General features: G+C 59.7%; 36 protein-coding genes (2 of these 36 running past the window's edge). 10 read left to right on the top strand and 26 right to left on the bottom strand.

Features of this window, described 5'->3' with window-relative positions:
• The 3 genes from PLH32_03905 to PLH32_03895 form a co-directional block, all read right to left on the bottom strand.
• On the bottom strand, positions 1 to 1,816 hold the 5' portion of the coding sequence (locus PLH32_03905) for a glycosyltransferase family 39 protein (protein ID HQJ63735.1). Its footprint begins 41 nt before the window's first position; the window shows 1,816 of its 1,857 coding nt (coding positions 1–1,816); its start codon is at positions 1,814 to 1,816; its stop codon lies beyond the left edge, outside the window.
• Between the two features lie 91 nt (positions 1,817 to 1,907).
• A complete protein-coding gene (locus PLH32_03900) occupies positions 1,908 to 4,085 on the bottom strand; it encodes a M28 family peptidase (GenBank protein ID HQJ63734.1) in 2,178 nt (725 codons plus the stop codon).
• Positions 4,086 to 4,120: 35 nt separating this feature from the next.
• Positions 4,121 to 5,194: a cellulase family glycosylhydrolase gene (locus PLH32_03895; GenBank protein ID HQJ63733.1), complete on the bottom strand. Its 1,074-nt coding sequence runs from the start codon at positions 5,192 to 5,194 to the stop codon at positions 4,121 to 4,123.
• A gap of 204 nt (positions 5,195 to 5,398) precedes the next feature.
• Between PLH32_03895 and PLH32_03890 the strand changes: the two genes are divergently transcribed.
• The 4 genes from PLH32_03890 to PLH32_03875 all read left to right on the top strand — a co-directional run bounded on the left by PLH32_03890 (position 5,399) and on the right by PLH32_03875 (position 15,039).
• Positions 5,399 to 9,838 (top strand): CotH kinase family protein, encoded by a 4,440-nt coding sequence (locus PLH32_03890; GenBank protein HQJ63732.1) that lies wholly within the window; start codon positions 5,399 to 5,401, stop codon positions 9,836 to 9,838.
• Between the two features lie 15 nt (positions 9,839 to 9,853).
• Positions 9,854 to 10,567 (top strand): DNA alkylation repair protein, encoded by a 714-nt coding sequence (locus tag PLH32_03885; protein ID HQJ63731.1) that lies wholly within the window; start codon positions 9,854 to 9,856, stop codon positions 10,565 to 10,567.
• A gap of 41 nt (positions 10,568 to 10,608) precedes the next feature.
• Positions 10,609 to 11,394 carry a PhzF family phenazine biosynthesis protein gene (locus PLH32_03880; protein HQJ63730.1) on the top strand — a complete coding sequence of 262 codons (786 nt, stop codon included), beginning with the start codon at positions 10,609 to 10,611 and terminating at the stop codon, positions 11,392 to 11,394.
• A gap of 120 nt (positions 11,395 to 11,514) precedes the next feature.
• Positions 11,515 to 15,039, top strand: coding sequence for a two-component regulator propeller domain-containing protein (locus tag PLH32_03875; protein HQJ63729.1), 3,525 nt, complete (start codon positions 11,515 to 11,517; stop codon positions 15,037 to 15,039).
• Positions 15,040 to 15,048: 9 nt separating this feature from the next.
• Here PLH32_03875 and PLH32_03870 read toward each other — a convergent pair whose 3' ends face one another.
• The 22 genes from PLH32_03870 to PLH32_03765 all read right to left on the bottom strand — a co-directional run bounded on the left by PLH32_03870 (position 15,049) and on the right by PLH32_03765 (position 50,005).
• Positions 15,049 to 16,728 (bottom strand): gamma-glutamyltransferase, encoded by a 1,680-nt coding sequence (locus PLH32_03870; GenBank protein ID HQJ63728.1) that lies wholly within the window; start codon positions 16,726 to 16,728, stop codon positions 15,049 to 15,051.
• Positions 16,725 to 18,920, bottom strand: a complete 2,196-nt coding sequence (locus tag PLH32_03865) for a hypothetical protein (protein ID HQJ63727.1) — start codon at positions 18,918 to 18,920, stop codon at positions 16,725 to 16,727. The genes PLH32_03870 and PLH32_03865 overlap by 4 nt, the downstream gene beginning before the upstream one ends.
• Before the next feature lie 16 nt (positions 18,921 to 18,936).
• Positions 18,937 to 21,093, bottom strand: a complete 2,157-nt coding sequence (locus PLH32_03860; protein ID HQJ63726.1) for a beta-galactosidase trimerization domain-containing protein — start codon at positions 21,091 to 21,093, stop codon at positions 18,937 to 18,939.
• 24 nt (positions 21,094 to 21,117) lie between these two features.
• Entirely contained in the window at positions 21,118 to 23,424 is a 2,307-nt protein-coding gene (locus tag PLH32_03855) for a hypothetical protein (GenBank protein HQJ63725.1), read from the bottom strand.
• A 12-nt stretch (positions 23,425 to 23,436) separates the two neighbouring features.
• A complete protein-coding gene (locus tag PLH32_03850) occupies positions 23,437 to 25,410 on the bottom strand; it encodes a hypothetical protein (GenBank protein HQJ63724.1) in 1,974 nt (657 codons plus the stop codon).
• A 21-nt stretch (positions 25,411 to 25,431) separates the two neighbouring features.
• Entirely contained in the window at positions 25,432 to 27,483 is a 2,052-nt protein-coding gene (locus PLH32_03845) for an alpha-galactosidase (GenBank protein HQJ63723.1), read from the bottom strand.
• Positions 27,484 to 27,530: 47 nt separating this feature from the next.
• Positions 27,531 to 29,207, bottom strand: coding sequence for a DUF4832 domain-containing protein (locus PLH32_03840; GenBank protein ID HQJ63722.1), 1,677 nt, complete (start codon positions 29,205 to 29,207; stop codon positions 27,531 to 27,533).
• Positions 29,208 to 29,289: 82 nt separating this feature from the next.
• Entirely contained in the window at positions 29,290 to 30,846 is a 1,557-nt protein-coding gene (locus PLH32_03835; GenBank protein HQJ63721.1) for a twin-arginine translocation signal domain-containing protein, read from the bottom strand.
• Positions 30,847 to 30,848: 2 nt separating this feature from the next.
• A complete protein-coding gene (locus tag PLH32_03830) occupies positions 30,849 to 31,946 on the bottom strand; it encodes an amidohydrolase family protein (GenBank protein HQJ63720.1) in 1,098 nt (365 codons plus the stop codon).
• Positions 31,947 to 31,979: 33 nt separating this feature from the next.
• On the bottom strand, positions 31,980 to 32,588 hold the full coding sequence (locus PLH32_03825) for a hypothetical protein (protein HQJ63719.1): 609 nt from the start codon (positions 32,586 to 32,588) through the stop codon (positions 31,980 to 31,982).
• On the bottom strand, positions 32,588 to 36,004 hold the full coding sequence (locus tag PLH32_03820) for a fused MFS/spermidine synthase (GenBank protein HQJ63718.1): 3,417 nt from the start codon (positions 36,002 to 36,004) through the stop codon (positions 32,588 to 32,590). Before PLH32_03820 ends, PLH32_03825 begins: the two co-directional genes overlap by 1 nt.
• Before the next feature lie 70 nt (positions 36,005 to 36,074).
• Positions 36,075 to 37,103: a hypothetical protein gene (locus PLH32_03815; protein HQJ63717.1), complete on the bottom strand. Its 1,029-nt coding sequence runs from the start codon at positions 37,101 to 37,103 to the stop codon at positions 36,075 to 36,077.
• Between the two features lie 55 nt (positions 37,104 to 37,158).
• Positions 37,159 to 38,304 carry an IPT/TIG domain-containing protein gene (locus PLH32_03810; GenBank protein HQJ63716.1) on the bottom strand — a complete coding sequence of 382 codons (1,146 nt, stop codon included), beginning with the start codon at positions 38,302 to 38,304 and terminating at the stop codon, positions 37,159 to 37,161.
• 60 nt (positions 38,305 to 38,364) lie between these two features.
• Complete coding sequence (locus PLH32_03805; GenBank protein HQJ63715.1) at positions 38,365 to 39,366, bottom strand: PorV/PorQ family protein; 1,002 nt, start codon at positions 39,364 to 39,366, stop codon at positions 38,365 to 38,367.
• Positions 39,367 to 39,400: 34 nt separating this feature from the next.
• Positions 39,401 to 41,479 carry a hypothetical protein gene (locus PLH32_03800; GenBank protein ID HQJ63714.1) on the bottom strand — a complete coding sequence of 693 codons (2,079 nt, stop codon included), beginning with the start codon at positions 41,477 to 41,479 and terminating at the stop codon, positions 39,401 to 39,403.
• Between the two features lie 30 nt (positions 41,480 to 41,509).
• Positions 41,510 to 44,500, bottom strand: a complete 2,991-nt coding sequence (locus PLH32_03795; GenBank protein HQJ63713.1) for a TonB-dependent receptor — start codon at positions 44,498 to 44,500, stop codon at positions 41,510 to 41,512.
• Positions 44,501 to 44,620: 120 nt separating this feature from the next.
• A complete protein-coding gene (locus tag PLH32_03790; protein HQJ63712.1) occupies positions 44,621 to 45,976 on the bottom strand; it encodes a GWxTD domain-containing protein in 1,356 nt (451 codons plus the stop codon).
• Positions 45,977 to 45,988: 12 nt separating this feature from the next.
• Positions 45,989 to 47,119 (bottom strand): SIS domain-containing protein, encoded by a 1,131-nt coding sequence (locus PLH32_03785; protein HQJ63711.1) that lies wholly within the window; start codon positions 47,117 to 47,119, stop codon positions 45,989 to 45,991.
• A 14-nt stretch (positions 47,120 to 47,133) separates the two neighbouring features.
• A complete protein-coding gene (locus PLH32_03780) occupies positions 47,134 to 47,892 on the bottom strand; it encodes a DeoR/GlpR family DNA-binding transcription regulator (protein ID HQJ63710.1) in 759 nt (252 codons plus the stop codon).
• A 348-nt stretch (positions 47,893 to 48,240) separates the two neighbouring features.
• Positions 48,241 to 49,371, bottom strand: a complete 1,131-nt coding sequence (locus PLH32_03775) for a M56 family metallopeptidase (protein ID HQJ63709.1) — start codon at positions 49,369 to 49,371, stop codon at positions 48,241 to 48,243.
• Entirely contained in the window at positions 49,368 to 49,619 is a 252-nt protein-coding gene (locus tag PLH32_03770; protein ID HQJ63708.1) for a hypothetical protein, read from the bottom strand. The genes PLH32_03775 and PLH32_03770 overlap by 4 nt, the downstream gene beginning before the upstream one ends.
• Complete coding sequence (locus PLH32_03765; GenBank protein ID HQJ63707.1) at positions 49,616 to 50,005, bottom strand: BlaI/MecI/CopY family transcriptional regulator; 390 nt, start codon at positions 50,003 to 50,005, stop codon at positions 49,616 to 49,618. The genes PLH32_03770 and PLH32_03765 overlap by 4 nt, the downstream gene beginning before the upstream one ends.
• Positions 50,006 to 50,570: 565 nt before the next feature.
• On the opposite strand from PLH32_03765, the gene PLH32_03760 reads away from it, so the two are divergent.
• The 3 genes from PLH32_03760 to PLH32_03750 are packed head-to-tail and all read left to right on the top strand — an operon-like array spanning position 50,571 to position 51,146.
• Positions 50,571 to 50,711, top strand: coding sequence for a class I SAM-dependent methyltransferase (locus PLH32_03760; protein HQJ63706.1), 141 nt, complete (start codon positions 50,571 to 50,573; stop codon positions 50,709 to 50,711).
• A gap of 21 nt (positions 50,712 to 50,732) precedes the next feature.
• The gene (locus PLH32_03755) at positions 50,733 to 50,897 is read left to right on the top strand and encodes a hypothetical protein (GenBank protein HQJ63705.1); all 165 of its coding nucleotides are present in this window, start codon (positions 50,733 to 50,735) and stop codon (positions 50,895 to 50,897) included.
• 3 nt (positions 50,898 to 50,900) lie between these two features.
• Positions 50,901 to 51,146, top strand: a complete 246-nt coding sequence (locus PLH32_03750; protein HQJ63704.1) for a hypothetical protein — start codon at positions 50,901 to 50,903, stop codon at positions 51,144 to 51,146.
• A gap of 141 nt (positions 51,147 to 51,287) precedes the next feature.
• Here the strand turns inward: PLH32_03750 and hrpB are convergent, their stop codons facing one another.
• Positions 51,288 to 53,819, bottom strand: coding sequence for an ATP-dependent helicase HrpB (gene hrpB, locus PLH32_03745; protein HQJ63703.1), 2,532 nt, complete (start codon positions 53,817 to 53,819; stop codon positions 51,288 to 51,290).
• Positions 53,820 to 54,092: 273 nt separating this feature from the next.
• Between hrpB and prfB the strand changes: the two genes are divergently transcribed.
• The 3 genes from prfB to lysS all read left to right on the top strand — a co-directional run.
• Positions 54,093 to 55,203 (top strand): peptide chain release factor 2 gene (gene prfB, locus PLH32_03740; GenBank protein HQJ63702.1). Its coding sequence is split into 2 segments (ribosomal slippage): positions 54,093 to 54,149 and positions 54,151 to 55,203, totalling 1,110 coding nucleotides; the frame shifts between segments, so codons are not numbered across the junction.
• Positions 55,203 to 56,318: an alanine racemase gene (gene alr, locus PLH32_03735; protein HQJ63701.1), complete on the top strand. Its 1,116-nt coding sequence runs from the start codon at positions 55,203 to 55,205 to the stop codon at positions 56,316 to 56,318. The genes prfB and alr overlap by 1 nt, the downstream gene beginning before the upstream one ends.
• Positions 56,319 to 56,338: 20 nt before the next feature.
• On the top strand, positions 56,339 to 57,671 hold the 5' portion of the coding sequence (lysS, locus tag PLH32_03730) for a lysine--tRNA ligase (protein ID HQJ63700.1). It continues 167 nt past the right edge of the window; 1,333 of the gene's 1,500 nt are visible here — the first part of the coding sequence; the start codon lies at positions 56,339 to 56,341; its stop codon lies beyond the right edge, outside the window.

The raw sequence follows: 57,671 nt of genomic DNA, 5'->3' as shown, positions 1-57,671 counted from the left end.
TAAAGTGCGGACGCCGGCAGAGGAAAATCTGCCGGTTGTTCTCGTATGGCATGGCATAGTGGCTGCAAGTCGTGGCCGCCAGCTCGGCCTGTTCGAAGCGGCCGGGCCCCTGCAGATCGGTGAGATTAGCCTCCAGGCTCCGCGCAGCACCGAATACGATCGCGACAGCAAAGGTTACAGTGTCCGGTTTCCAGTACCAGTAACTGTTGTGGCCGCAAAGCGTCGGCGGCAGACCATATTTCTTGCCGAAAAAGTCGATTGCCCCCGCTTCTCCGTAATTGCGCACATAGATCACGCAGTCCCGCTTTTCTTCAGGGCTCAGCCGGTTGTATATTCCCGCCACCTGGGCGATCATCTCCTCCCAACCGAACATATCCGCATAGTATTGCGGCAGCTCCGCCAGCGTACTGTGCTCTTCGGGTTTGGGCGTCATGCCCAACCTCGTACTGTAGGCGATAAAATCTTCCACCTTAAGGACCGGAATGGCAAAGGGCATGGCGGCCAGACTGAGCGCGATCAGCACGAAAACCAGCGCCGGACGCAGCAGCCGCCACCGGCCGGTGGCTGAAATTACGCTGAAACCCAAGGCCCCGGCGGCGATATAGAGCCCATAAATGGGGGTGAGATAGTAAACCTTGGCATGGGTCAGCAGCATAATCGCGAAAACGGCCAGGTAACACCAGCCGAAGGGACGCAGGGATTTGAGTTTGCGAGTGAAAAAGAAAAAGGCCACTCCTCCCACCCAGAGCAGGGATTGACCCAAGCCGGTCTGCATGAGTTGGCCGGAGAAGAACTCGGCTAAAGTCAGACGGACATTCTTTTCGCCAGCCGCGCGGCGCATGAACTCCAGAGAGGGAAAATCATGGCTCACCTGCCACAATAGATGCGGCAAAAAGAGGAGAAAAGCAAGGAGGGCTCCCAGCCAGAAAAAACGCGACTGCAGGTGTTTGCGTTGCGGGGTGAGCAGCAGCCCTGCGGTCAGCCCGGCTATATAAAACCCCATGGAGTATTTATTCAGCAGTCCCAGTCCGGCCGTGAGACCAAACCAGAGCCACCAGCGCGGCCGATTCTCGAGGAGGATCACCAGGGTGATGTAGGACGCGAGCGTCCAGAAAAGCAGGTCAAAGGAGTTCATCGAAAAGTAGCGCCCGGCGTTGCCGAGCACGACCGGCGAGAGCGCCGCCGCGAGAACAGCGAGAATTTGCGCGAAACGACCGCCGCCGAGCTTGTGAACCATCAGGCCCACCAGCACCACGATCGCAGCGCCGGCCAGCGCCGCCGGGAAACGGATGGCATAGAGGGAATCTCCCAGCAGCGCCCGGGTCAGAGCGAGAATCCCGGCGCAAAGAGGCGGTTGATCCACGTAGCCCCAGGCGAGGTGCCGGCTGCAGGCGATATAGTAGAGCTCATCACGGAAATAGCCGTAGCGACCGGCGAAGGCCATATTGAGCGCCAGTTTGCCGAGGGCGATGGCGGCAACGGCAGCCCAAGCAAAACGGCTGGCGGCGCCTGATACCTTTTCTTCTTGCATGGTGCTTTTCCTCTCTATAGCGCACCGGTAGTATCCGGTGTTGGCCGCCGGCAGGAAAAAATGGACGAACAGATAATCCATCAGACCATGTGGGGCTTTTGCCCGCCGGCGCATCAGATTGCTGGTGGATTCATCTTTTTTGTAAGAAGGAGTGATGTTGACAAATCCTTGCACGGTGCCTTCGCCGTCGAGAGCGATCATCAGTGAGGTGGAACGGAGATAATCCGGGTCGAAACGCCCAAATGTGAATCCCCGCTTGCGCCGCCAGCACTCCAACTGCTCCAACCTCCCCTGCTACCGCCGGTGCCGGATAAAGGCTCAGCACAGACCGGCCAGGGGCAACATATCGGGCTGTGGCCGTCGGCTCATTTTCAGATCAACGTATCAGCATCAGCCGTTTTTCTGCATACCACCCTTCCGCTACCAGCCGGCAGAAGTAGATTCCGCTGGGCCAACCGGCGCCATCCCAGCGGACCGAATGGCGGCCGGGCTCGAGATGGCGGGCGAGCAGGGTCGCCACCTCCTCGCCACGAAGAGAATAGATCGTGAGACGGACGTTGGCCGGAGCCGGCAATGAAAAATCGATTCGGGTTGCCGAGTTGAAGGGATTGGGATAATTCTGTTCCAGGGTGAAGTTTTGCGGTGGGGCGGCCGGCTTGCCGGAGATCCCGGTGCGGCCGGTCACGCCGGCCGCTTCGGCCGCCGTCGCCAGCATGATCCGCGCGCCGGTCCGGATCATTTCCGTGGACACCTTATCCGCGGTATCGGTCGTCTTGTGATAATAGGGATCGAGTCCGCCCCAGATCTCCTCCGCAGTGCCTTCCGCGATATCGAGGGACCGGTAACCCGCGGCACCAAAGGGGCCGTAGTCGCTGGCGCCGGTCGAGTCAACGATTGCCTGCAAACGCGCGCCGATGCCATAGCGGTGGTTGTAGACCAGCGCTGAATCGACCAGGTCACTGCGGGAAAGATAGCTGGCGACGACCAGCCGCGCGGGATCGCCAGTCAACGGATAGCCGATCATGTCGCCGTTGACCGCCGCGAGGATGGTACGTTCTTCCGCCAGGGCCTGGCGCACATAGTGGGTGCTGCCGTACATCCCCAGCTCTTCGCCCGAGACCAGCAGGAACTTGAGGGTCGCGCCGAAATTGTACTCCCTGCACTGTCGCGCCGCTTCGACCACCGCGCTCGTTCCGGATCCGTTGTCGTTGGCGCCTGGCGAATGGTTCTCGCGGTCATCGCTGTAGGAATCATAGTGAGCCACCAGCACCACCTCCTTCTCCGGAGTGGCTGTGCCCTTGCGGACGGCGAGGATGTTGCGTGAGGTATGAATCATCCCCTCCGGCAAGCGGTTGGTGCGGGAGCCCCACCCGTTTCCCTCCTCCTTGAGCATCAGGACATTTTGTGAACCGCAGGCAACCAGCATTCCATCCTGCAGGCGGATGATCCGGCGCAGATTGGGACCCCACCCCAGATTGAGGAGGGAGAGTTCCTCCCGCCAAGTCCAGCCGCCGTCCTGAGTGGTGATTATTTTCCCATTGTTGGTGACCAGCCGGCCGTGCAACGGATCGGACATATAAAGATCCCGCAGGGTGAGGGATGCCGGCAGATCTGTCTCGATGCGAGCCCAGTGCTCGCCGCCATCGAGGGTGTGGAGCAGCAGGCCGTCCGATCCCGCTGCCCATCCCTCCGATGGCGAGATAAAGAAGAGCGCGTAGATATAGGAGGAACTATCGAGCCGCTGCGATCGCCAGGTCCTGCCGCCATCCTCCGAAAAGAGGAGCGTTCCGGAGGCGCCGCAGCACCAGACATGGGCTTCGTCGAGGACCCTCAGTCGCATCAGGCTGGCGCTGGTGCCGGAGGGGACCGGATTCCAGAACGTGTTCTCTTTCTCTTTGCGGAAGAGGATGCCGTTCCAGCCGCAAGCGAGAACCGCGCCCGAGGGCAGGAGCGCAATGTCATAAAACGTCGAGGCTCCGGCCGCGGCAGTGGGGCTCCAGGTCAAGCCGCCATCGCGGGTGTGCAGCAAAGCCGCGGCCGTGCCGCAGACCCAAGCCTCTGAATCGGAGAGCAGGGTGATGCCCTGCAGCGAGACTCCATCGATCCGGGACAGCAATTTCCAGGTGGTTCCATGGTCACTACTGCGAACGATATTTCCGCCGGTATCGACTGCCCAAAGGGCGCCGGCGGAGTCAGCCGCCAGAGCGGTGAAGGTGTTGATCCCGGTAGCGTACCAGTCGGACTCGGGCTCATACCCCATTGCACGAAAGCGGCCGATGAGGTACGCCGCAGCCTGGTCGCGCTGCGGCGTATACTCATAGCGGGTGCCAAAATCCTGGAGGTCGCGGATGGTCTGCAGCAGCGAATCGCCGGAAACGCCATCCACCAACGCCTGAATAAAAGAAGTGGTGCCGGCTGGCCGGAGGGTCAGCGGGACTTCGAGCCGTGTCGGGGCCGGCCGAGACGGCCAAACCTCAGCGGGCCGCTGCGGCTGGGCCAGAGTGGGGCCCGCTGAAATCAATACCAGGAGGATTGTGTACCATCTGCGCTTCATGACCGCCTCCAACATCCGCCAGGGCCCCTCTCCCTTTACGGCTTCCGCTTCTGCACCTCGAGGTTGCCCTGCAAGGCCTTCTTAAAAAACTCACCGCCATTGGTGAGATCGTAATTCCAGCTCTTGAGCAGGGAAGGGCCCCATTCGGGATCGAAAACCCAGACCACCCAGCTCATCCCCTTGCCCTCCAGATAGCCGAGAATCTCGTTGCCGTAGTGGGAGGGATTATCGCCCGGCATGCGGGGATTTTCAAAATAGCCAAATTCGGTAGCAACCACCGGATACTGGCCGGCGGCGAAACCGAAATCCTCTTCCCACTTCGGTGTCCACGGCTCGGATCTTTTGAAGGGATAGGGATGGGTGGTATAGCCGATATTCTCCGCCGCAATCGGTTCCTCGCGCAGTGGGGTCAAGTCATACGCCCAGTCAAAGCCGCTGACCAGGGGGATCCCCTCGCGGTCGTGGGCACGGATGATGGTGATCATCGTCTCGACCAGTTTTCTCCAGTCGGCCCATGAGCAGGGGCCCAATTGCCCGCGATAAGTGGTGGGCTCATTGAAAAGTTCGTAAAAGGCCACGGTATTGTTGCCGGCGAAGTGGCGGGAGATCGTGCGCCAGAATTCATAGGTCTCCGCCTTGGTGGTGATGTACATCGGGTCCTGAAAGACCTCGGTCTGTAGATTGCCGATGGAGTGCCAGTCGATCATCACATACATCCCCAGATCGGTGCACCACTCCACTGCCTGATCGAGCAGTTGGAGATACTTTTCCGGTGTGCGTTCGCGCCAGGCGACCGGGTGGACCGGGATGCGGACAACGTTGGGCCCCATTTCCTTCACCTTCTCAAAATGGGCCTTGTTCCAGCGGCCCTGACGCTCGATCTTGTCCGGATCGGAAATGGCCATGCCGCGGAACAGGACCGTTTGGCCCTGGGGGTCAACGAAATGATTGCCCCGTACCTGGATGCGCGGCAGCACCTTCAGCTTGGGATTGATCTTGGGCGGCTGGAATGGAGCATCCTGGTACCAGGGACGGCGCTCCTGGGCCTGCAGCAAAACAGCAAATAAAAGGGTGACGAGGATCAGGATAAAATGTTTTAGGCTTCTCATCGGCTTGGCTCCATGGTAGGGGTTCGTTTATAAAAAATAGCCAATCGGGGAATAGAAAACAAGCCATTTCGGCCCTGTTCCGGTAAAATGACTTGACCGCTTGGCGCAAGACCGCTATATTTCAAGTGAAGCCCGCATGGACAGCAAAACAGATAAACTCGGCGTCGAGCAAGCGGCTGCTGGTTATGGACTGGAAGGAGTATCATGGGTATTCTCATCGACTACAGGGGTGTGCTGGGGCGGACGGCCCTTTTACTGATCCTATGCTGTGCGGCCGCGAGCGACGCCGCCGGCCTCTGCATCAACGAATTCATGGCCACCAATGTGCTGGCCTGGAGCAATGCCGACGGCGCCTATGAGGACTGGATCGAGATCTATAATCCCGACAGCACGCCCGTCGATCTCGCCGGCTATTACCTCAGTGATCGACTGCAGTCGGCCGCACCGTGGCGGATCCCCACCGGCCAGCCCGCCCGGACGGTGCTTCCCGCCGGCGGTTTCCGGCTCTTTTATGCCGACGGCAGGCCGGAACTCGGCGCCGATCACCTGGGTTTTAAACTGGACAAGGAGGGGGAACAGATCATCCTGCTGAAACCTGACGGCGTGAAACTCGCCGACAGCGTCTCCTATCCCGTCCAGTTCCGCGACATCTCATTCAGCCGTTCTCCCGATGGGAGCGCCGCCTGGGTCTACACGCCGAATTATACGCCTGGGACCGCCAATCGGACCGGTTATGCGCTCTATGCGCTGCCGCCGGCCGCCGCGCCGGAAGCCGGCTTTTACCCGGGCAGTCTGAGCATCACCCTGAATCCGGCCCGAGCCGGCGACCGCATCCACTACACCCTGGACGGCAGCGAGCCCTCGGAGCGCTCAGCCCTCTATGCCCAACCCTTCACCGTTACCCAGACCGCGATCCTGCGGGCGCGGACCGTCAATCCCGGCCAACTGCCCAGCACGATCGCCAGCCGCACCTTTTTTATCGGCAGGGAGCACGCGCTGCCGGTGCTCGCCCTGATGACCGATCCCGCCAACCTCTACGATCCCGCCACGGGCATCTACGTCAACGACTTTGACGGCCGCGCGTGGGAACGCTTCGCCGAGCTGGAGTTCTTCCAGGGAGAAGCTCTGCAGGTACATCAAGAGTGTGGCATCCGCATTCAGGGCAATACCGGTCCGAAGGATTACCGGAAAAAGTCCTTCAGAGCGTATTTCCGTCCGGGCTACGGCAGGGCCGCCCTGGCTTATCCCCTTTTCCCACGCGACTCTGTGCAGGCATTCACCCGCCTTGTGCTCCGTTCCGGTTATGACGACAGCCTCGAACCCACCACCGAGGGGGATAACGCCGGCGGCACCCTGCTGCGCGATCCCCTGGTGACCGAACTGTGGCGCCGTACTGGCTGCCTCACCCCGCTGGACCGCTTTGCCGTCCTCTACCTCAACACCGGATTTCATGGGATCTATGATCTAAAGCAGAGCATCGACGAGACCTTTGTGATGGATCATCTGGGCTGGAACGACGTCGATCTGATGCGCACCCGCTGGGACTCCACCGAATTGGTCTACGGTTCGCGGGAGGAATGGCGCAAGCTGGTCGCTTTTTTCGAAAAGAATACCTTCGAGAGCGACGCCAGGGTGGCCGAGGCCGCCAGCCTCCTGGACCTGGATAATTTTTTCACCCTGCAAGGCCTCGTCCACGGGGCTGAATATAAAAGCTGGGGCTACGGTGTCTTTATGTTCCGCAATAAAACGCCGGGTGCGGTCTGGCAATGGACCATCTGGGATGCCGACCGCGCTTGGACCGAGCTTAACTGGAACGGTTTCACCAGTCCCTATGGGCCCCTGGGCATTCAGTTCGATAACCTGATCACCAAAAAGCTCCTGCAAAATCAGGCCCTCAAGATACGCTACATCACCCGTCTCTGCGACCTCCTCAACACCGTGTTTGTCCCCGAGACTGTAAATGGAATCATTGACTCCATGGCTGCGGAGATCGCCCCCGAGATTCCGGCGGAGGTCGCCAAATGGAACAACACCGTGGCTAAATGGGAGGCGAATGTCGCTGCGATGAAGGATTTCGCGAACCGGCGCCCCGCCATCGTTCGCCAGCAGATGCAGGCCTATTTCAAACTGGCCGGGCCCGCCGCTCTGACCGTTGCCGTCGAGGCCGGTCGCGGCCGCATCCGCGTCAATTCGGTCACGATAAACCACTTCCCATGGTCAGGCAACTATTTCATCAACCTCCCGGTTACCGTGACCGCCCTCGCGGCACCGGGTTTCCGCTTCGCCGGCTGGTCGGATCCTGCCCTGCCGCAGCAGGAGAGCATCACCCTGACCCTGAACGGCGACCGGGCTGTGGCGGCGCGCTTTGTCCCGCTCGGTGCGGTCAACGCCGAGCTGATCGCTCCGGCCCGCATCCCCTCCGGACAGATCCTCCCGGTCGTCGTGCGCATCCGCGATGAGAAGTGGGGGATCGATCCCGTCGAACAGACTCCGATCCGGCTCGGATTCAGCGGCATCCGCAGCGACACGACGATCCAGATCAAGCGCGGCGCCGGAACGGCGCGGGTGCGCATCGGCGGCAGCAGCGGTTTCATCCTCACCGCGGGAAACGATCACCTCCCGGAAGCTCAGAAGCCGATGCAGATTTCGGCCAACCCGGTCCAGCGCCTTTCCGGCACGCTGCCCCCTGGCGAAATCCTCTGGGATAACAGCGCCGACCGCCTCATCACCGGCGATCTGACCGTCCCTGCCGGCTGCCGCCTGGTAATCAAGCCGGGCACCTGGGTCCTGCTGCAAAAATACCGGAATATCTATGTACAGGGCGAGGTGACTGTAGAGGGAACCATGGAGGACCCCGTGGTCATCACCTCCGAGAAATGGGACGAACCCTGGGGCGGCATGGAGTTCACCAAGGGCAAAGCCCGATTCGCCTGGTGCTTTGTCCTAAATGGCGGCGGCGATGCCTCCAAAGGGTACCCGACCAACGACGGCTGGCATACCGGTCATCAGCATCTCTTTTTCGGCAAGGATAACACCGAGTTCACCTTCGACAACTGTTTCTTCCTCTACTCTCCAGGCAAGGTGTTCGGCGCGCAGGAGAGCAAGGTGACCGTCACCCGATCGGTCTCCGCCTTTGTCTGGCTCGGCGGCGAGTTCCATCACACCCTGCTCTTTTATAAGGACAGTCATCTCCTCAATCTGCCGAATGACGACCATATCTTCACTGAGGACATCGATACCGACGGTTTTCACATCGATTATCTCCACCCCGACTATCCCCAATATTCGGTGATCGACCGCTGCTGGTTCGTCACCGGCAAGGATGACGCCATCGATCACCACGGCGCACGCCTGCGCATCACCAATTGCTGGCTCGAGGATTTCATCCATGAGGGCGTTGCCGCATCCGGCGGCGACACCGTGCGGATTTTCAACACGGTCGCCCTGCACAACGATCAGGGTTTCGAGGCCGGCTGGACCGACTCCGGCATCAGCAAGGGGCCGTTCGTATTCGTCGATCACTGCGCCGCCGTCGGCAATAACGTCGGCTTACGCATCGGCGACAGCTACACCTGGACCTACAAGGATTTCATGCAGGTCACCAACTCCGTGCTATATGACAATCGGGATAACATCTGGAATTACCTCCTCAGCACCAAGGCCCCGCTGGCCGGGGCGCTGGAGATCTCGTATTCGATGACCAACGACGCTGAATATGATGCCTCGGCGGGGTGCATCACCGGCATCCCGCAGTTCGATTCTTTCTATTACCTGCTGCCCGGCTCGCCCGGGAGCGGCATGGGCACCGGCGGCAGCGCCATGGGGCGGGCGGATTCGACCGTGTTGACCACAGGTCCGGTGGTCATCAACGAAATCATGCACAAGGCGCCGGCCGATAGAAACTCCGGAGACTGGATCGAGTTGTACAATCCCCAGCCCCTGCCGCAGGATATCTCGGGATGGCGCCTGAGTGATGACAATTTGTCGCACCGATTTCGTATACCGGATGGCAGCGTCATTCCGGCGCTGGGCTACTGGCTGCTGTGCGCGGATACCACCGCGTTTAAAAAATATCATCCCGGGGTGCAGCATTACTGCGGCAACGTCGGATTTGGATTGGGCAGTAACGACCAGGTGCGCTTGTACACCGCCTGGGGCGGACGCGTTGACAGCGTCGCCTATGCCAGCACCGCTCCCTGGCCGGGGCAGACCGATGGGGATGGCTACAGTCTCGAGCTGATCGATCCGGCTGGGAATCACAGTTGGGCTGCAAACTGGGCCCGCTCGGCTTCCTACGGCGGTTCGCCGGGGCGGGCGAACCGCACAACGGGGTTGGGCACCACTCCGGAGATGGCGACGCCGCTGCAGCTGGCGCTCAGTCAGAATTATCCCAACCCCTTCAATGCGGTGACGCAGATCGTTTACACGATTCCACAGCCCGGCCGGGTTGATCTGGCTGTCTACAATCTCCGCGGCCAGCGGGTACGCGAGGTGGTTCGCGAGATGATTCCGCAAGCCGGAGAGTACAGGACGGTTTTTGATGCCGCCGGTCTGGCCAGCGGGCTCTACTTCTACCGGCTCGAATTCAGCGGCAGTGCCGGCTTTCGGCAAACGTTGACGCGCAAGTTGGTGCTGATGAAATAACAGGAGAAAATCGTCGTGCAGGATATCATCCGGCGCATCCGCGCCGAGCTGGAACAGGCTGCCAACGAGGAGACCCGGCGCAGCGGTGAACGGTTTTTCAGGGAGGCCGTGCGGCTCCATGGTGTCAAATCCGCCCTGGTGGAACGGATCGCCAAAGAACACTATCAGGAAATCCGGCATCTGAGCAAGAGCGAGATCTGGCCGCTCTGCGAGGCACTCTGGCAGGAAGGTCACCTCGAAGAGACCTTCATCGCCTGCAACTGGTCTTATGCCTTGCATAAAACCTATGAGCCCGAGGATTTTGCCCTATTTACGCGCTGGGTGGAGCGCTATGTTAATAATTGGGCCTCGTGCGATACCCTGTGCAATCATACCATCGGCACCTTCATCGAACGCTTTCCAGAATATCTGGGGCAGCTGAAACACTGGGCGGGCTCTGCCAACCTGTGGATGCGCCGCGCTGCAGCGGTGTCGCTGATCATTCCCGCGCGGCGGGGAAAATTTCTCGCAGATATTTTTACGATCGCCGACCTGCTGCTGCTCGACAAGGAGGATCTGGTGCAGAAGGGTTACGGCTGGATGCTCAAGGCCGCCAGCCAGGCTCATCAACCGGAGGTTTTTCAATTCGTCCTTGATCGCCGGGCGGTCATGCCGCGAACCGCTCTGCGCTATGCCATCGAAAAAATGCCACAGGAGCTGCGGCGAAAGGCCATGGCCCGGTCGCTTTAGGCTCTAAATAAAGCAAAGCACGTTAACGAGGTTCATCCGACATGAAAATTCCGCTGTATCAGGTCGACGCCTTTTCCTCGGCCGTTTTTTCCGGCAATCCTGCGGCCGTCTGCCTCCTCAACGAATGGCTCGAGGATGCTTTATTGCAAGCGATCGCCGCGGAGAACAACCTCTCCGAAACCGCTTTTCTCGTGCCGGATGGCGAAGGGTGCGAGATCCGCTGGTTCACACCCGTGACCGAAGTGGCCCTCTGCGGCCATGCGACCCTGGCGAGCGCTTACGTCCAGCTCGTCCTGCGTGGCTGGCCGGAGGAGACGATCCGCTTCAAAACCCGGAAAAGTGGATCCCTGCTCATCTCCCGGCGGAACGATCTGCTGGAAATGGACTTTCCGGCGCGCCCCCCTAGGGCCCAGGCCACACCCGCCGGGCTCGACACCCTTTTAGGCGTCGAGCCGCTCCAGGTCTTCTCCTCGGCGGAGGATCTGCTGGTTCTGGTGCGCGACGAACAATGTGTTCTCACAGCCCGTCCCGATTTTACGGCGCTGGCGGAGGCGGAGCCTCACGGCATCATCATCACCGCCCGCGGCAGCCGCAGCGATTTCGTCTCGCGCTTTTTCGCCCCGGCGCTGGGCGTGCCGGAGGACCCGGTAACCGGCTCCGCCCACTGCGTCCTGACGCCCTACTGGGCGGAAATCCTCGGTAAAAAAGAACTGCACGCCCTGCAGATCTCCAAACGAGGCGGTGAACTTTGGTGCCGGGATGCAGGCGATCGCGTCCGGATTTCCGGAAGAGCGGCGCTTTTCCTGGAAGGTTTTATCACGATTTGAACCGCAGGACTGGGCGGGCCGGCTGCCGGTTTTGTTACTATTCACGTCCTGATGACGTATACACAAGGTGCATTCAGGGTATGACAGCATCTGTTCGTGCGTTTTTTACAGAGAACGACCATGACGGCTGAATCCAGGTTGGTTAGAAGACTGGTTCTGGCGGGTGGCTTCGCGCTTATTAGCATCCTGTGCACTGCTGCGCCTCTCTCGGCCGTCGAACCCGGACCAAAGTTGAGCTTTTCGCACTACTCCCTCGATGAAGGGCTCTCACAGAGCATCGTCTTCGCCATCCACAAGGACCGGCGCGGATTCATGTGGTTCGGCACCGAATCGGGGTTGAACCGGTTCGACGGCTACCACTTTACGACCTTCTACAACCTCGCCTTCGACTCCACCTCCATTTCCGCCAATAACATCACTTCGATCTGTGAGGATGATTCCGGCTACATCTGGATCGGAACCGCCGGCGGCGGATTGAACCGCTATGACTGGCGGACGGAGCGATTCAGCCATTTCCGCAGCCATACCGCCGACTCGTCCAGCCTCGGCAACGATACGGTGGGCGCGGTCTTTATCGACCAGCACCGCACCTTATGGGCCTTGACCGCCGCCGGCGGCTTGGACCGTTTCGATACCGCTCGCGGCTGTTTCGTTCGCTACCGACATGATCCCCGCAAATCCACGGGGCTGGATGACAACAGGATCCTCAGCCTGTACTTTTCGCCGCAGGACGACCGTCTCTGGATCGGCACCGCGGCCGGACTCAACTATTATACCCCCCGGACGGGTGCCATAGAGCGCTTTACGTCGGCAGCCGGCCCGGCGCCCTGGCGGGCTGTCAGTAACCTCGGCGGGACCCGCAGCGAGCCGGGAATTTTGTGGATTTCCACCGGCCTGCACAACAATTCCGCAGCAAGCCGCGGCCTTTTCCGGCTGGATACCCGCTCGGGGCAGATTACGCCCTTCAGACATCGTCCTGGGGATCCCCGCAGCCTGCCGACTGACGCCATCTATGGTACCTCCGAAGATTCCAGGGGTTCCTTCTGGCTACTGAGCGACCGCGGGCTCATCCGCATGGATCGGCAGAGCGGCCGCTGGCAGCAGTTCCTCATCGATCCGGCGCAGCCCGCCTCCCCCCGGAATTTTATTCGCGCCCTCCATGAAACCGGCTCCGGCTTGATGCTCCTGGTGAATGAGGCCACCGATGGCCTGTGGGCCTTTGATGCCGCCACCAGGCACTTTACCCACTATCAGCACGACGACGCCGATCCCGGCAGCCTGAGCAATAATGATATCCTGTCAGCTTACGAGGATACTACCGGGGTGCTCTGGCTTGGCAGCAACACCGGCGGACTCAACAAGCTCGAATTTTACGCCCGAAAATTCAATCACTTCACAGCGAAATCCGGCGATGACAACAGCCTGGGTTTCCCGCTGGTACGGGCGATCTGTCAGGACCATGAGGGCTTCCTCTGGGTGGGTTGTTCCCGCGCCGGTCTGCACCGCTATTCCCGCAACCGGCAGCAGGTACGGCATTACAGGTTCGGCGCCTCAGATTCCTCCCGTCTCGGCAACGATAACGTTTGGGCGCTCTGTGAAGACCACCAAGGGGCCCTCTGGGTGGGCACATACGGCGGTGGGCTGAGCCGGCTGGACCGGTCACGCCGCCATTTTGAATGTTTTCGTTCCCAGGCTGGGGACAGCACAACCCTCAGCGATGATCTGGTTCGCGCCATTTTCGAGGACTCGCGGCACCGGCTCTGGATCGGAACCGAAACGGGTGGCCTCAACCGATATGACCGCGAACGCAACGCCTTCATACGGGTCAAAGGGCGTTCGAATGATAATGGCAGCGGCTCGGTGCGCACCATGGCCGAGGATGCGGACGGCCGCCTCTGGCTTGGCACCTTCGGCGGCGGACTCGAGCATTGGGATCCCGGCACAGGCGAACGCCAAATCTATCGCAACAATCCCCTGGATTCCACCTCACTATGCAGCAACTATATTCAGTCGATTGCGATTGACCCGGCAGGGATGGTCTGGATCGGCAGCTTTGGCGGCGGACTGGACCAGTTCGATCCGGTCCGAGAGCGTTTTGTCCATTTCACCACCCAAAACAGTGAGCTGGCGGACAATGCGATCTATGCGGTGCTTTGTGATGCGGCGGGGACGATCTGGTGCAGCAGCAACCGGGGTCTCTCAAACTATAACCCAAAGACCCAAACCTTTCACAATTATGATGTCTATCACGGCCTGCAGAGCAAGGAGTTCAACGGTCAGGCCGGTTTCCGGGGGCAGAACGGTGAGCTCTTTTTTGGCGGCATCAACGGCTTCAATGCTTTCTTTCCCGATCAGGTGCGCAACAATCCCTATCCGCCCCAGGTCGTTCTCACCGGTCTGCAAATCTTCGGTTCACCCGTGCCCATCGCGCCCAACTCGCTGCTCCCCCGGCATATCTCGGCACTGCAGCAGATCGATCTCTCGCACAAAAAGAATGACCTGACCTTCGAGTTCGTCGCCCTGCACTACAGTCAGCCGCAGGAAAACGGCTATGCCTATATCCTGGAAAATTATGATGAACGCTGGCGCAACGCCGGGAGCCAGCGCTCGGCAACCTACACCAACCTGAGTCCTGGACGCTACCGGTTTCGTGTCATCGCCCGCAATAGCGACGGGGTTTGGAACAAGGAGGGCGCCAGCATCGCTGTAATCATCCATCCACCCTGGTGGAAGACGCCACTCGCCTATGTGGTGTTTACCACCCTCCTCGCTGGCGCGGCCCTTTCTCTCAACCGCTTCCAGCACGCCCGTGTGGTCAAGCGGGAGCAGGAAAAGGCGCAGGTCCTCCATGCGGAACTGCGCGCTCAGGCCGCCGAAGCCCAGGCCCGGGCGGTGCAGGCTGAGAGCGAGCGCCAGCACCACGAACTCGAGGAGGCGCGGCGCCTGCAGCTTTCCATGCTTCCGAAGCAGGTGCCGGAGGTACCCGGCCTGGAGATCGCTGTCCATATGGAGACCGCCACCGAGGTCGGTGGCGATTATTACGATTTCCGGCTGACACCCGACGGCGTCCTAACCGTCGCCATCGGCGACGCCACCGGACACGGGCTGAAAGCCGGGACGATGGTCTCGGTGCTCAAGGGGCTCTTCACCGCCTATGGGGCCAACGGCCAGATCGGCGATTTTTTCGAAATCTGCACCCGGACCATCCGCCAGATGCATCTCGGCAACCTCTATATGGCCCTGATCCTCGCCAAGATCAAGGGATCGCATATCAGTCTCTCATCGGCCGGTATGCCCCCCGCCTATCTCTATCATCATGCTGCCGGAGCGGTCGAGGAGATCACCCTCAAAGGCATGCCGCTGGGCGCCTTTGCCGATTACCCCTACCAGCAGGTTGAAAAAACCCTTGAACCAGGGGATAGCCTGCTGCTGCTCAGCGATGGCCTCGCGGAGATCTTTGACGATCACAATGAGATCGTTGATTACCCGCGCGTCAAAAATGCTTTCGAACAGGTGGGGAATCTCGCGCCCGCCGCCATCATCCGCAACCTGCAGGCCACGGCGCTAAGCTGGCGCAACGGCCGGGAGCTGCACGACGACATTACGCTGGTCGTGCTGAAGAGGCGGAGTGAGCACCGCGCCTGAGCCGGAGCCTCATCGGACCGCGCCGCTGCGCCCGCCCACGGCATCGACCTGGCCGGCATCCGGCTCCCACAGCAGCAGAGCGACGCCGCCGGGATTTTCGCGGGTGGTCGTCACGCGATGGCCGCGCTGTTCGAGATCATCAATCACCTCCAGCGGCAAGGTATCCGGCAGATGCAAATCCGCCAACCGCGGCGGGTCCTGGCCAAAGGAGCCGATGAAATGGTTAGTGGAGAAGCGCCGCGCCGACCAGGCCGCTTCGGCATGCATGCCGAACTCGATGACGTTGAGCAGGATCTGCAGCGCCGCCTGGTCCTGCATGTCGCCGCCGGCGACGCTGATCGCCAGCGCCGGACGCCCGTTGCGCAGCACCAGGGTGGGCGTCAGGGTGATTCGGGGCCGTTTGCCCGGCTCGATACGGTTGGGATGATCCGGCCAGGTATTGAAGATCACCAGGCGGGTACCGTGGGTTATGCCGGTGGCCCCTCCGGTGCCAGCTCGGCTACCCAGACCGCTCGGCGTACAGACCGCAACATTGCCCCAGCGGTCGGAGACCGCGCAGATGGTGGTCCCGCCCATGGCCGGAAAGACACGGCCGCCCTCGGGACGCAAGGCGCGCATGCCGTAGGGATCTCCGGGGCGCAGGATCGCTGAGGCTTTACCGGGATCGATCAGCGGCCGGCGCAGCGCCGTATAGCTATCCGATAACAATTCCCCGAGCGGCACCCGGACATATTCCGGATCCCCATAATATTCGTCGCGGTCGGCCAGGGCCAGTTTCATTGCCTCGGCGACCGTGTGGATATAATCCGGGGAATTATGCCCCATTCCCTTGAGATCGTACCCCTCCAGCAGCCGCAGCGCCTGCAGCACCCACGGCCCCTGGGTCCACGGCCCGCACTTGCAGATGGTGTAGCCCTTATAGTGCAGGGTGACCGGCGCTTCAACGCGGGTGATATGGGCCGCGAGATCGGCGCGGCGCAAAAAACCGCCCTCCTGAATATACCATTTTTCGAGATCCTCGGCGATGTCACCGCGGTAAAAGCGGTCGGCCACCGCTTGGAGCTTTTCCTCCCGCGCGCCTCGGCTGCGCTTTTCCGCCTCGTTCAGCTTGCGCAGGGTCACCGCCAGATCGGCATACCAGTCTCGGCCGGTATGGATGGTGTCGCCATCGGAGGTGTCGCGATACCACTCCGGCCCGCCCGCATCGAGTAGCGCCAGGGTGGGCGCCGCGGTCTGCGAAAAGGAGCGTGTGCCGAAGCGTTTCAACGCAGTCACGCAGAGATCGACCACTGCTGGCACCGCGGCGGATCGGATATCATTGCCGGGGATGCCATTTTTGTAGTACCAGGCGATGGCCGCCGAGTCGAGCGGCGCGCCGCCCTGGCCGTTGAGCACCGTCACCCTGCCGCTAGCCGCTTCGTAATAGATCAGCGGCACCTCGCCGCCGATACAAAAGGCGCCGATTGTCTTGACGCTCAGCGCCAGGAGGGTGGCAACGGCCGCATCGGCGGCATTGCCGCCCGCTTCCAGTATCTGCAGACCGGCGCGGGTGGCCTGCTCATTGCCGGAGGAGACCACCCCCCTGCTCCCCGCAGCCCGGCGCGTCAGCGCCTGCTCCGACTGAGTGCAGGAATAAGCCAGCATGCAGCAGAACACCCCCGCCAGAACCTTGCCGATGTCTGCCCTCAATTGATCACCACCACATCATAGACCTCCAGCGTGCCGAGGGTGAACTCCACAATACTCCCCTTTCCAGCCGCCTGGACAGGGAGGGCGCCCTCGCGATCCGGAGAGACACAATAGATCTTTTTCCGGTCGATCTTTTTAGCGAAGCCCGAAAGATCGAGCCGGACGTGAACATTCTGCAGCGGCTTGTCATAGTTGACCAAATGGAGGATAAACCGATTCGTACCGTTCTTGCGCACCAGATTGGTCGCGACGTAAGGCGCATCGGTCAGGGTGACGAGTGGATCGCCCTCGAGCTGCTGCAGCTGTTTGGCAAGTTCTGTACGGGCATCCTCCTTGCCAAGCCTGCCGAAAAGATCCGGATGAGAATAGCAGTCCGCCAGCTCGCGCATCTCGGGGGCGCTGCCGATGGTATAGACCCTGCCGCCGCCCTGTTTGTAGCTCCGGATCGCCGCCAGCTGGCTTTCCTCCATCCAGGTGATATTGGGAATGATGACCGCCTTGTAGGGAGTCAACATGGCGGGTGTAAGGCGGTGCAGCAGCAGAACGTCATACATGATGTTCATCTCGACCAGTGCGTTGTAGAGGCTTGCACGGGTGAGGGAGACCTCGAAGCTGGGAATGTGCGGTGGGGCAACAATCCCGAGTTTGCTGACGCACGAGACAGTGGTGTAAAGCTCCTGGTGATCGGCCAAAAAGGACATGTAGCGGCTGATCTGGCCCCAAACCTCCATGGCAAGGGGATTGTCCTTGTTCACCCAGCCGCTGAGCATTTTGTCGCCCGCTTCGGCGATGGCAAAATGGGACTGGAAGGCGGAGGCCTCGGCGATGGGCTTGCGCCAGCCCATCTTCATCCCCTCGCGCACATCGCGCGCCCCGGGATTGGGCACCCCGGGATCGGCGCCCTCATACTTGCTCTCATAGGGCTTGACGCCATCGCCGGAGGCATAATAAAAGCGCGCCTGGGCGGCATTATGCACCCACTCCCCGTCCCAGACCCCCGCTTCGGTGGTCCCTTCGCTCTTGGTTTCGTCGCAGACCTCATCGGCGAGGACGTTGCCCTTGCAGTTGCCGAAAATGGAGATATTGATGCCCTTCTCTTTCGCCAGCTGGCGCACCTCGGCGAAGAACTCGAGCACATCACCGGTGCCGCCGATGGCCCAGTCATAGTAGAGCTCATCGGCCCCGGCATCCATCTGCACAGCAGCATGCTTGAGCAGAGCGTTCTTGCGATAATCCGCATTCTGCAGGTCAGCGGCGTAATTGCCACCTTTTTCGCCGCGCCAGCGCAGCGCGCCATACTCATCCCGGCTGATCCATTTTTCCAGCCCGGGATTCATGAGGACATCGCGGTAGCTGATGCTGCCAAGCGAGTTGAAGGCCGTTACCTTGATGTTGTTAGCGTGGCAGCGGCCGATGAAGGCCTTGACTCGCTGATACTCAGCGCTGGTAACGTCGGCCGGTATGTTCACCGCGGCATCGTTGACCCGTGCCTCGCGAAACATCTCGAACATGCGGTCGAGGTGGTCCCAGTCAATCCCGGCCCGGTAAAAAATGACCTTGCCGCGCCGCCGCCATTCCGGGATCTCCTTCTCGAGCCGTTTTTTCTCGCCATTGTAGCGGTAAACATAATCGAAATCTCCGACTGAAGAGGGTTTGCCACGCGCCAGGATGTGGTAGGTCTGTCCGGCGATCAGCGGCGCCACCACATCTACCGCTTCGATGCGCGCGTCGATGACCTCATACCCGTCCCGGCCCTCACCCTTGAAAAAGGTGACATCGTTAAGTCCGATCTTGAGCAGCCCGGGGTCGAGGGGGATTACCACCTTGCCGATGATGTCATCGCCGCTGCTGAAGGAGTACCACCCCTCCTTGCCCTCGGCGTTTTTCTCGCTCTTGTCCGATTGCGGTTGTGCCGCGCCGAGCAATGCCGGGAGCGGGTAAATCTTGCCGTTGACGTCGACCGTGCCCTCCGCCTCTTCGAGGCCACTGGCGAGCAAGACCAGCCCGGGCCGCTGCATTCGGGTGAGATCGTCGATCTTGACCACATAGCCATGGACCCGGTCGCTACGGCCGGAAAGATGATAGGCATAGGAAGGCGGCACTGTGACCGCCTGATACGCGACCGGGCCAGGACCCTGGGCGGCCGCCAGGGCGACGGTCAATAGACAAAAAAGAAGAGTCCGATAGTTCATGCAATCCTCCTGGGTGTCAATTCAGTTCCACCACCGCCAGACCGTATACCTGAATTTCGGGCACGGTGAAGGTGATCAGACGCGGATTATCCGGATCTTCCTTGAATGCGAGCGGCTGGCGTTCTGTCAGCGCGCCGGAACAGGTCACCCGCACCGCCCGTTTTCCCGGCGGCAGCAGTAGTTGTACACCGACCTTGGTGGCCGGAGTGATGTGGCCATCAACGGTCACATCGTAATTGACCAAGTGGAGCAGCATGTGACTCTGTTTCTCCGGCAGCATCGTGGTGATCTCGACCAGGGGGGACGGCGTGGTCAGGCAGCTCATCCGGTTATTCAGCAGGTTTCTGACCCGCTCGGCTGCGGCGGTCAACTGCGGCAGGAGCGCCGCATTGAAACGACCGCGGGTATAGGCCTCGGGAATATCGGCGAAAAGATCGGCCATTGAAGGGCCGAAGGTGGTGAATTCGGATTTCTCTTTGGCCGGCACCAGATAGCGGTCCGCCGGAATCGGCAGCGGCAGATAGGCCAGCGCGCCCTTGCCCACCTTCTTCTCGCGGTACGTCGCTGGCCAGGATTTTTGTTTGAGCGCTTGGAGAAAACGGTTCTGCGTTTGTTCCAGTCCGAATTCATCCTTGCGACCGCTCTCGCCCAATACGAGAACTTTGCCGCCCGCCCTGGCGAATGCGACCAACGCGTGTTGTTTTTCCAGGCTCAGCAGGGGCAGATAGGGTACGACAACGAGATCGTAACGCTTGAGCGTTCCGTCCATGAGATCCTTTTCGACAATGAGATCATGGGCGATGCCCTGGTCCGCCAGAAGGCGGGAGGTGACGAAGGCAAAGGAGAGCTCGTCGGCGAGGTACTGGTTGAGCGAGGCGAGGATGGCGACAGGACTGCGCAGTTGGCAGGTGAGCAGCAGCGGTTCATTATCCGCAAGGAAGGCGTAGGTGCGTGTGGCCCCCTCGGGGGTGAGCCGCTTTTCACGGAAAATACAGTGATTGGCGACGGCCTCGGCGATATTGATCTGGGCCATGGCGCTCAGGGCCTCGTCGGTGGGATTGGGAAAGATCGGCGGGGTGATCTCGGTGGCATAAATGATCACCGGTTTGCCGTGTGAGGCGGCGGCGAGGAATTTGAGGGCCGGGCTGTTGCTGACCTTGACGCCCTGCTCGTTTTTGCGCGGGGCACTGTCGAGATACTCCTGTATTTCGGAATAGAGGAAGGTGTCGGTCTCGCCGAGCATTTCGAAATTGCCCGCAGCATCGTAGGCGATCGGGCCATATCCGAAGCCGCCATAAACATTGCCGGCGATCTGGAAATGGGGATTGACCTGCCGCGCCGCTTCGAGCAACTGCGCATGAAAGCGGGAAACCGATTCGCCACGGAACCGCAGCCATTCCATCCAAAAGGGCTCGCCGCGCTTTTTCGGCAGGGTGATGCGCTCATAGGCGTCGGTGCCGTACTTGGCCCGCGCGACGGCGGCCGGCAGGTTCGCTTTCAGCCAGGTGATGAAAGCCTTGTGGGTCCAGTCGCAGTAGCAGGTGCCGCCGGCGATCTGAGTCCAGTCGACGTAGGAGCCGTCGATGCCGGTCTCCGCCTGGGCGCGCACCCGTCCCTTCATCATTTGCACATACCAGGGATTGTCCGGGCACCCCCAGGTCTCAAATCCCGGGGTGACCTTGGCGCCATAGGGGGCATAGCGGTAAAAAGGGAAATCCCCATCCGGCTGTACCGTGATCCAGGTCATCGGATTATCCTGCTGCGGCGGTTTGAGACCCAGATAATCGGCATAGTCGTCCCACGCATCGTTGTAGAATTTGAGCAGATGAATCTGCTCCTTCTGCGGTTTGTCCTCCGCCGTGGCGGTCGTGCCGTTCAGCGAGGTAGAGAGGTAACGCAGTACGATGTAGCCGAGGTCGTGGTATTTTTGATTGAACGCCTTGGCCTCGGTCATCTTTTGATCGAACTCGGCGCGGCTGACAGTCTCAAAATTTGGGGCACCGCTGCCGAAAGTGATCGTCATATGGTTCTTCTTGAGGAAATCGAGATCCGCTTTTTGACCGAGACGCCAATGACCCCAATCCATCAGCGGGATGAAGGGCGCGGCGGTTTGGGCTGCAGCCATCGCTGTCAGCGTGCAGATCAGGATCAGAATAGCCAGATTCTTTTTCATGAATACGCCTCCGTACCAATCGTATTAAAATTCCATCCGCAGTTCGGCATCCCCGACCAGTTTGCCCAGCTCGATCCGTATCAACCCATCATTCACCTTCCAGACCATCGGCCGGCCGGCGGCGGAGATGGTCTTAGGGGTTGCTGCAGCACGCAAAACGATCAGGTTATCCTCGAGCGCATTGGCTTGGAGGACCAGGCTCACGCCGTGCTGCTCCTTGCGGATGGCCGTGATGGGCAAGGTGGCGCGGGTGACCGCCTGCAGCGGCTCCGGCAGCCGTGCCAGAACGACCCGGCGATCGGAAGTGGCATGACCGCTCAGGCGGCTTTCCTGGACCAGCTCGCGCATCTGAGCATCGGCGTTTAGCAGCGCCCAGCCCGAGGGCGCGGCGAAGCGGAACCGGGTGCGGTTGCGGGTTTTTACCGTCAGGATTAATTCGTCGCCCGCCGGCCGGCAAGCGGCCATTTGCGAGATCCAGGCGAGATGCGGCCGGACTGCCGGCCGGTCGCCCAACCGGATCTCGAAGGTATGCCGGCCCTTGTCCAGCGCCGGCAGGATGACCAGATGATCGTCGAAGGCCGGATGCGGTTTGTTATCGAGCAGAACCTCCTGGATGCACTGCCCCGAATTCTCGATGGCGATGCCCATGCCATTGCTGAAGCGGGGCATGGTGTCGAGGTTAACCCGGGTGAGATCGAGCGTCAGGAAGAGTTTGTCTTTCTCCGCCCGCCAGCTGTAATCCCACTGCGCCATTAGCCGCAGCTTGTGGCCCAATTCGATGGGGCCGGGCGCATAGATCTCCTTGATGGCGAATTTACGGCGAATGGCGTCGTACATGGCGAGGTTGTTGCTGTTGACGATCCGGCTCTTGCCATACTGCGGCTGCGAGGTGATGGAATAATCGTGCCACATTTGATTGTAGATGACGCCGCGGCCGATGCGTTCGAAGAGATGGTCAAAGATCGCCTCCTGGTAGGCGGTGATCTGCTGGGTGGTGTAGCTCCAGGTCGGATCGTAGAACCACTGGTAATCGGGCGAAGGGGTATCCTCTAGCAGCGCCAGATTCTTGTGACCGCCGGTATACCAGGTGAAATTGCCGAACCCCAGAGGCATGTCCTGCTCGAAGCCGTGGGTCATGTAAAAGACCATCCGACTGGCGATCTGTTCATAATCCTTCATTTGGATGGTATTGCCGGGGTTGATCATGCACTCCACCTTGCCGATGGGGTAGCCATAGTCCGCGGTATTGAACTCGATTTCGCGGATGGAGCCGTCGAGTTCATCGCGCCAGCGTTCCTCTGTCATGGCTTCGTCGATGCGGTGGAATCGGCTGTGGGTGCCGATCTCGCCCCCCGCTTCTTCCAGCTTTTTGCCGTAGGGCGCCAGGTCTTGCCACCCGGCCTTGGTCGCCTGGCTCGAGACCCAGGCGTAGAGCGGAACGACGCCGCTCTCCCGGGCGATGTCGATGAGATAATTGATCGTCGTGATCTGCTCGCTGAGGTTGCCGCTGCCGTCGGCATCGAGACGGATGATGGCGGTAACCGGGGCATTGGAGATCTGCGGCACGGGGAAGGGCATCGCGGTCTCGCCGTATAGCGTCCAGTGAATGGCCCGGATCATGGCGTTGAACAGCTCATTGCGATAAAAGACTTGCGGCTGGACGTTGCGGAAAAAGGAGGCGGCGCCGGCCCAAGTCGAAAAATCGCTGACGAACACCAGCCGGCTCTTGCCGCGCGCGAGCACCGAAAGAAAGGGATAGCTCCGTTTCTCATCGCCGCTCATCAGCAAGGGCTGGCCGCCGCCGAGGATGTTGAGTCCGCCCGTGAGGTGCTGGGTGAGGAATTGTTCCGGCGCGAAAGGGCGGGTGATGTAATGATCGGCTGCGGCGACGCGGATGCGGCACATCTCGTCACCGCGGAAGCCGTCGTAGCGCACGCCGATCAGGCTGTCGAGCGCTTCATGAACGCGCGGCTGGGCTTTTTCGTCATAGATCGCCAGGGGTCCGTCGATGATGAGGTGGCCGCCGCGACCGAGGTGTTTTTTCAGCGTCGCGACGGTCTCGCCATAGGCCGCTTCGGTCGCGTAACTACACTGGGCGAGGATCAGGGTATGGTGGCGGCTGAGATCCGCTGCCGCGAGATCCTCCAGGAAAAAGCAGTCATAGGGGATGCCCGCTAGGTTGGCAGCGGCACCCCAGCCATGCGCCGCCATCTGCGTCACCCCCCACTTTTGGTCAAAACTGGCCCGGCTGATGACGATGGCCAGACGCGGATTTTCGAAGGCCGGCAGGGTGCCGGCCAAAGCGAGTAGAAAGAGGATGATTTTCTTCATAAGGCCTTTCTCTTATTCAACCCAAAGAATCGCGCCGCGCTGGAACTCGGGCAGGGTGCAGGTGAGGGTTCCGTGGTCCGCCTGTGCCGGGAGGGTCTGGATCTCGCCGAGGAAGGGCAGGAAGCGGACCTGACTACCGCCGGCGGCCGGCATGACCACGCGGGCGCCGCGAACCGGCTGCTGATTGACATTTTTACCCCCCACGAGTCCGGCAAAGTTGGCGAGGAAGAGATGCAATCGTCCGTCCACGCGGGCAATCTGTGCCACCACCTGAGGCGAGGCCTCGAGGCGGATCGCCGGCTCATAGCCCAGGGCGCCCAGCCGCTGCTGAAAATCTGCGAACAGGCGTTGCAGCGGCGTTCCGGCGGTTTCGATGGAGGCGAGGCCCTCCGTGCGGGCCAGCTTGAGATAGGCTTTGCCGGGGCATTCGGGCAGGTGGATGGCGCTGGTGCCTCTGCCGATCCCGAGCGTCTGGTGCAGGAGATTGGTGGTCAATTTTTGCCGGCTGCGGTCCCAGGCGCCGCTTTCGCCGGTGATCACGATCTTGCAGCCGCGGCCGACTATTTTTTTGAGTTGAGCCAGCTCCTCGGCTGTGAGGATCCGGACATCCGGGAGGAGAAGCACCTCGCCGGTAAAACCGGACAGGGTCCGCGGAGTGACCACTTCAACCTCGGCATGGGCGTTCAATAACAGATGGAACAGCCCATGGTAGGAGGCAATGAACTCATCGGCAAAATAGTTGCGGGTCAGCGGTGAAAAATAGAGGCCGACCGGCCTGATCGGCTGACGGGGATGATAGAGGGTCTTCTCGTTGGCGCCAATCCACTTGAAAATCTCCGTCCGTGCGGCAAAATCGTTCGAGCCGGACATGACGTGACCCTCGGCGTCCCAAAAGTTGGCTCCCGCCATCACCTGCGACAGCGCCAGGTTCTGCATGGCGTCGCGCGGGCTGATCCCTTCGTTCTGGTCCCAGGAGTAGCTGAGCATCCAGGTCGCCTTGCCTTCTGCAAAGGCCCGGAAGGTGAACATCCCCTCCATATAGGTGAACCAGTCGAGGGGATCCCGTTCGGCGGCGGTATAGCCGCCGGCGCTGTATTCGTGGGCGATGGCATCCATCTTGACATACATTTCGTAGACGTCGCTGCCGACCCGCACCGCCTCCTCGCCGATCCCCGGATAAATCTCCGGAATGGTCATGCAGGCCGGATTGACCGACCTGGCGTTGTCACTGATCTCGGCCATGAAATCGGTGAGGGTCTGGATGCGAAAGTCCACCCATTGTAGAAAACCCGGATCGCTGAAATCACCAAGTCTGATCTGAGTCTTGGCATCCAGTCCGGTCTTCTCCCTGAAGGCCGCAACGGTATAGTCGTCGAAACTCGCCCAGCTCTCCTCCCAGCCCTCGAAATGGGTCATCCAGTAGGGAATATCCACATAAATTCCGTCGATGCCGGTGGCCGCGATCTGGCGCACCCGCTCCATATAAATCTTGCGCCACTCCTTCGCGTAGGGACTGATCCAGACATCCTCATCCCCCTCACTGATCCAGAAGGCCGTGCCGCCGCCGAAGACGGCCGGCTCGCCCGTGAGCTTGCGCTGCACCCAGTCGGGGTGATCCTTGAAGAAGGAATGTGGCGTCTTGTCCGCGTTGGCGGTGATGCATTCGGTGCCGGCAATGTAGACAAAGGCGTAGTTGCCAATGCGATGGGCTTCCTCGGCCATCTTCTTGATCGCCGCGAGTTTTTCAGCGGGATCGAGAAAGCTCTCGTAGCGGCCGGTGATGTCGTTATCGGTTTCGATGCCGAAAACACCGGTTTCCTGCACGCTTTGGATAATACGGGGGATCCGCTCCATGCTCAGGCCGTGGCCGCCGATGCGCACAAAGTGGGTCCAGTTCTGTTTCGGTGCGGCCGGCTGCTTCGGCGCCTGCTTACCGCAGCCGAGCAATGAAAGGCCAACAATCAAGCTTACGATCCAGGGTTTCATGATTACACCTCTCTTTTCAGGTCAGTCCGGCGTCGCCATGAGCAACAGATGTTTCTTAAAATCGACCTTGATGCGGGCCTTGGGGCCGCGGACGTTGCCGAAAGAGGTGCCGTCGACGTAATCCTTGACCTGGTAGGATTTCGCTTCCAGGCCGCGCAGTTCCACCTCACCGGCGTAGGCGTCGGCATAAAAGGCATAGTACATCCGGCCCTCCCTGGCAATCGCATGCGTTTCAGGCCGGTCGAAGCCCAGGTCGTACAGCTCGCCGCGGTAAGTGCCCTTGCTGAGCATATGCTCCAGATAGATCCGGGTCCATTTCGCCCATTCCTGTTCCCGCGCCGGAGTCAGGTCATTTTTATGACGCCGGGCCGCTCCCTCAGGCCAGGTGAATTTGGTACCGATCACCGCGCCTACACCGACCTGGGAGGCAAAGTCGTCGCCGCCGTCGGTGAGTTCAACGTGATCGCCGTAATAGGCCGCTTCCGCTCCCATCAGTGCCTTGAGGGTTTTTCCCTTGAGGCGGGTTTGCCATGAGCTGGTGGGATCGGAGGCCACCGACTGGTTCATATAGGGCATGGTGAAAAAAGAATAGGAGGTGCCACAGGGGCAAATCTCAACCACCGCTTCAGGATAAATGCTCAGTGCGGTCTCATAAATCATCTTGAAAAATTCGGGAAGCTTTTCGCACGACTCTTCCGGATAGGCATGATGGTGGGCTGGATTGTAGCAGGGCGGCACGCCGTTGAGATGCTGGCCATCGATCTTCAAGCCCTGATAGCCCCATTTTTGCATAATCTGCACCACCTGGTTGCGGGTGAATTCCACCACCGGCGTGTAAGCGGGACAGAGATAATACGAGTCCCACCAACTGATATCCTGTTTGGAGCCGTCCTTGTTGAGCAGCAGGTACTCCGGGTGGCTATTAATCAGGTCGGTCCCGGGATCGACCGCCAGAGGGCACCACCAGAGCTGCGGTTTGAGTCCGCCCCCCTTGATGCGATCGACAAAGGCGATCATATCCGCGTCACCATGGGGGAACTTGTCCTTGGTCAGGTACCAGTCCCCTTCGGCGGTCTGCCAGCCATCGTCCAGCACCGCCCACTGAAAGCCGAGTTCTTTGGCTTTGGGCAGCGTATTGACCACCTGGTCCATAGTGAACTTGCGTTCGTACCCCCAGGCGCACCACTGTGGTTCATAGGCGGTATCCGGGTATTTATTGGCCGGAATGCCGCGGCGGATCATCATCTCACGGTAAGTAGCCAGCGTATGGAAGCAGTCGCCATGATGAACCATGACAAAGGTCGTGAAGGTAGAGAGGCTCTCGCCCGGCTTAAGGGGCTTTTCCACCTTATACCGGATACTCAGGCCGGCAGCCAGGCTGTCCGGCATCTGGATCGGCAGCGAGACCAATTTGGGAACCCGTTCGAGATGGCCGATGCCGATGCCCAGGTCCGGCCGCCAGATATCGGCGACGGGCGTGCCGCCACCATAATCGGAGGCATTCATGCCGAGGTAATTCTCCTGGCTGAATCCGGACTTGAGCGGCAGAAACCAGTCTGGACGGGATTCGTAGGTGGCCGGCTCATAGCTCCAGAAGGGAGCCTGCCCGCTCACCGCCGGCCCCGCCTTGATGGTGTAGTGGTGGTTGGCCCAGCTGTCAATCTGGACCGGGTTGGCGCCGGTGTTGGTATAGGTCACCTGCACCACCGCAGCATCGGGAAAAGGATCGTAGAGGGTGACAGTGAGTTCCTTTTGCAGCCCAGGCGCCTGGCCGATTAAGGTGTGCTGCTTCCCTTCGCCCAGGCCATCGCGGACCGTTTTGACCTTATGGGACTTCAATTCGAAATCCGTTACGGCCACACCGTCGACCACCGGGTACTCGGATGCAGAAAGGTCGCCGATAGCGGTGGAGCCGCCGGTAAGTGCGACCACCTGGCTGTGAAGAAGATGATCGTAGCGGATCTGGATGTTCTTGTGGGTGACGGTTACATTCTCCGGCGTGCCCGCGCACGCTAAGACGACCGCGGCGATGATGGCAAGAACAAGGATGAAGTTAACTCTGGAATCCTGCATGGTACTACCTCCGGGAGTTGCGGTTGATTCAACGGGTTGACCAAGCGCTATCTGGTCAGAACAATGTTTTTCACCGTTTCGCTGGAAGCGGTTTTCAGGCGGATGAGATAAATGCCGGAGGCGGCCTGGCTGCCGCCGCAGCGGCCGTCCCACTGAACCGTATGCCATCCAGCGCTTTGCTGGCCCTCCACCAGGGTGCTTACCGAACGGCCGTGCAAATTGCAGATCTCGAGACGGACAGCCTCCGCTTGCGGCAGCTGGTACTGAATCGTGATCTGGCTGTTAAAAGGATTGGGAAAGGCGCCGAGGACGAATGCCGCGGGAAGGGACGAACGGCTGCCGACATGCGCCAGTGGACCGATCTCGATCAGCTCACGGGCCTGCAAATCGGCCTCGCCCGGGGCGTTGGGATCGATGAGCAGTTGATCGGCAATCCGGTTCACTCCCCGGCTCTGTTCCCAGATACCGGAATTGGCGAAACGGATGGCGTAGCGCGGATCATTCCGCAGCGAGGGTTCCGGATCGGGCAGCCACAAAGCGACCGAAGCGGTGCCGGCGGGCCAATCCGCGGGAATGCGAAATTGTCGTGAAAAGGTGAGCGTATCACCGGGCAGCCAGGAGCGCGGATCCAGCGAGATTGAGGCCGAGGCTTCCCGGCCGGTGGCCGCATCCCTCAGCACCAGGAAAAGGGAGCGGGGATTGTGCGGAGCGGCGAATCCGACATTCTCAATCGCAAAGGTGAAAGCAAGCCGACCGCCGGGCCGCACGGTTTCCGGGAGTTGCGCACCGCGCAACACTAAACGGTACCCCAGGCGCCTCTTGAGATCGGCCAGGCAGCCCGAGCTTTTCCAAAGCGCGAGCACATCGGGATGATAGCCGTCATTGAGATAGGAACAATGGAGCTTCTCCATCTCTGCGACGGCATTCCGGCATTGCGCATAGCTGGAAACGCCGCAGGTCTCCCCGCCGAAGGGGGTAAAGCGCGTCTCGCCGCTGATGTATTCGATCTCCTTCGCCCGCGACCGCTCGATATAGGTCCCCATATCGTCAGGCCCGGCGAGGAAGCAATCGTTGTGAAATCCGGTCCGGCTGAGATAGCTGCCGTCAAAGGCGCGATCCGCCGTGATCACCGAATCACGAAAGATCTGCCTCTTGTAATGCGGGGTGCGCACCACGGCCATGCGGTCGGCGGGGAGGGCGGAAAGCAGCTTGAAGAGTATCTCCCTGCGATTCTCGGGCGTATCGAGACCATGGGTGGAGCTGTGCCATTCCCCCCAGGCGCCGATAAATCCCGCCTCGACCAGATTGATGACATCCTTGTTCTTCGCCAGGAGCGGCTGAAGCTGGTCAATATGGCGGAAAATCTGCTCCTTGGAGGCATCGGCCTGGCCGATGTCGTCGCAGTATGAGACCCTCACGTTGACCTTGACGCCCTTCGCCCGTGCGGTGTCAAAACCGCGCTGGATCTGGGTCAGATAACTCGAGGGAAAATCCTTCTCCCGGTAGCTGTTGGCAGCGATGCGCCCGAAGATCAAGGTCACCGCCTCCTTCTGCAAATCGGGGAGAGTGCTCAGATTGGGGAGATTGGCATAGCGGTAAAATCCCCGCTCCGGGTTGGGAAAGATCTCCGCGGATTCGGCAAAATCGATCTGTTTCAGCGACGGCTCCTGTGCTGCAACAGCGACGGCGAGCGCGAACGACAGGGCAATCAGACAACGGTTCATGTACTACCTTTCCAATTGATAAGAGGGCCGGCGAGGGGCATTCACGTCTATGATACCCTTCACACCGGCCGGGCTGGGTACGTCAGACGGCCTTGCTGGGGCGCAGGGTCAGAGTGCCATCGTCGTTGAGCTTTTGACGGCACGCCCAGGTCACCGGATGCCGCACCCCTTTCACTTCCAGTTCGGCCTTGAGTCGCAGCCCGCGCCAGTCGGTGCCCTTGGGGAGCAGGAACATGCCCTGGCGCACCCCGCGGGTGTGGGGGTAGCCGGGATCGAGGCAGCCGCCGGCCAGGAGCTGACCCTTTTCGCTCAACACCGAAATGCGCAGCACACCAGGCACGCAGGCGATGCCGTCGTTGACCAGGCCAAGGACTAACCCGGGGAATCCATCCTTTTCGAAATTCCAGATCCAGGATGGACGCACGCGGTAGCCGATGGAACGGGCAATATGGTCGATGTGCTCGGGATATTTTTCGTAATAACCGAGGAGGTGCTCAGGAGCAATGTTGTGCCAGTGCCAGAGCGACCAGTAGTTGGCGCCAACATCCATGACATGGGCGATGATGCTCTCGGTGCGCGTTACGCCCTCATCGATCGCCAGTTGATCCGGATCGGCGGTTGTCATACCGACCTCGCAGATCGCGGCCACCCAGGGCGGGCGGTTGGAGAGCGCTTCGATCTGCTCATTCTCGATGAAGATGGTATCAGTGCGCAGCCAATTGTGGCTGCGAATGGTACGGTCGAGCATCTCGGCATTGCCAACGCGACTGTAATCGGGCTGGGTGTTGGTCACCAGCGGCGTCCTGGTCCACAACTCGAGCTGAGTCTCCATCATCGCCATCCAGGTCTTTTCAGCGGTGACATTATCCGGGAAGGGATGGTTTTGATAAGGCCAGGTGTGCCCCTCACCCCAGAAACCGTACATCATGGTGTCCATGTATTCTATCTGGGGATGGCCATTGAGCTCTTGCGCCAGCAGGGCGTTGAGCTCGCGGAAGGCCGCCTGATACTCAGGATGATCGTAGCGCGGCATTTCGTGCACCTTTTCATAGCGGGTACCGGTGGAGCCTCGCCGCCATTCGCCCTGCAGCTTGACATAGGGCACTTTAGCCATGAGAAATTCGGGCATGCCGGGCTCCGGAAAATCGGGATTCTCGAGCATGATGCGAAAGCCGATCCGCTTGTTGTAGCGGCGTGCCAGATCAAAGGTTATCTTCCAACCTTCAGGGAAGTCGAGACGGCCGGGCTGCTTCTGAATGTCGCGCCAGTTGAGACGGATATAGATTTTTTGTGCAAAAGGGAGACTGATAAGATCCTCGCAGTACTTTTGGATCGAGCGCTCGCGCGTACGTGGCGGCCAGTAATCGCCCGAAATATAGACCGTCAGGCCCATGCCGTAGTTGGGAACCACCTCCCGGGAAGGCGTCGTTGCCATCACCACGCTGCTGCCGGGCAGAACCTCCTCCGGGGCGTACTGTGGAAAGGGTCCCTGATAGAGCCGGTCTTTCACCTCCGGGCCGGAACCAAAATCATAGCGGTCCCAGTTATGGGCCGGGACGAACCCTCGCACGGCGCGCGGACCCAGGCCCGCTGCCAGGGCGCTAACCCCCGCTGTTTTAAGAAATGCTCGACGTTCCATAATCACCTCGTTGTTGGTACACCGCATACCCGCAGGGCGTTGCCGCGATATAGTTTCTTAAGAATGGAGTCGGGCAGGCCGAAGCCGTTGAGCGCCCAATGGTAGCCAAACTGTCCGGTTTCATAAAAGTGCTCATCCAGGCTTTCTAGGATGCGGAAGGTGATGTGGTACATGGCCGAATCCATGCCCATGTCGGTGCCATAAAGCAGACGGCTGGCGTATTTTTTGTAGAAGGCTTGGACGAAGCGGGGGATGGGCGCCGTCTCGGCGTAGCGCGCCGAGATATCGGCATAGAGGTTGGGGCAGCGGTCAAGAAGGGCACCCAGGCGTGCAAGGTCCCAGTCACAGTTGGCAAAATGGCAAGCGATGAAGACGGTGCGCGAGTGGCGTTTGACCATGGTTTCGAGAGTCCCGAGCAGCGCCGGCAAATCGAGGATGCCAGTCTGGTTGTCAAGCCGCCATTCAAACGCGTTCATGAGGCCGTCATTGGTCGAGTCCATCGGCTGATACATCCACATCGGGTCGCCGACATGGATATTGATCGGCATTCCGAGTTCAGCGCATTTTTCCATCACCGGATCAAGGCGGATATCATCAAAGTGGACGCTGTAACTCCGCGGTCGGCCATAGGAAAGCCCCTTGCCCTTGTCACTCAACTCTCCCACCCCCTTGGCGCCTGTCCTGTGGCAGCGCTCCAGTTCGGCTACACAACGTCGGCTGAACTCCGGATGATCCGGATTTTCCAGAAGCAAACCGCACCACACTTCAAAGCGTTCGGGGTAGCGGTTGTACTCACGATAGACCGAATCAAATTTGGCGCCGGTCAGTCCGGTGAGAATCACCGTCTTTTCAATGCCGACGGCATCCATAGTTTGGACCCACTGATCGATCTCTCCGCGGCTCTCCGCATAGGCGTGGGAGTGAACATCGATGGCTGGAAAGCGGGCCTTTTCGATGCGGGTGACGGGTATGCTGTAAATCGATTTCGGGCGATAGTCCTTTAACAGGATCCGGTCAGGCGGGGTTTGCGCTCGCAGCACCGGTGCGAACACCATCAGGCCGATCGCAGCGGCTCGTATCCAGAAAGTGGTTAGTTTCATCTGCCTCTCCATGTAGAAATGACAGGACTGGGTTTACTTGAACCAAGGCCATTCGGGAAATTTCTGCGCAAAATAGGCGGCTGGCGGCGGCATGGTGTAGAGCTTTTCTTTCAGACCCAGCCGGGCTTCGCGTAGTTGGGCGAATTTTTGATCAAGGATGCGACCGGAAAAATCAAAACGGAAGTAGCGAATGCCGAGATCGACAATCCGTTCCGGGGGCATATCCGGCCAGTAACGGACGATGTGATCGATCATCGTCCCGCCCGGTTCGAAAATCTGGGTGTTGCCCTCCCAGCGCGAATTCAGGATCATGTGGATCGAGAAGCCCAGATCGACCTCGATCCCCTTGATGAGGTAGACACCGCGGGGCACGTTTTGCAGCATGAAATACCCCTTCTCGTCGGTGCGGACGCGATACCCTTCGATCTTTTCAACCCCGTTTTCCATCCCCTTGCCCACGAGCACGACCGTGATCTTGGCGGTTTTAGCCTCATAAACCTCCTCGAGTCCGAGGTTTTCGACCAGCACCGCTCCGACGACCAGACTCTTGTCGGGTTGCGGCGGCTGCAGCACCATCTTTTCGGCACCGGCGCAGCCGAGGAGCAGGACCACTGAGCAGAGGGTTACTATAGTATATCTCATCATCTTCTCCTGTTTAGTTCGTCGATCAGGATCTGGCGGTTCCGCACCATGAGGCTGGAACCGGGGTGCCGGTGCAGTCCTGTGTTCAGGACCTGTAAAGCCCCGATGCGGTCTCCCATTTTTTTATGAAGCATGGCCAAGTTGTTGAAATAATCGGCCTGGCCCGGATCGATTTCTATTGCGCGCCTTAACAACCGGACGGCCTCCTGGTCCTGGTTCAGCTGGATCAGGGCATTGGCCAGGTTGTAGAGTATCTCCGCCCGGTCGGGCTCCTGCTCGAGTGCAATCCGGTAGGCCTGGATCGCCTCTTCGAAGCGCCCGAGCATGGTCAAGGCATTGCCCAGATTGTGAAAGGTCCGGCCGCCGGTCTCGCCAAGACGGATTGCCTTCCGGTACCACTGGACCGCCTGCTCCGGCATCCGCTCAAAGAGAAAGGCATCGCCCAGCTCAGCGGCCACACCGCTTTGTGCAGGTGCTCCCTGCAAACTCCGCATTAATTCCTGACGCGCCTCGGGATAGCGACCTTGCCGCAGGAGAAGGTGGCCGATGCGCGCATGAGCCTCGTGCATGCCAGGATCGCGGTCGAGGGCGCTTCGGTAGTCCTGGAGGGCCCGCTCTGGATCATCCTTACGTTCGGCGATGCGAGCCGAGAGGAACCAAGCGCCCGCCATTCCCCGCTTCTGCTGCAGGGTCCGGTCGATCCAGAGGCGGGCTGAATCGATTTTGCCCTGGGCCAAGAGGATGCGGGCATTTTCATAGGCAGCTGCGGGATCAGGCGGATCAAGACGCACCAGAGGGCGCAGCAAAGTGGCTGCCTCTCCATAGCGCTCCAGTCCGATATAGTGCCGCGCCAGCATCAGTCTAGGTCCGGACCGGACGGGGTTCTGGTTCATCGCCTGAAAGAGCTGCATGGTCTGACTGTCCACCTCGGCATAAAAACCGGAGGCCAGGCGGCTTTCCGGGATGAGGCGGGAGCTGTTGAGCATGGTTGTCAGCGCCTGTTTGGTCTGTCCCCGATAGAACTGGAGGATTCCGAGAAACAGCTGCCGCGAAGCCCGGTACCAGCGTTCCAGGCGAGCCCACTCCTCCGGTGCCACCGCTGCCTTTCCCGGGGCTGTATCGAGATATTGCCGCCAGTCAGGCGGCTCGGCGAGCATGGCCGAAAGGTTCTGAAAAGCGCAGAGATCGCGGGCGCGGACGTCACGCGTTGAGAATTCCAGCACGGGCCGGTCATCGCTGTTGACAGGCGCCCCCTTGCACAGCCGCGCCATCCCCTTTTCATCGAGCAACAGGCAGGCGAACAGGTCATTGGGGGAGAGGATATCAACGCTCTCCAGACCAGCTGCAGCATGGGGCCAGCGCGCCTGCCATTTATCCCACGCAAACCGCAAGGGTTCAGTCGAGCCCATCAACACCACCTGTTTGTTGATGCAGTTGGGCGCCATCCACAATACGGCATGGGGAAAAATCGATTGGAAGGTCCTCAGGACAATGCGAAAATCCTCTGGATCCAGGTCGGTCGTCATCCAGGTAGAGAAGAGTCCTCCGGGATTGAGTTTCCGCCGGGCGTTTTCGAAGTGATCACGGGTGAAAAGGCTGGCGCTGGCGGTAGCGACCGCATAGTTGGCATCGTTGAGGATGACATCATAGCACTCGCGGGTGTAGCGGATCTGATTCTTGCCATCGAGGATGAGCGGCTGAAAGCGCGGGTCCTGCATCACCTCCTGATTGAGATCGCGGAAAAATTCGCCGGAGAGGCGAAGCACATCGGGTGAGATCTCAACCAGCTGAAACGCAGCGACCGGATGGCTCAGGACGGCGCGCGAAGTCTGGCCGGTGCCAAAGCCGATTTGCAGCACCCGTTGGGCCTCCGGATGGACCATCAGCGGCAGATGGCCCTGCAACAGCTGCAGGGTGCGCAGCATTTTGCTACTGCCGGCTACATTCAGTCCATCGACGTCGATGCGCCGTTCGCCGGCATCCCCGCGGTCCTGCCGGTGGACGGTCACGGTGCCTTCGATACCCTCGCGCAGGGCTACCAGGGGATAGCCCGCTTCAGAGATCGAGTAAATCCGCGCCAGCAAAGTGGCCGGAATCAGGCGGATGATAACGGCCATGAGGATCAGCGCTGCTGCCGCCGCCACTATCGTCCTCCGGCGGAAGGTCCCGCCGCGCAGAAGCCATACGCCAAGCGCGACGTTGAGCAGAATCATGAGGACCATCGTGGCGGCTGCGCCCAGCCAGGCGATGAGAACCAAACCGGTCAGCAACGAGCCGGCGACCCCGCCCAGGGTGTTGTAAAAATAGAGTTCGCCGACAGCCGTACTGAGCCGCTCCCGCGCGACGGCAAGGGCTTTGTAAGCCACGGGGAAGGTCGCACCGAGCAGAAACGCGGCCAGGCTGGTGACCAAAAAGGCCTGAAGAAACCGGACGCCGTTCCATTGCCACCAAGTAGTCGTGGGCGAGGGGGTGAAGAAGAGACTCTGCAACCGGGGCAGGCTCAGTAGCAGCAGCAGCGCGGCGACGGCGGCAAGGCCAGCACCGATTTCGAGCAAGCCCAGGAGGCGCCGGGGATTGCGGGAGCGCTCCGCCCAGCGGCCACCGGCCAGCCCGCCGATGGCGATGCTGAAAAGAAAGGCGGCCAGCATGATGCTAAAAGAGTAGGTCGCGCTGGTGAGTACAAAGACCAGTATCCGGGTCCAGAGCACCTCATAGGACATAGCGATGCAGCCCGAAAGAGCCATGGCAGCCAGGATCGCCTTATCCGCCGTTGTGAATAGACTCCTGGCCGGACGGGCGGGAGCGATACGACCCGGCGCCGACCGGCGCGCCATCGCCCAGGCAGCGGCCGCGATGAGCAGATCGAGGCCCATGGCCACCGCAAAGCTGAGGATCATACCCAGTTCCCGCATGAAAAGAAACGCCGTCGTCAAACACCCGGCCATTCCGCCGAGGGTATTGAGTCCATAAAGTGTGCCGAGGGCGTCTGCACCGGATCCTTCGCGGCGGAGATACGCCCGGCTCATCACCGGCAGGGTTCCGCCCATGAAAAAGGTCGCCGGGAGCATGATGAGAAACGCCACGAGGAAGCGGATGAGGTAGTAGAGCGTCGGATGCGGCACCAGAACAGGATGAATCGCGGCGAAGAGGGCCTCAGCGGGAGCCCGCAGCAGCAGGATCAGCAGGGCGCAGGCGAAGATGGCGGCCTCCATAGCGGCGAAAAACCGCAAGGGCCGCGGATGCAGATCGGCGCGGCGGCCGAAATGCCGGCCACCCAGCGCCAGCCCGGTGAAGAAGGCAGCCAGAACACAACTGACGGCGAGGGTGGTGTTGCCAAGCAGCAAACCGAACAGGCGGGTCCAGAGCACCTCGTATACAAGGCTGGCAAAACCGGAAAGAAAAAAAAGGATCAGCATCAAGTCTTACATCCTGGCTCTGAAACGTGCGAATGGAGACTGCCCCACCCCCGGGACGATCAACGGAGAACTAGGGGATAACCGTCAGGCTGCGGCAAAAAAGGTCGTGCCCGGTTCGCAGCTGCAAGAAATAACTACCCGCGGGCAAGATGCCACCCGGCACATCGCGCAGCACCCAGCGATACGGCCAGGCGGTGACCTCCTGGCGCCAGACTATCTGGCCGCGGAGATTGTAGAGCGTCAGCGTACCCCGTCCCGCAAGCGGCGAGACGCCACCGACGGTGAGGCTGCCGTTTCGTGAGAGCGAGAGCGGATTTGGATAAAGCTCGAGGTCGCCGGGGAGCAGGACCGCCGGCTGGCGCCGGGTCACCCCGCTGATGAGGGGAATCAGATCCTCACAACGGCCGCTGATCCGCACCTCATCGATTCCGCCCTGGAAATCCTTGATGGAGGGCGCCGCAGGATCATTGCGATACCAGCTGCCGATGCTGAGCGGCCCGTCGTTGGCGAAATAGTTGAACCGGAAATTCGCCGAATCCACCGGCGCGGCGCCAACCCGGTTCCAGAAATAGACCTTGCCGGCGTTGAAATCATACCAGACGGCGATAAACGTCCACTGGTTGAGCGGGACCGTGAAATTGGAAGCCGCCGTCTGCGCTTTGTTATTGCTATCGCGGATGAGAAACTCGATTTTTTTCGCCAGGGAGATACGCAGGGCATAGTCGGTCGATTTGGTAGCATCGGTCTGGGTCCCTTTGTTGACGAGAAAGTGTACATCGTTCAGAACGGTGGGATAAATCCACATCGAGATGCCGATGTTCTCGTTTTCAAAATCGAGATCGGGAGAATCCTCTACCTTGAAATAATCATGTACCCGGGCAGTGTCGAGCCAAAGGCAATAGCGCCCTTCGGGGAGAGGGATGAGATTTGAAAAGACAGCTTCGCCCTGGAGCCGGCCCGTGTCAGCCTGTCCGTCCCACATCGCCGTGTCGTCGCCATTTCCTTCCATGGTCCAGCGCCCTCCCTTGCTCTGGGCGTGCAGCATCGCCACACAACAGAAGAACAGCAGTGCACTTGCGATCGACATCCGGTTGAACACGTGACTCCTCCCGAAAAATCACCGGGCAGCCCTGACGGACTGCCCGGCTGGTTGTTTATGGCATGATCCCGTAATCAGGTGCTGCATCGATTCCGATATAGACCCGCATTACCGCGCCGATATCGGCCCAACCCGGATAAACTAGATAGATGTATTTACCCTTAAAGGCTGAATAGCGCATCGGAGTCATCAGCTCTCCTTCATAGAGTACCTCTTCACTGCCATCGGCCCTAAGGGTGTAGAGACTGGTCTCCCATGCCTGAGCGTAATACAGGGTGCCTTCCGCATCGAATTCCAGTGTCGAGGGGGAGTCGGTTTCGATGACGACCTCCTCCTCCCCCAAGCCTTCCGCGGTGATCGGGAAGCTGAGGATCGTGCTGTTCCAGATATCATTTACGTAAAGATGGTCGTTGAAGACGCGGACATTCTTGCCGGAGCCGATCGTCGCTACCCGCACCGTATCGCTGCCGACGATTTTGTAGACGCCTGCAACATCGGACATGACGTAGAAATTATGATTTTTATCCCAGGTGAAATCGACCGGCGCATCCACAGTGACCACATCCTCAACCGTGCCGCCATCCGGCGAAATGCGAACAATCTTGCCTTCACCCTTGACGCAAACGTAGAGGTATTTATTCGGGCCAAAATGAATCGATCCGCTCACTGGAACCTCAGCAAACGTTGTTTTTTCACCTTCAGGCGTAATACGGTAAATAACCCCATCATTTGCGGAGCCAACATACACGTTGCCCATCTCGTCCACCGCAACACCGTTGGGCCAGCTGATCTCCTCGTCCAGCGTTGTGATGGTGGGCAGGAAGGTGAACTCGGCCTCGTTGCTCCAGAACTCCGACCCCTTGATGGCCACGCGTACGTTGACCGTTTCATCGCTCTTATTAGGAGCGATCACCTTGAGTTCGGTGGGGCTGACCGAAATTACCTCTGCTTTTTTGTTACCAAAGAGCACAAGATTGAACTCCGGCTTCTCATTGAATCCTGATCCGCGGATCGTGACGATATCCCTGAGATAGCCGGTATCGGGGCTGATGGATTCCACCGTCGCCGCCGCCAGTCCGGTTGGATTGGGATCGGGATGATTCGGCCCGTAGACAGGCTGATCAGGGCCCTCGCAAGCCAGGTTAGCCAGACCGGCGATCAGAAACGCCGCTCCTAGCAGCCTGCAGCGTATTTTCTTCATAATGGATTTCTCCTCATGGTACTGATCATCGGTGCGCATCAGAACCAGCGCACCGGGCCGCTAGAATTTAAAATCGAAAGAAAACATCTGCACGGCATCGAAGTTCTTGAACTGAACATAGCCATAATCAAGACCAAGCTGCAATCCGTTGAAGGCGTACTTCAGTCCAGCGCCGAAAGAAAGGTCCTCTTCATCGTAGTTGGTCTTGTAGCCGCCGCGCACGAAGAAGAGATCATGGTAGCCATATTCCATGCCGAAATGGAGCCTTTCGCTATAGTCGCGTGGATGAACCGCATCGACCGAGACCAACAGGCTATGCGGGGCATCGGCAGCCAACCACAGGTCGGTCACATCCATGGCGATACCGAATTTAAAGGTGAGCGGCAGAGGAAACTGCTCGGCACGATACTGGGCCTCCTCGGAAAAATTCTGCAGCGCCATGCCGATAACCAGGCTCTTGAATCCGGTGCTATAGACGGTGCCGAAATCAAAAGCGATGAGATCCTGTTTAGCGGTGTACTCCTTCGGGGCATCCAGATTTCCTTCGAGGGTCGAACCCAGTTCCTCGTAGACATACTTGAGGTGGCCGCCGAAGGCGAATTGATTCGAGATCCGCTTGGCATAGCCGAGACCGATGGCGTAATCGGTCGGACTGAAGGTCCCGGTCTCGATAAAGCCTGCATCGTTGTTGGCTCGCTGGGTGCCGTGCAGATCGCCCCAGTCCGCCGCGGCATAACTGATGGCAAAAGTGCCAAAGCGGTCATCGGCCCAGGTCGCGGCGCCGGAGTTGACCTTGATGTCCGCGATCCACTGTGTTTGATTCAAATAGAGATGTTTGCCCTGGGTAAGGGCGATGCCGGCGGGATTCCAGAAGATGGAGCCCGCATCATCGGCGACGGCAGTGAAGGCGTTGCCCATCGCGGCCGGGCGCGAGCCCATGGGGATGGAAAACCATTTCATGCCGGTTTGCGCTATTTTTTTGATTCCCTTGGCCTGCACGGGCAGAACCAGAACAAGCATCAGCAGGGCCACCGGAATCAACAACTGCCTTGTTTTAGACATCGTTACCTCCAAAGACTAGAGTAGGCTTTTCCGGTTACCGGATGATGACGAATTTTTCTGTAGCGCTGGGGATCGACTTGCCGTTCAGGTCGCGGGCATCCGCGATCTGCAGGATGTAGACCCCGCTGGCGACCAGCTGGTTGTACTCCGTAACCTGGTCCCAGCTGGCATCGGCGCTGCCGGTCTGATGATCGATGGTTTTGATCAGATCGCCCGTCGCCGTGTAGATGCGCAGGGTGCAGTAGGGCGGCAGGTTGGCGAAAAGCAGCTTGTTGTCATCGCCGGTAAAATTGAAATCGCCCGCCTTGAGGATGTAGGGGTTGGGCACGATCCGCACGTTGGCGGCAGTGGGCGCGCCCGGCGCAAAGGCATAGGCTGGCAATTCGGAACGGTTGGCGTAACGAGAACTTTCCAGTCCCTGCTGATCCACCGCGGTCACGGCATAGTGGTACGCCTCGCCGCGAATGACATCGGCATCGGTATACTTGGTTTCGGTTTTGGGGATATTGCTGGCGATCCGCTCCCATTTCAGGTGCTGGCCGTCGGCGGTAATCTCGGTGTAGGTGTCGACGAGAAACTCGCCCTTCTTGCGGTAGATATTATAATAGGCCAGATCCGGTGTGCCGCTGTCCGGATCATTCACTGTTGACATGTCCTCCCACTCGAGGTAGATCACGTTGGGACCGGACTTGACGGTCAGGTTCGGGGCGGGAAGCGGATCGGGAATATTGAGGCCATGGTTCCAGGCATAAAGCGCACGATCCATGGTCTGGAAGAGCGAATCCCTGCCCGTGGCGAGCAGTCCGTTTTTGGCGTTGTTATCGAAGGTGGCGCCGGCCACTCCGCGGTACCAGTCGCGCCATTCGCGTCCCTTCTGTGCCGCCAGGTCGGTCGAGATTCCGTTGGCGCCCACAGCATAAACGATGACCACCGAGTCACCCTTGCGGAAATTGTAGGGTCCGAAAGCCTGGAAAGGATATTCATCCTCCTGCCCGGAGGCATCCGTAGGCCAGCCGGATTGTTCCGCGACCGTCTGGCGGACGCCGGAGGCGGCCCAATCCCAAACCGTGGCATAACCGGTGAAATCCGAGTCCCAGACATTGTAGATGCTGATATTGGCAATGACTGAAACCGGTTGCGCGGGATCGTCGCTGTGGTCAGAGGTGGATTTGTCGACATGGAGGGCGGCGAATCCGGCATAGGCCGAGGAGATGAATTCGGCGGAGGGCATGGGTGAGGTGCCACCGGAGCCAGTGGCAAAACGGGGGTCGCCCGTATCGTCGAACTCCTGGCCGCCGGCTTCGAACTCGGTGAGGTCCGGATGATCGCCATCCCAACCATACGAGACGCCCAATTGCCTTCCCCCGGATACAAGTTGCGGGGCATAGGACTCATAGGTCGCCCAGTCGTCCTTGCCCTCTTCATACCAGCGGGAATAGGTGATATAGGTACCTTCAGCGGTCTGGAAGCTGTAGCCGACGAGGAAGTAGACATTCTCCATCACCTGGTTGGTGCCGGTATCCGGATCAGGATCCTGATCCCAGTCGAAGGTACAGAGATAGCGGTTGCGGAAGATAACATAATCATCGTGATCGGGATTGGTGAACGAATAGGAACGCGAAACCACATCGAATCCAGGATAGGATTTATAATGCGATTCGATCATGATATCCGACGGCAACTTGGGATCGACGGTGCCGTTAAAGCGCCGCGACGAGAGCAGGTTTTCGCCATTGGCGAAGACCCAGACTTCGGGCGGTTTGGAACGGCGATACTCGAAGAGACCATAAGGGGCATCACGGTTAAAGGAAACCGGCCAGAAAAAGTCCTCCTTTGTGTGTTCGGCGCCCGTCGAATCAGCCCATTTGCCGACCACATGGCCATTGTTATGGAAGACAATCTGGGCATAGCGGTAATGATCCTGCGGCCACTCGCCCGTTGGCTTGACGTCGTTCGTATTGATCGTCTCGTCCGCTTCAATGCGCAACTTAAAGTCGCCCAAATCGTGCGTGCGGGTCTGGCCGAGTCCATTGGTGTGGGCCACCTGGAGCACCAGGATTGCAAAGAGCCCCAATCGCCAACAGAGCCGGGTAGTGTTTATTTTAAGCTTCATGCGTTTCGACCTCCTGTTATGATTGGGCGGTTAGAACTGAATCCTGATGCCGAAGAAAACGTCCCTGGGATTGATATAATGCGACCAATCGTTCCAGCCCACATCGATATAGGGCTTGTCGGCGCTGGGACCTTCACCGAGTTTATCATTGCCTTTCTGCTCGCCCTTTTCCCAGGGAAAATGGAGGGAATCGACGTACTTGTTCCAGTAAAAGGGGTTGACGTACCCTTTGTAATTAAAAACATTGCGCATCTGCATGAAAAAGCCGAAGCGCTTGCGGGCGAAATCGAATCGCTTTTCGAGTAGAAGGTCCGTGTTCCACCAGTCGATCGAGGATGCCCAATGCTGCTCACTCAGCATGGCATCGGGATTGAGGAGTTCCTTGCCGCCGGCCGACCAGCCTTGCAGAACATTGAGCTGCCAGTTGCCCAACGGCCGGATGCCGGCGAAACGAGGCCCGAAATCAGCCGGTGACTTGAAGGTGAGATCAATGGTGATCGAAGGCACCGGGTAGCCACGCTGCTGGGTGGTGTTTTCGCGCTGCTCCCGCGCCAGCTGCCGGTCTTCATAGATGTAACGCAGGCCGGTGAAGCCGGTGCTGCGCACCATGTATTCTGCGGTTACATAGCCATACCACCAGGTGCCCTGGCGTTTTTCGAGGCGCAACTCCAGGCCGCGGATGTCCGCGTAACTGTTGTTGGCCCAGGTCGAGACCTCGCTGGCTTCATCAATTGCCACAATGTCCTGACGGCTGAGCTGGTTGGTGACATCCTTGTAATACCCCATGAAGCGCAGCAGCATGGACTGGGCGAAGCTCTGCTCGATTCCGATTTCATAGGCCACCGTTCGCGGCCACTCCGCACCGAGATTGGGAAGCTCCGCGCCGCTGCTGCGCGGCCGGACCGTGTAGAGATAATCGGTCTGCGGCGGCTGGTAGAAATGGCCATAATTGAAAAAGATCTTGCTCGAAGCCGTCACCGGATGCGATATGCCGAGGCGCGGGCTGAAATAGAGCTTGTAGGCCTTGTCCTTGGTGGTGAACTGGCTGAAGCTGTTGCCTGCCGCCTGGAAGGCGAGCATGTTATAAGGCAGTTGACTGAAGATGAACTGGGGACTGAGATTGTAGGGCGAGGTTCCCGGCTGCAAGTAATCCATGCGGACGCCGAGGTTGGCGATCATGCCCATATACTCGAGCTTGTCTTGCACATAGGCGCCCACCTTGACGGGGGACTGGTTGTAATACCACCAGTTCTCGGGGGCTTCCGTATAGGGCTGGGTGGTTTGCCCATGGTTGATTTCACGGCGTTCCTTGAAAGTGGTGTAATCCATCTCGAAACCCGTTTTCACCTCGTTATGTCGGTTGATCTGCGAAACCAGGTCCCCACTGAAACGCACACCCCAATAGCGGGAATGGTCCTGGCCGCGTCCACCGCCCGACATCAGAAAATCGCCGAGGATGTCATACTTCTCGGTGATGGAGCCGATCTTGCTGCCGACATAGCCCCAGGGAGCCTCGTCATACCATTTGTTACCGATTTTTTTGATGCCGGTGGTATCACGCAGGCCGATCGGTTCCTGCACGATGCGGTAATTGGTGTATTCAATCCGCGCATCGTAATAGGTTTGCGGATTGAGCACATGCGTGAGGCTCAAACCGCCGCGGTACTGCTGGACATTCACCGGATTGAAGGAGGCATCGTTCCAAATGTAGCGCCAGAAAAAGGCATTGCGCGCATACTCGTTGCCCTCCCGCGTACCGGTGATGATGCCGGTCGAGCCCTCGTAGATCGTACCGGAAACACCATTCAATACCATGTACTGATTGTTGAAGGAGAGTTTCATTTTGGGTGTGAGATTGGTTGTCAGCTTGAGCAGGGTGGTGCTGGCGACCGAATTGTTGCGGCTGAAGGGATACATCAACTGCAGATCCTCGTAGCGTTGGGAGGCCAGAAAGGCGATCCCGGTCTTCGGGATGGGGCCGCTGATCGAAATATCGCCAATGTAATCGGGTTGATCCGCATATTTGCGGATGCGGTGCTGCCACTTCCAGATCTCCAGCGCTTCCTGCGGGGTCACATCGTTGTTGGGATCCGGATCCGCGGCGAACTGGCGCGCCACCTCATTCCAACCGACAAAGGTGAAAGGATAGCGGCCAGCGTTCACCATCGCCTGTGTCACTCCGGTAAAGGCATCCGGCCCGGCATAGGTGCGCCAGAAGGGGCCGTCGATACTGAAGGGACTGGCGCCAAAATGCTTCCGCGCCGGGGGACTCATGCGCAGATCGGCATTGACCGAATAGCGGTCAAGGCTTCCTTCCTTGGTGATGACGCTGATCATGCCCGAACGAATGTCACCGTACTCGGCATTGAAACCTCCGGTGAGTACCTCGATCTCCTTGATCGCCGTCAGGCTGAGAGTGGTCAGCGGCTGCTGGTTGCGCTCGTTGCGCGTTGACAAACCATCAATAACGATGTCCGTCTCCTCCAGGCCACCGCCGCGGACGATGAGTCCCGTGCCATCCGTGCCGGCAGTGAGATTGATGCCGGCCTCGGTCGACAACAGCTGCTCGAGATTCTCCAACGGCCGGCTCTGGATCGCCTCTTCCGAGACGATCACCTGACTGGAGGAAATGTCCCGCTGGATCGCCGGCCGCGTGGCTTGCACCACCACCGTCTCCCCGGCGATAGCCTGCTGCGGCAAGGTGAAATCCGCGTTGGTCGTCTGATTGATATTGACGACCAGATCCTGCAGCACCACCGTGGCATACCCGACCAGCGAAGCCTGAAGCCGGTATGTGCCGGGCGGAACATTGATAATGAAATAGTAACCGTCAGGATCCGTAACCGCTCCCAGACGGGTTTCCCTGATCATCACATTCGCGCCAGGAAGCGGCTCTTTCGTCGCCCGATCCATGACCCGGCCGCTGATCTTGCCCGTTGCTGCGGCCTCGAGGCCATTCGCAGCGATCAAGATCAGAAGAAGGATGATAAGGAAAGGAACCGATTGTTTGAGGCCTCTCATGTCAATGACTCCTTTGTTAGGGTACACGGGCCCCGCACGCCCACAGGCGCGGGGGTACCACTGATCGCCCCTCACTCGATACGATACCGATCAGGAAGTGTCATCACCTCCATTCTTTGGCTACTGAATATCCTTTTCCCACCCAGCATTTGAAAATTCATCAGGATGATTGGAATGCACCAGTACCCAGCGACCATCGTTATTGCGGTCCACAAAGACGAATTGCGTGCTGCCGTTCAGACCATAAGTCCAGATCTCAACCGGCTTGCTATAGCGCGTGCTGGAGGCATTGCGCTCGATCTCCACCGGAGCCCCATAGCGCAGATAGATGCGTGCCATGTCGGACTGGAGCCCTCCCTTGAAACGGCTCCGGGCCTCCGCAAGCCGTGCGAAATAACCGGTCATGAATTCATTCTCCGGAGTCTCCGGCGTCGGATCTTTCTCCTGCCAGAAACGGAGAAGAAACTCCTGCTTGCCCTTGATGTCCAGCTTTTTAAAGAGTGTAATCTCCGCCCGCGAGGCGATGAAACTCAACTGTTCCAGGTAGCGCTTCTGATCCTCAGGCGTCATCGGCAGCTGGGCCACCTCTCCGGCTGCACGGCCGCGCACCGTAAAGCCGCGGCTGGCAGCCGCACTGGCGCCCGAGCGCTGCTCCGTCACGGTGAGCTCGAGCCGGTACGTGCCGGCGGGAATGCCGGCGAGATCGAACTTTTCCACCCGCGCCGTGTTGGCCTGTACCACGGGTAATCCCGCTCTCTCTTCCGTGCGCAGCGCTCGACCCGAAAGATCAGAGAGGGTGATGTGCAAGGCGTAGTGGTTCGAATCCGCACCAGCAACCGCATCCAGATGATTGATCTCGAAATAGAAAGAAGCCCTGGCCGGGGAGGCGGAGCCGCCGCAAGCGTGCAGCGGATCGGGCAGCATGAGCACACCGCCGCGCAGGAAAGTGGGATCGCTGTTCTTCTCTGGCCGAAGGATGGAGCGGACGAAGAGCAGGTCGCTCACCGACAGGCCTTCCCCAAAATCACGCACAGGCAGCCTCGTCTCGATCCGTCCCTCCCGGTCGCCGCCGGCCTCCCGGACCGTCATGCGCACGTCAACCGTATCGCCACGGAGTTCGCATCGTTTCAGATCCAGGAAGGTGAAGAGGCTTTCAGCAGAGGCTTTCAGGCGGCGCTGTTCATGCCACGCCGCCAGGATCCCGGAGGAACGCGACACCTCGAGGTCGATCTGAAGGATGGCACTGTCGCCTGATGCATCGGGCTGCAAAAGGATGGCATAAGGGAATTCGAGACGGGTCCGGCCGTCCGCAGCAGCAAACTGGCAGGCATCGAGGTAAAAGGGAAGTGTGCCGCTGCTTCTGATCGGCGTCGTGAAAGGATGCACCGGTTGCGCACCCAAGCTGGCAGCCAGAGCCATCAGCACCGCCAGGCCGATCCATAACCGGAGCAGCAGGATTTTTGTGGGTCTCTTCATCTCGGCCGCCCGCTAATATCCATGACCAGATGAGCGGTGGCCGCCCGCCGATTCTTCCAGCACCAGCCCGCCGGCATCATCCAGGGTGACAACAGCCGTCAGATTCCGCGGCCGGTCGGGATGGATGCCTTTGCAGCGGGCATGAAAATAACCGAGGAGCTGCAGCAGCGGCATATAGAGGAACGGATTGAATAGATCGCCAAATCGACTGGGGACCGCAAAGTTGTGGTCGACAAAAGGCGCTTCGAGCGATCCGGCCGCAGCGTGCAGGAGCGCCACCTCAGCGCCGAGTTTTTTCATGTCGGCGGCAACCCGCAGCTCCAGCGCACGGCCCGAATCCGAAAGCAGCACCGTAATCAGGGTTTCCTCCGAGACGACCGACATCGGGCCGTGGCGAAATTCCAGCGCATGGTAGCATACCGATGGCGAAATCGACATCTCTTTCATCTTCAGGGAGGCTTCGTTGGCGAGCCCGAGATAAGGACCCTGCGCCAGGAAGACAAAATCGGAGGAGGGTCTGTCGGCCACCGCAGCAATCCTGGATTGGCTGTCGGCGATCAGAGCGGCGCAGGCTTCGGGAATCAGTTCCAACAGGGCGAGCCGCTGCTCCTGGCCGGCCGCCTGCAGGCCGAGATAGAGGATGCCCAGCAGCATCGTGGTGAACGATCCCGTCATCACGACGCTGCGTTCGGCTGGAAAGGGAAAGGTCAGACGAAGATCGCCCTCCCGCATCAGGGGCGAGGCGGCGTCACAAGAGACCGAGAGCACCGGCACCCCATACTTGGATCGCGCCTTTTTTACGGCGCGGAGGGTTTCGGTGGTGGTGCCCGAGCGCGAAATGGCCACGAGCAAAGGCTGCTCATGGCGGTTGAATACCAGCTGGGGATAGATGAGAATCTCGGAAGCAGGCACGGCGCGCGTCCGCAAGCCGGTCACTAGCTCAAAGAGGGCCGCTCCCGTTTGTGACAGATAATAGGAGGTCCCGCACCCGGTAAAAATCCAGACGCGCTGTTGATGCTCGTCAAGCCATCCCCTCATCTCATGCCTGCGCCTGGACATATCGGCCATCGCTTCCCGCCAGATCTCCGGCTGACGCATGATTTCCTTAAAGGTATGGCCATCCTGAAACTGGGTCAGATCCATTTCATTGCATCCTTTCAGGCAACAATGACCTCGATCCCCAGAACGCGCAGCCGCTGCAGATCAGTTTCCGTAATCCGACTGTCGGTGATGATCTTGTGGGCCTCTGTTAGATCAGCGATCACGCCCATGCTCTTGCGTCCAAATTTGGAATAATCGGCGGTTACAATAACCTGCGTCGCCGCCCGCACCATCAGCCGGTTGATGTTGGCCTCCAGCAGATTGGGCGTCGTGAAACCATACTCGAAATTGATGCCGTCCACTCCGAGAAAAAGCTTGTCGGCTGTCAGTCGGGCCATGGCGTTCTCAGAGAGCGGACCAACCAGGGAGAAGGATTTTTCCCTCACCGTGCCGCCGATCAGGATGACCTCATTCTCGCTCCCTGCCAGCTCCGAGGCGATGTTCACCGCGTTGGTGATGATGGTGATCCCCTTGCGGCTCTTCAGCTGCCGGGCGATGGCCATGGTAGTTGAACCGGAATCCAGGATGATCACATCACCCTCCTCGATGAGCTGCAGGGCGGCGCGCGCAATGCGCTCCTTCTCCCGGGTGTTCAGGCGCTCCTTCTCGGTCAATGCCAGATCGAGCACTGAAGGATTAGCGGCGATGGCGCCGCCATGCACGCGATGCAGCGAACCGCGGCGTTCGAGGATTTCCAGGTCTTTGCGAATGGTTACCGGGGAGGTCGAAAATCGGGTGGAGAGTTCCGATACAAGGATACGGTGATGTTGTGAGAGGATTTCGAGAATGGCATTGCGCCGTTCTTCATTTAGCATGATAAAATCCGGCGAAAAAAGAAAAGATGTTTCAAATCATTGTGGTTTAGGCCTTGCTAAGTTACGATATATTTCTTTTTATGATTTATCCTTTCGTTTTAATATACACATTCCATTTTACCATGCAAGTGTTTTTTTTGATTTTTTAATTAAATTCTGCTGAGGGGAAAGAAAAAGGGGAGCCAGGCGAGGCTCCCCTGCGGGGGATTAGATGGGAAAAGCGGCGCCGATCATCAGACGCGGCATCAGCACCGGTCGGCGGATAAAATGGTCGGATTCGTCGGGGGCATTCCAAGCGGCCTTTGACTGTCTCCAGGGTGGCCACCGCCGTCCTGCTGTCGAAGCGATTTACTCCTTGAAATTGAGCTTGACTTCCATCCTGTCGTCGTCCTCGAGGCCCATACGCTTGCTGAGGATCTTGAGATACTTTTTGTGTGCGGCATCGGACTGCTTGATACCGTTGACGACAAGTTCTTTATCGGTCAATTTGAATTCCACCGCGCCACCGCCCTTGATGATCCCGTCGTTGAGAAGCTCCTTGCGGATCTTCTCGCTGATACGGTCATGCTTGGTGGTATGCTGGCCACTGGTCTCCGGCCTGCCGATCATGGTCACCCGCTTTTTGACCGCTTTCGTGTGTTCACCGGTCGAGTCGGATTCATCCACTACCTTCAGGTGGATGATCCTGTGGAGGCTGTCCCCGGTGCCGGATTCCAGGTGGATGGTCTTGCCCTCATCCTCCTGCACCGTCCAGAGTGCCACATTCCTCTCTCCCTTTTTCACCCGGACGTTGACCTGCTTGTGGGTGCTATCGCCACTTGTCTCGATGGTGAAAACCTTGGGCTGATCATCTCCCTTCCATGATTCTAGCTCCTGGACGATCATCTCGTTTTTGAGCGAGTCCAGCGTAATTTCCTTGCCATCCCGGGTCACCGAGACAGCTTTGCCGTCCTTCATCTGGATGATATGTCTGTGTCCTTTGCCCGTGTCGATCAGGATCAGTTTATCCAGCTGATCGACGCAAGAGTCGGCTGCAGTGACCGTGACCACCTTTTCGTCGTCGCCGCTCTTCTCCACCCGCACCTCGATCTTTTCGGTTTTTTTCTTGTGATCATCGGACAGGGTGATGGCCTTGCTGATGCCTTGCAGGGGCACGAGCACCAGGCCGAGTCCGATCAGAACTACCATTGCGACCATTTTTTCTCGCAAATCCATGGCATTCTCCTTCATGGTATAGAGCCGTTCGATCCTTGTTTTCAGTTCACCCGCTGCGGAGGGGAGCGGCGTTGGTGCAGCCGGCCGGACCCCCAGATTCTGCAGCTCCAGCAGAGCGCGGGCCAAATGGATGGGGCAGCCGCACTGTTCAATTGCAAAGTCATCACAGCAAAATTCCCGCTCCGCGCGCATGCGCGCCGAGATCCACCAGAGGGCAGGATGGTAAAAAAAGAGAGTCTCCATCAGGGTTTGCAGCAGGTTCACATCAAGGCGGCGCTACCGTCCCGGCCGGCAGCGCCGGTCAGCGCGAAGAACGTGAAACCCGATGCCGTAATCCAGAACAAGATCGCAGCCACGCACCAGCCATAGCGCTGGCGTGCCGTTTGATTCCGACTCAAGCGCAGCGCGGCGGCCAAAGCGAGAGCAATGAGCGTCCCCTGCCACAGCGAATGCAGCAGGGTCAATCCCAAAAGGTTAATCCAGGGAGTAGCCACCAGTGCGAACAGCTTCATTTCTCACCTCGCTCCATTTCATCGAGCCACTGCCGCAACTGGCCGATCTCCATTGCCGTGGGCTTGTGGCGCCCGTAGGCCTGCATCACCAGGTTCATCGCCGAGCCGGAGAAGGCCGCGTTGATCAATTTGGCAACCAGCCGCTCCTGGACCTGCTCCCGCACCAGATTGGCGCGGTAGAGGTGGCTCCGGCCCCGCACCGAGCGCAAAACCAATTTTTTCTGCGCCATGATCTGCAGTAGCTTCAGCGTTGTAGTGTAGCCGACCGGACGTTTCTCCTGTAATCTGGCGTTGACCGCCCGGACTGTTGAAGGCCCAGCCTGCCAGAGGATCTGCAGGATCTCCAACTCGGCCTGAGTCGGATCCGTTGTTTGATTCCTCGCCATTTCCGGCTCTCCCAAAAAAACTGATGTTCAACCCTTTAACGGACAGCTCGCCTCCGTACAGGCCTCGAATCGCACCCCTTCAACCATGACTCGTGCCCACCCGGCCAACGCGCTCACTTCCGCGCTCGCCACAACTCGCACCCTTGTTACAGCTGATTATACGCTTTCAATTACGAAAGGTTTCGTAATTTGGTGCTTTTCTACGAAGTTTTTCGTACTAATAACTGTTACCTTCTGGAAAAGCTCGGAAATGAAGTCGAAATCCCGCAGGGTTTCCGTGACGTCCCGCAAAATCCGAGTTCCACCCGCATATACTTTTTAAAAAAGCATGCCTCATCCGTATCGACCAAACCGTAATAGACCGCCATCTAGGGATCTCGAGAAACAGGTGAACCAGTATTATTCGGGGCAATAGGCGGGAGTCAGATTTCGGGGGAAGGCCTCGGCAGGGTTCCTTCTTGCAGTGTTCATTCCTGTTTTGTACACTGTCACAGAATAACCGTACAGCACAGCAACCCTGAGCCATCCAGGCTGGACCGGTTGAAAGCGCGGATTGGGATGGCCGGTGAGGGCGGTTACGCGCACCTTGAACACCGATTCCGAACTCAACCGGATCCTCGCCGGGCACGCCGGGAGCACTATCGTCTGCCTGGGTTGCGGCCTCGACACGACTTTTTTCAGGATCGACAATGGCCGGCTCCGCTAGTACGACATCGATCAGCCCGCGGTGATTTCCGTCCGGCGCCGGCTGCTGGAAGAGATGGACCGCTCGATAGCCCACGCCGGATTGGTACTCGAGAAGCCGACCTTTGAGAAAATTTCAGCCGGCACGGAGGTGGTGGTTGTGGCCTTTGGGCTGCTCTGCTATTTTTCCGAAGAGCAGGTCACGTGAATCGTGGAAAACATCACCGCCCTGGCCGGCAAGATCGCCTTGATCTTTGATTACTGTTCTCAACTTGGCGTGGCCATGAGGAACAAGTTGTTCCTGAGCGGCAGCATCGGTGTCCGAATGGAGTGGTACGCCAATAGTAGCCGTGATGTCGGCGCCCTGTCGCTCCGCCTGACCCTCCTTGCGAATTACCTCTTCTTTAAGAATATCAAGCCCTTGTTCAAGGGCCAGCAGGCGCGGTATACGCTGTAGCCGGATCAGAACCAGATCAGCGCGACCGCGACCGTCGAGCTGAATGCGGATATAGTTTGACCCGGCAGGGAGAGCTGTATTCCATTTGACCTTGCCCATCCGGAAGCGTTTGTAGATACAGGAAAGCGCAGAACAGGGGCTTTACCGGCTGGTATGGCGCGTTTTACGCGTCGGCGCGGCGGAGAATGGATCTTCGGGCCAGGGATGCTTGGGATAGCGCGTGCGCAGCTGTTTGCGGATCTCGGGATAGGTATTTTTCCAAAAGCTGCGCAGGTCCTGCGTGACCGCCAGCGGCCGGGCGGCCGGCGAGAGCAGATGAAGGGTGAGTGGGATGCGGTCGCCGCCGATGCGCGGGGTCTCGGTCAGTCCGAAAAGCTCTTGGAGCTTGACCGCAAGAACGGGATAGCCTTCCGCTGGATACTCGATCGGGATGCGTGAGCCACTTGGAACCGTCATCTGCGCGGGGGCGAGCATTTCGAGCTCGTGGCGCTGCGCCGGTGTCAGGCGGGCGCGCAGGAGGTCAACCAGATGCAGCTTTTGCAGCTGTTCGAGCCGCATCAGGCCCCGGAGGTGCGGCCGCAGCCACTCCTCCAGTTCGTCCAGCAAACTGGCCTCGTCAAATGTGGGCCACTCCGGGCGCAAACGGCGGGCCCACTGCACACGTGCGCACAGGCGCCGGGATTCCTTATCCCAGGGCAGGAGTTGCAGACCGGCACGACGGATGCCCGTTATCATCGCTGCGGCCGACGCCTCCGGCAGCGGTGTTATCGCCGTTTCCGTGATGATCAGGGCGCCCAGACGTATCAGCCGCCGCGCCCGAACTCGCTTTTCCGATTCATCCCAGTCCACCACCTCCCCGCTCTCCATTTCCCCCTCGAAGGTGCTGAGCAGCGCCTCGCGGCTCAAAGCCGCCGCCAAAAAGATCTTGCCTGCAGTCGTGCGGCCTGCGCCCGGGCTGACACCGGAGCCGGCATCCGCCTCAGCGACCGCGAGGAATTCTTCACGGACGAGGGGATCGCCTTCCGGCAGGCCCGCTGTGGCGCCATTCGCCAGGAGGTAAATCGCATGGCGATCCGGCCGGCGGCGTGCGATCCGGTCCGGGTAGGCCCAGGCGAGGAGGACGCCCGACGGTCCTGCCACGGGTTCGTCGTCAGCAAGGCCCACCAGCTCGCGCAACCGTTGCTCCTGCGCCGCGATGCGGGCGGCGGAAAAGCTCGCAGCGGCAGGGCTGCGGCGGGTGCGGCCAAAACCATTGCCGCGATCCCGGCGGTAGGCCTCCAAGTGCGCCGCCAGATCGGTCCGGCCGGCGGGGAGGCCGATCGTACCGCCCTCTTCGAGCAGGGCGGCCAATTCACAGGCGGCCGCAGCCCAGCCAGCCTCTTTGGCCTTGAGAATCATATGGCTTAGGCGTGGATGGACCGGCAAGTCGGCCATGAGGCGCCCGTGCGGCGTCAGGCTGCCATGGGCATCCAGAGCACCGAGACGTTGTAGCAGCTCGCGGGCTCGGCCCAGGTGCACTTCAGGGGGGGGATCGATAAAGGCGAGGTGCACGGCGAACGGATCGCCCCAGAGGGCGAGGTCGAGGGCGAGAGAGGCCAGATCGGCGGTGCGGATTTCCGGCTGCGGGAACTCGGGCAGCCGCTCCTGCTCGGCCTCACTCCAGAGACGGAAACAGAGGCCGGGAGCGATACGGCCGGCGCGGCCGCTGCGTTGATCAGCCTGGGCGCGGCTGACCGGAAGGGTGACCAGAGTAGACATGCCGCGACGCGGATCGAAGCGCGCAGTGCGCGCCAGACCGCCGTCGAGGACCATGCGCACTCCGGGAATGGTGAGACTGGTCTCGGCAATGCTGGTCGCAAGAATGACCTTGCGCATCTGCGGCGGCGCCAGCGTCAGCGCCGCTTCCTGTACGCGGACCGGCAGATCGCCATGCAATGGACAGATCAAAATCCCTGTTTGTACCCGCTCCAGCAGGAGCTCCTCGACCCGCCGGATCTCGCGCATCCCCGGGAGGAAGACCAGCAGGTCGCCCTCACCCGCAGCAAGCGCCTGTTCTACCCCCGCGGCGACACGTTGCTCGAAGCTTCGGCCGGGCGCCGGCCGGATGTACCAGGTCTGGACGTGAAAGGCTGCTTCTTCTCCCTGGATGACCGGGGCCTGCGGCAGCAGTCTGGCGAGCGCCAACCCGTCCAGAGTGGCGGACATGATCAGCAGGCGCAGATCCGGGCGCAAATGGCGCTGGACATCGAGAGTGAAGGCGAGGCCGAGATCGGCGTGAAGGCTGCGCTCGTGGAATTCGTCAAAGATCACCATCCCGACCTCCGGCAGCCCGGGGTCGGCATGGAGCATGCGGGTGAGAATACCTTCCGTCACCACCTCGATCCGCGTCGCCCGGCTCACCGCATGGTCGCCACGGATGCGGTAGCCCACCTGCTCACCGGCGCGTTCCCCAAGCTGCAAGGCCATGAACTCGGCCGCGCGCCGCGCCGCCAGCCGCCGCGGCTCGAGCAGGATAATCCGTTTACCCGCCAGCCAGGGGGAGTCCAGCAGGGCGAGCGGCACGCGCACACTCTTGCCCGCCCCCGGCGGCGCGCTCAGAATCACTTGACGCGATTCCGCCAGCGCGGCGCGCAGGGCGGGCAGCTCTTTTTCGATGGCAAAGGAAAGTTGCATGAATGAAGGCCTGATAGCTTGTGAAAATCACGGCGCCCTAAAGTAGGCATAAAAGCGGTATCAGGCAACCAAAATCGCTCCTCACCTCGCGTCGCGCCCACCGGCACAGTACGCGCGCGGACTCGGGTACGATCCAGATCTCTATCCTGCCCAGCTGTGCCGGCGACCCCCGTTTTCGGGGATTCCCTGCCATTTTAAACTCTTGATTCTTTGCCATTGATATTGTAAATTAATTGTTTAATATAGTTCAATCCATGAAGGGCAGAAGGTTGCATGAATATCGACATCAAGAGCCGACTCAAGGATCACGAGGAACGCATCGCCGCCCTGCGGAGGTCCCTTTGACATCGAGACCAAAGAAAACGAAAAGGCCGCGCTCGAGGAGAAAATAACCCAGCCCGGCTTCTGGGACGACAACGAGACCGCTCAGCAGGTGATGCGCGACATCGCCGAACGGCGCAACTGGATCGAAGCCTGGCAAAAACTGGCGCAGCGCGCGGCTGATTTCCGTGAACTCTATGAACTCGCCGAGAGCGAATCGGATGCCGGCGTCCTCCAGGATCTTGAGACGGAGAGCAATGAGCTGGAAAAGGGAATCGCCGACCTCGAGTTCCGCAGGATGCTCGGCGGACCCGGCGACGACAAGAGCGCCATCCTCACCATCCACCCCGGGGCCGGCGGCACCGAATCCCAGGACTGGGCGCAGATGCTGATGCGTATGTATCTGCGCTGGATCGAGCGCGAGGGCTACGAATCGGACATCCTCGACCTTCAGGACGGCGATGAGGCCGGCATTAAAAGCGTCTCCATCGAGGTCAAGGGCGCCTACGCCTACGGCCACCTCAAGGCTGAAGCTGGCGTTCATCGCCTGGTGCGTATTTCCCCCTTCGACGCCAACAAGCGCCGCCATACCTCCTTCGCCTCAGTCTTCGTCTATCCCGAGGTCGACAGCGCGATCGAGGTGGACGTGGACGAAAAGGACCTGCGCATCGACACCTACCGCTCGAGCGGCGCCGGCGGCCAGCACGTCAACAAGACCAGCTCGGCGATCCGAATCACTCACCTCCCGACCGGGATCGTTGTCTCGTGCCAGAATGAACGCTCGCAGCACCGCAACAAGGAGTCGGCCATGAAGATCCTCATGTCCCGCCTCTACCAGCTCAAGCTCGAGGAGCAGCAGGCCAAAATGGCCAAGCTCGAGAGCACCAAACGGGATATCGCCTGGGGCAGCCAGATCCGCTCCTATGTCTTTCATCCCTACAACATGGTCAAGGACCACCGCACCGATCATGAGACCAGCAACATTCAGGCGGTGATGGATGGAGACCTGGATGATTTCATCCGGGCCTATCTGCTCGAGTTCGGCCAGGCTGGAGGGCGATAATGCGGCCGACATGGGCGGAGATTGACCTCGGGGCCATCGCTTTCAACTTGCAGGGCATCTGCCACCGCGTGAAGCCAGCCGGTATCATGGCGGTAGTCAAGGCGGACGCCTATGGCCACGGCGCCCTGCAGGTCAGCCGGGTTGCCCTCCAGGAGGGAGCGGCGTATCTGGCCGTGGCGGTTGTCGACGAGGCCGTGGCTCTGCGCAAGGGCGGGATCGAAGCCCCGATCCTCGTCTTCGGCGGCTTCTCCCCCGAAGATGCCCCCCTCTTCCTCGACTGGGAGCTGGATGCGACTCTCTTCGACACCCGCAGCACCGAACTCCTCCGCCATGCTGCCCAGCAGCGCAACCGGCCGACGCGGGTGCATATCAAAGTCGACACCGGCATGGGGCGGCTGGGAATCCCCTGGCAGGAAGCGGCTGCTTTTGCTGCCGCCGTGCGTCAGGCCGAAGGGTTGGAGCTGACGGGCCTTTATACCCACTTCGCCACCTCCGACGCCTTGGATAAAAGTTTCGCCAACCTCCAGCTGATCCGCTTCAAAACGGTGGTCGAGGCGCTGGAGAGCCAGGGCATCCGGATTCCGCTGAAGCATGCCGCCAACAGCGCAGCGATCCTTGACATGCCAGGTAGCTATTTTGATATGGTGCGGCCGGGGATCATGATGTACGGCCAGTATCCCTCGACGGAGACGACGGAGAGCATCGAGATCCGCCCGGCGATGAGCTTCAAGACTGCCGTCAGCCAGGTTAAAACCATCCTACGCGGTGAGAGCGTCAGCTACGGCCGCACCTTCATCGCCGACCGGCCGACGACCATCGCCACCCTGCCGGTCGGCTATGCCGATGGCTACAACCGCCTGCTTTCAAACCGCGGCGAGGTCCTGATCCGCGGCCGGCGCTGTCCGGTGGCCGGCCGGGTCTGCATGGACCTGATCATGGCCGCTGCCGGAGACGAGGTTCAGGTCGGGGATGAGGCCGTCCTCTTCGGCCGCCAGGGCGACGCGGAGATCAGCGTCGCCTCGATCTGCCAACTGCTCGGCACCATCCCCTATGAGGTGACCTGCTGGGTCTCCAAACGTGTCCCGCGGGTGTATATACACGACAGGTCTGCCTAAACCCAGTGATTTGAGGAGCCATGGAACACCAGGAAGAATTGAATGATCTGATGAAAGTACGCCGGGCCAAGCTCACCCGGCTGCAGGAGCTGGGCATCAATCCCTTCGCCTACACCTTTTCACGCGATATCACCGCCCGGGATATACTCGATCGCTTTGCGGAACTCGAGGAGAAGAGCGTCTCGGTGGCCGGCCGGGTTCTGACCCTGCGCAGCATGGGCAAAGCCGCTTTCGCCGACATCGCCGACGCCTCGGGCAAGATCCAGATCTACGTCCGCCGCGACCAGGTCGGGGATCAGGCCTATGAGGTCTTTGATCTCACCGACATCGGTGACCTGGTCGGGGTCACTGGCACGGTCCATAAAACCCGCACCGGCGAAATCACCATTTTTGCCCAGAAATTCGAGCTGCTCACCAAGAGCCTGAGGCCCATGCCGGTGGTCAAGGAGCGCGTCGAGGAGGGGCAAACCGTCACCTACGATGCCTTCGCCGACACAGAGCTGCGCTACCGCCAGCGCTATCTCGACCTGATGGTCAACCGCGACGTGCGCCAGACTTTCATCGCACGCTCGCGTATCGTCAGCGCCATGCGCCGCTACCTCGACGCTCGCGGCTATCTCGAGGTCGAAACCCCGGTTCTGCAGCCCCTTTACGGCGGCGCGGCGGCGCGGCCTTTCGTGACCCATCACAACGCCCTCGACATGAACCTCTATCTGCGCATTGCCGATGAGCTTTATCTCAAACGGCTCATCGTCGGCGGCTTTGAGGGCGTCTATGAGATCAGCAAGGATTTCCGCAATGAGGGCATCGACCGCTCCCACAATCCCGAATTCACCATGATGGAACTCTATGTAGCCTATCAGGATTACCATTTCATGATGGGCCTGGTCGAGGAGATGGTCGGAACGATCACCGCGGAAGTGTGCGGCGGCACTAAAATCTCCTACCAGGGGCAGGAGCTTGATTTCACCGCCCCCTGGCCGCGTGTGCGTATGTTCGAAGCCCTGCAACGCTACACGGGGATGGATCTCTACGGCAAGAGCCGTGACGAGCTCTATGCCGCCGCAAAGGCGCTGCACTGCGAGGTCGAGCCCTTTATGGAGAGCGGCAAAATCCTCGACGAGATCGTCAAGGAGAAGGTCGAACCCCATCTCATCCAGCCCACCTTCCTCTGCGACTATCCGGTCGAGCTTTCGCCCTTGGCCAAACGCCACCGCGATGATCCCCGGCTGGTTGAGCGCTTCGAGGCCTTTGTCGCAGGACGGGAAATCTGTAACGCCTTTTCCGAACTCAACGATCCCATCGACCAACGCAGCCGTTTCGAGCAGCAAATGAAGGCGAAGGCGGCCGGAG

It is taken from the genome of bacterium (genome assembly GCA_035419245.1).
GTDB lineage: Bacteria > Zhuqueibacterota > Zhuqueibacteria > Residuimicrobiales > Residuimicrobiaceae > JAKPUX01.
The sequence above is the reverse complement of the archived record's forward strand: the minus strand, read 5'-3'. Positions and strand labels throughout refer to the sequence as shown.

Bases quoted from the DNA above. Each gene is read 5' to 3' on its own strand.
- PLH32_03900 (HQJ63734.1), bottom strand. From the start codon at position 4,085: ATGAAGCGCAGATGGTACACAATCCTCCTGGTATTGATTTCAGCGGGC.
- PLH32_03895 (HQJ63733.1), bottom strand. From the start codon at position 5,194: ATGAGAAGCCTAAAACATTTTATCCTGATCCTCGTCACCCTTTTATTT.
- PLH32_03890 (HQJ63732.1), top strand. From the start codon at position 5,399: ATGGGTATTCTCATCGACTACAGGGGTGTGCTGGGGCGGACGGCCCTT.
- PLH32_03880 (HQJ63730.1), top strand. From the start codon at position 10,609: ATGAAAATTCCGCTGTATCAGGTCGACGCCTTTTCCTCGGCCGTTTTT.
- PLH32_03875 (HQJ63729.1), top strand. From the start codon at position 11,515: ATGACGGCTGAATCCAGGTTGGTTAGAAGACTGGTTCTGGCGGGTGGC.
- PLH32_03865 (HQJ63727.1), bottom strand. From the start codon at position 18,920: ATGAACTATCGGACTCTTCTTTTTTGTCTATTGACCGTCGCCCTGGCG.
- PLH32_03860 (HQJ63726.1), bottom strand. From the start codon at position 21,093: ATGAAAAAGAATCTGGCTATTCTGATCCTGATCTGCACGCTGACAGCG.
- PLH32_03855 (HQJ63725.1), bottom strand. From the start codon at position 23,424: ATGAAGAAAATCATCCTCTTTCTACTCGCTTTGGCCGGCACCCTGCCG.
- PLH32_03850 (HQJ63724.1), bottom strand. From the start codon at position 25,410: ATGAAACCCTGGATCGTAAGCTTGATTGTTGGCCTTTCATTGCTCGGC.
- PLH32_03845 (HQJ63723.1), bottom strand. From the start codon at position 27,483: ATGCAGGATTCCAGAGTTAACTTCATCCTTGTTCTTGCCATCATCGCC.
- PLH32_03840 (HQJ63722.1), bottom strand. From the start codon at position 29,207: ATGAACCGTTGTCTGATTGCCCTGTCGTTCGCGCTCGCCGTCGCTGTT.
- PLH32_03835 (HQJ63721.1), bottom strand. From the start codon at position 30,846: ATGGAACGTCGAGCATTTCTTAAAACAGCGGGGGTTAGCGCCCTGGCA.
- PLH32_03830 (HQJ63720.1), bottom strand. From the start codon at position 31,946: ATGAAACTAACCACTTTCTGGATACGAGCCGCTGCGATCGGCCTGATG.
- PLH32_03825 (HQJ63719.1), bottom strand. From the start codon at position 32,588: ATGAGATATACTATAGTAACCCTCTGCTCAGTGGTCCTGCTCCTCGGC.
- PLH32_03820 (HQJ63718.1), bottom strand. From the start codon at position 36,004: ATGCTGATCCTTTTTTTTCTTTCCGGTTTTGCCAGCCTTGTATACGAG.
- PLH32_03810 (HQJ63716.1), bottom strand. From the start codon at position 38,304: ATGAAGAAAATACGCTGCAGGCTGCTAGGAGCGGCGTTTCTGATCGCC.
- PLH32_03805 (HQJ63715.1), bottom strand. From the start codon at position 39,366: ATGTCTAAAACAAGGCAGTTGTTGATTCCGGTGGCCCTGCTGATGCTT.
- PLH32_03800 (HQJ63714.1), bottom strand. From the start codon at position 41,479: ATGAAGCTTAAAATAAACACTACCCGGCTCTGTTGGCGATTGGGGCTC.
- PLH32_03795 (HQJ63713.1), bottom strand. From the start codon at position 44,500: ATGAGAGGCCTCAAACAATCGGTTCCTTTCCTTATCATCCTTCTTCTG.
- PLH32_03790 (HQJ63712.1), bottom strand. From the start codon at position 45,976: ATGAAGAGACCCACAAAAATCCTGCTGCTCCGGTTATGGATCGGCCTG.
- PLH32_03785 (HQJ63711.1), bottom strand. From the start codon at position 47,119: ATGGATCTGACCCAGTTTCAGGATGGCCATACCTTTAAGGAAATCATG.
- PLH32_03780 (HQJ63710.1), bottom strand. From the start codon at position 47,892: ATGCTAAATGAAGAACGGCGCAATGCCATTCTCGAAATCCTCTCACAA.
- PLH32_03770 (HQJ63708.1), bottom strand. From the start codon at position 49,619: ATGAAGCTGTTCGCACTGGTGGCTACTCCCTGGATTAACCTTTTGGGA.
- PLH32_03765 (HQJ63707.1), bottom strand. From the start codon at position 50,005: ATGGCGAGGAATCAAACAACGGATCCGACTCAGGCCGAGTTGGAGATC.
- hrpB (HQJ63703.1), bottom strand. From the start codon at position 53,819: ATGCAACTTTCCTTTGCCATCGAAAAAGAGCTGCCCGCCCTGCGCGCC.
- alr (HQJ63701.1), top strand. From the start codon at position 55,203: ATGCGGCCGACATGGGCGGAGATTGACCTCGGGGCCATCGCTTTCAAC.